The organism is Bacillus sp. FSL R5-0712 (assembly GCF_038593285.1).
Taxonomy (GTDB): Bacteria; Bacillota; Bacilli; order Bacillales; family Bacillaceae; genus Bacillus; species Bacillus safensis.
Map to the genome: position 1 here is coordinate 3735675 of NZ_CP151981.1, position 57671 is coordinate 3793345.

General features: G+C 41.0%; 53 protein-coding genes, 4 tRNA genes and 1 other annotated feature (1 of these 58 only partly in view). Of the genes, 14 read left to right on the plus strand and 43 right to left on the minus strand.

Annotated elements, in window-relative coordinates; genetic code table 11:
• Positions 1–76: 76 nt before the first annotated feature.
• The 4 genes from NSU11_RS19245 to NSU11_RS19260 form a co-directional block, all read right to left on the minus strand.
• Entirely contained in the window at positions 77–1270 is a 1194-nt protein-coding gene (locus tag NSU11_RS19245; protein ID WP_341319618.1) for an MFS transporter, read from the minus strand.
• A gap of 701 nt (positions 1271–1971) precedes the next feature.
• Entirely contained in the window at positions 1972–2637 is a 666-nt protein-coding gene (locus NSU11_RS19250; protein WP_024423992.1) for a hypothetical protein, read from the minus strand.
• Between the two features lie 20 nt (positions 2638–2657).
• Entirely contained in the window at positions 2658–4232 is a 1575-nt protein-coding gene (locus tag NSU11_RS19255; RefSeq protein ID WP_342493915.1) for a T7SS effector LXG polymorphic toxin, read from the minus strand.
• Between the two features lie 164 nt (positions 4233–4396).
• Positions 4397–5632 (minus strand): TerD family protein, encoded by a 1236-nt coding sequence (locus NSU11_RS19260; RefSeq protein ID WP_122632024.1) that lies wholly within the window; start codon positions 5630–5632, stop codon positions 4397–4399.
• Between the two features lie 161 nt (positions 5633–5793).
• Here NSU11_RS19260 and NSU11_RS19265 point away from each other — a divergent pair, with 161 nt between their 5' ends.
• Positions 5794–5955 (plus strand): hypothetical protein, encoded by a 162-nt coding sequence (locus tag NSU11_RS19265; RefSeq protein WP_232624284.1) that lies wholly within the window; start codon positions 5794–5796, stop codon positions 5953–5955.
• 51 nt (positions 5956–6006) lie between these two features.
• Here NSU11_RS19265 and bglA read toward each other — a convergent pair whose 3' ends face one another.
• Entirely contained in the window at positions 6007–7446 is a 1440-nt protein-coding gene (gene bglA, locus NSU11_RS19270; protein WP_311165399.1) for a 6-phospho-beta-glucosidase BglA, read from the minus strand.
• 9 nt (positions 7447–7455) lie between these two features.
• Positions 7456–9354, minus strand: coding sequence for a beta-glucoside-specific PTS transporter subunit IIABC (locus NSU11_RS19275; RefSeq protein WP_311164967.1), 1899 nt, complete (start codon positions 9352–9354; stop codon positions 7456–7458).
• Positions 9355–9509: 155 nt separating this feature from the next.
• On the opposite strand from NSU11_RS19275, the gene NSU11_RS19280 reads away from it, so the two are divergent.
• Positions 9510–10220 carry a GntR family transcriptional regulator gene (locus tag NSU11_RS19280; protein WP_087978680.1) on the plus strand — a complete coding sequence of 237 codons (711 nt, stop codon included), beginning with the start codon at positions 9510–9512 and terminating at the stop codon, positions 10218–10220.
• Positions 10221–10270: 50 nt separating this feature from the next.
• Here the strand turns inward: NSU11_RS19280 and NSU11_RS19285 are convergent, their stop codons facing one another.
• The gene (locus NSU11_RS19285) at positions 10271–11281 is read right to left on the minus strand and encodes a hypothetical protein (protein WP_187470540.1); all 1011 of its coding nucleotides are present in this window, start codon (positions 11279–11281) and stop codon (positions 10271–10273) included.
• A 552-nt stretch (positions 11282–11833) separates the two neighbouring features.
• Between NSU11_RS19285 and NSU11_RS19290 the strand changes: the two genes are divergently transcribed.
• Positions 11834–12730, plus strand: coding sequence for a PhzF family phenazine biosynthesis protein (locus NSU11_RS19290; RefSeq protein WP_149126104.1), 897 nt, complete (start codon positions 11834–11836; stop codon positions 12728–12730).
• 39 nt (positions 12731–12769) lie between these two features.
• Here NSU11_RS19290 and NSU11_RS19295 read toward each other — a convergent pair whose 3' ends face one another.
• The 17 genes from NSU11_RS19295 to NSU11_RS19375 form a co-directional block, all read right to left on the minus strand.
• Positions 12770–13678, minus strand: a complete 909-nt coding sequence (locus tag NSU11_RS19295) for a LysR family transcriptional regulator (protein WP_244948504.1) — start codon at positions 13676–13678, stop codon at positions 12770–12772.
• Positions 13679–13829: 151 nt separating this feature from the next.
• A complete protein-coding gene (locus NSU11_RS19300; RefSeq protein WP_149126103.1) occupies positions 13830–15170 on the minus strand; it encodes a hypothetical protein in 1341 nt (446 codons plus the stop codon).
• 159 nt (positions 15171–15329) lie between these two features.
• Positions 15330–15836 carry an LURP-one-related family protein gene (locus NSU11_RS19305; RefSeq protein WP_024424003.1) on the minus strand — a complete coding sequence of 169 codons (507 nt, stop codon included), beginning with the start codon at positions 15834–15836 and terminating at the stop codon, positions 15330–15332.
• Between the two features lie 105 nt (positions 15837–15941).
• A complete protein-coding gene (locus NSU11_RS19310; RefSeq protein ID WP_234107492.1) occupies positions 15942–16283 on the minus strand; it encodes a darcynin family protein in 342 nt (113 codons plus the stop codon).
• Between the two features lie 70 nt (positions 16284–16353).
• Complete coding sequence (locus NSU11_RS19315; protein WP_149126102.1) at positions 16354–16944, minus strand: Crp/Fnr family transcriptional regulator; 591 nt, start codon at positions 16942–16944, stop codon at positions 16354–16356.
• A gap of 148 nt (positions 16945–17092) precedes the next feature.
• Complete coding sequence (locus tag NSU11_RS19320; protein WP_342493729.1) at positions 17093–17941, minus strand: MBL fold metallo-hydrolase; 849 nt, start codon at positions 17939–17941, stop codon at positions 17093–17095.
• 50 nt (positions 17942–17991) lie between these two features.
• Entirely contained in the window at positions 17992–19158 is a 1167-nt protein-coding gene (locus tag NSU11_RS19325; RefSeq protein WP_122632032.1) for an MFS transporter, read from the minus strand.
• Positions 19159–19295: 137 nt separating this feature from the next.
• A complete protein-coding gene (locus NSU11_RS19330) occupies positions 19296–19598 on the minus strand; it encodes a metalloregulator ArsR/SmtB family transcription factor (protein ID WP_342493730.1) in 303 nt (100 codons plus the stop codon).
• A gap of 605 nt (positions 19599–20203) precedes the next feature.
• The gene (locus tag NSU11_RS19335; RefSeq protein WP_218676988.1) at positions 20204–21286 is read right to left on the minus strand and encodes a DUF262 domain-containing protein; all 1083 of its coding nucleotides are present in this window, start codon (positions 21284–21286) and stop codon (positions 20204–20206) included.
• Positions 21283–21900, minus strand: coding sequence for a hypothetical protein (locus NSU11_RS19340; RefSeq protein ID WP_218676987.1), 618 nt, complete (start codon positions 21898–21900; stop codon positions 21283–21285). The genes NSU11_RS19335 and NSU11_RS19340 overlap by 4 nt, the downstream gene beginning before the upstream one ends.
• 10 nt (positions 21901–21910) lie before the next feature.
• Entirely contained in the window at positions 21911–23005 is a 1095-nt protein-coding gene (locus NSU11_RS19345; protein ID WP_309415964.1) for a DNA cytosine methyltransferase, read from the minus strand.
• 262 nt (positions 23006–23267) lie between these two features.
• Positions 23268–23747: a 23S rRNA (pseudouridine(1915)-N(3))-methyltransferase RlmH gene (gene rlmH / locus NSU11_RS19350; protein ID WP_342493731.1), complete on the minus strand. Its 480-nt coding sequence runs from the start codon at positions 23745–23747 to the stop codon at positions 23268–23270.
• A gap of 80 nt (positions 23748–23827) precedes the next feature.
• Positions 23828–23998: a CxxH/CxxC protein gene (locus tag NSU11_RS19355; RefSeq protein WP_198457326.1), complete on the minus strand. Its 171-nt coding sequence runs from the start codon at positions 23996–23998 to the stop codon at positions 23828–23830.
• 161 nt (positions 23999–24159) lie between these two features.
• Positions 24160–24990 carry an energy-coupling factor transporter transmembrane component T gene (locus NSU11_RS19360; protein ID WP_342493732.1) on the minus strand — a complete coding sequence of 277 codons (831 nt, stop codon included), beginning with the start codon at positions 24988–24990 and terminating at the stop codon, positions 24160–24162.
• Complete coding sequence (locus tag NSU11_RS19365; RefSeq protein ID WP_342493733.1) at positions 24981–26696, minus strand: ABC transporter ATP-binding protein; 1716 nt, start codon at positions 26694–26696, stop codon at positions 24981–24983. The genes NSU11_RS19360 and NSU11_RS19365 overlap by 10 nt, the downstream gene beginning before the upstream one ends.
• Positions 26697–26715: 19 nt before the next feature.
• Complete coding sequence (locus tag NSU11_RS19370; protein ID WP_024424020.1) at positions 26716–27273, minus strand: ECF-type riboflavin transporter substrate-binding protein; 558 nt, start codon at positions 27271–27273, stop codon at positions 26716–26718.
• Positions 27274–27287: 14 nt separating this feature from the next.
• Positions 27288–28148 carry an S-adenosyl-l-methionine hydroxide adenosyltransferase family protein gene (locus NSU11_RS19375; protein WP_024427616.1) on the minus strand — a complete coding sequence of 287 codons (861 nt, stop codon included), beginning with the start codon at positions 28146–28148 and terminating at the stop codon, positions 27288–27290.
• 110 nt (positions 28149–28258) lie between these two features.
• Positions 28259–28529: a binding site (T-box leader), on the minus strand.
• Positions 28530–28721: 192 nt separating this feature from the next.
• Here NSU11_RS19375 and NSU11_RS19380 point away from each other — a divergent pair.
• A complete protein-coding gene (locus tag NSU11_RS19380; protein ID WP_144489717.1) occupies positions 28722–29411 on the plus strand; it encodes an ABC transporter permease subunit in 690 nt (229 codons plus the stop codon).
• Positions 29412–30293, plus strand: coding sequence for an ABC transporter ATP-binding protein (locus tag NSU11_RS19385; protein ID WP_268415673.1), 882 nt, complete (start codon positions 29412–29414; stop codon positions 30291–30293).
• A gap of 39 nt (positions 30294–30332) precedes the next feature.
• Here NSU11_RS19385 and NSU11_RS19390 read toward each other — a convergent pair whose 3' ends face one another.
• The 11 genes from NSU11_RS19390 to NSU11_RS19440 all read right to left on the minus strand — a co-directional run bounded on the left by NSU11_RS19390 (position 30333) and on the right by NSU11_RS19440 (position 38468).
• Positions 30333–30797 (minus strand): GNAT family N-acetyltransferase, encoded by a 465-nt coding sequence (locus NSU11_RS19390; protein ID WP_206534170.1) that lies wholly within the window; start codon positions 30795–30797, stop codon positions 30333–30335.
• A 68-nt stretch (positions 30798–30865) separates the two neighbouring features.
• Positions 30866–32053, minus strand: a complete 1188-nt coding sequence (locus tag NSU11_RS19395) for a trypsin-like peptidase domain-containing protein (RefSeq protein ID WP_101677479.1) — start codon at positions 32051–32053, stop codon at positions 30866–30868.
• An 81-nt stretch (positions 32054–32134) separates the two neighbouring features.
• A complete protein-coding gene (locus NSU11_RS19400; protein WP_024424026.1) occupies positions 32135–32929 on the minus strand; it encodes an MBL fold metallo-hydrolase in 795 nt (264 codons plus the stop codon).
• 6 nt (positions 32930–32935) lie between these two features.
• Positions 32936–33799, minus strand: coding sequence for a two-component system regulatory protein YycI (yycI, locus tag NSU11_RS19405; RefSeq protein WP_024427621.1), 864 nt, complete (start codon positions 33797–33799; stop codon positions 32936–32938).
• Complete coding sequence (gene yycH / locus NSU11_RS19410) at positions 33786–35165, minus strand: two-component system activity regulator YycH (RefSeq protein WP_073208144.1); 1380 nt, start codon at positions 35163–35165, stop codon at positions 33786–33788. Before yycH ends, yycI begins: the two co-directional genes overlap by 14 nt.
• A complete protein-coding gene (gene walK / locus NSU11_RS19415; RefSeq protein ID WP_024424029.1) occupies positions 35155–36993 on the minus strand; it encodes a cell wall metabolism sensor histidine kinase WalK in 1839 nt (612 codons plus the stop codon). The genes yycH and walK overlap by 11 nt, the downstream gene beginning before the upstream one ends.
• Before the next feature lie 7 nt (positions 36994–37000).
• On the minus strand, positions 37001–37708 hold the full coding sequence (yycF, locus tag NSU11_RS19420; RefSeq protein WP_024424030.1) for a response regulator YycF: 708 nt from the start codon (positions 37706–37708) through the stop codon (positions 37001–37003).
• 347 nt (positions 37709–38055) lie between these two features.
• Positions 38056–38128: transfer RNA gene (locus NSU11_RS19425), tRNA-Phe, on the minus strand.
• A gap of 27 nt (positions 38129–38155) precedes the next feature.
• A tRNA-Asp gene (locus NSU11_RS19430) sits at positions 38156–38232 on the minus strand.
• Positions 38233–38314: 82 nt separating this feature from the next.
• Positions 38315–38386: transfer RNA gene (locus NSU11_RS19435), tRNA-Glu, on the minus strand.
• Positions 38387–38392: 6 nt separating this feature from the next.
• Positions 38393–38468, minus strand: a tRNA-Lys gene (locus NSU11_RS19440).
• Between the two features lie 344 nt (positions 38469–38812).
• On the opposite strand from NSU11_RS19440, the gene NSU11_RS19445 reads away from it, so the two are divergent.
• Entirely contained in the window at positions 38813–39337 is a 525-nt protein-coding gene (locus tag NSU11_RS19445; RefSeq protein ID WP_122632112.1) for a peroxiredoxin family protein, read from the plus strand.
• Positions 39338–39366: 29 nt separating this feature from the next.
• Here NSU11_RS19445 and NSU11_RS19450 read toward each other — a convergent pair whose 3' ends face one another.
• The 4 genes from NSU11_RS19450 to NSU11_RS19465 all read right to left on the minus strand — a co-directional run bounded on the left by NSU11_RS19450 (position 39367) and on the right by NSU11_RS19465 (position 42949).
• A complete protein-coding gene (locus NSU11_RS19450; RefSeq protein ID WP_342493734.1) occupies positions 39367–39576 on the minus strand; it encodes a hypothetical protein in 210 nt (69 codons plus the stop codon).
• 13 nt (positions 39577–39589) lie between these two features.
• On the minus strand, positions 39590–40723 hold the full coding sequence (locus NSU11_RS19455) for a DUF418 domain-containing protein (RefSeq protein ID WP_342493735.1): 1134 nt from the start codon (positions 40721–40723) through the stop codon (positions 39590–39592).
• A gap of 138 nt (positions 40724–40861) precedes the next feature.
• Positions 40862–42151 (minus strand): adenylosuccinate synthase, encoded by a 1290-nt coding sequence (locus NSU11_RS19460; protein ID WP_024424032.1) that lies wholly within the window; start codon positions 42149–42151, stop codon positions 40862–40864.
• A gap of 210 nt (positions 42152–42361) precedes the next feature.
• Positions 42362–42949: a TetR/AcrR family transcriptional regulator gene (locus tag NSU11_RS19465; protein WP_342493736.1), complete on the minus strand. Its 588-nt coding sequence runs from the start codon at positions 42947–42949 to the stop codon at positions 42362–42364.
• A gap of 136 nt (positions 42950–43085) precedes the next feature.
• Here NSU11_RS19465 and NSU11_RS19470 point away from each other — a divergent pair, with 136 nt between their 5' ends.
• Positions 43086–44291 (plus strand): cytochrome P450, encoded by a 1206-nt coding sequence (locus tag NSU11_RS19470; protein WP_133744924.1) that lies wholly within the window; start codon positions 43086–43088, stop codon positions 44289–44291.
• A gap of 32 nt (positions 44292–44323) precedes the next feature.
• On the opposite strand, the gene NSU11_RS19475 is transcribed toward NSU11_RS19470, so the two are convergent.
• From NSU11_RS19475 to NSU11_RS19485, 3 genes are all read right to left on the minus strand, one after another.
• Positions 44324–44737: a VOC family protein gene (locus NSU11_RS19475; RefSeq protein WP_024424033.1), complete on the minus strand. Its 414-nt coding sequence runs from the start codon at positions 44735–44737 to the stop codon at positions 44324–44326.
• A gap of 129 nt (positions 44738–44866) precedes the next feature.
• The gene (gene dnaB, locus NSU11_RS19480; protein WP_003214779.1) at positions 44867–46231 is read right to left on the minus strand and encodes a replicative DNA helicase; all 1365 of its coding nucleotides are present in this window, start codon (positions 46229–46231) and stop codon (positions 44867–44869) included.
• Between the two features lie 213 nt (positions 46232–46444).
• Positions 46445–47398, minus strand: coding sequence for a DUF4885 family protein (locus tag NSU11_RS19485; RefSeq protein ID WP_342493737.1), 954 nt, complete (start codon positions 47396–47398; stop codon positions 46445–46447).
• A gap of 109 nt (positions 47399–47507) precedes the next feature.
• Between NSU11_RS19485 and NSU11_RS19490 the strand changes: the two genes are divergently transcribed.
• A complete protein-coding gene (locus NSU11_RS19490; protein WP_342493738.1) occupies positions 47508–48365 on the plus strand; it encodes a hypothetical protein in 858 nt (285 codons plus the stop codon).
• 146 nt (positions 48366–48511) lie between these two features.
• Here the strand turns inward: NSU11_RS19490 and NSU11_RS19495 are convergent, their stop codons facing one another.
• Positions 48512–48730, minus strand: a complete 219-nt coding sequence (locus NSU11_RS19495) for a hypothetical protein (protein WP_208946130.1) — start codon at positions 48728–48730, stop codon at positions 48512–48514.
• A 534-nt stretch (positions 48731–49264) separates the two neighbouring features.
• On the opposite strand from NSU11_RS19495, the gene NSU11_RS19500 reads away from it, so the two are divergent.
• The 6 genes in view from NSU11_RS19500 to NSU11_RS19525 are tightly spaced (at most 27 nt apart) and all read left to right on the plus strand, a layout consistent with a single transcriptional unit that may run on beyond the window.
• A complete protein-coding gene (locus NSU11_RS19500; RefSeq protein ID WP_342493739.1) occupies positions 49265–50149 on the plus strand; it encodes an alpha/beta hydrolase-fold protein in 885 nt (294 codons plus the stop codon).
• Positions 50150–50153: 4 nt separating this feature from the next.
• A complete protein-coding gene (locus tag NSU11_RS19505; RefSeq protein WP_144468176.1) occupies positions 50154–50939 on the plus strand; it encodes a 2,3-dihydro-2,3-dihydroxybenzoate dehydrogenase in 786 nt (261 codons plus the stop codon).
• 26 nt (positions 50940–50965) lie between these two features.
• The gene (dhbC, locus tag NSU11_RS19510; RefSeq protein ID WP_311164978.1) at positions 50966–52144 is read left to right on the plus strand and encodes an isochorismate synthase DhbC; all 1179 of its coding nucleotides are present in this window, start codon (positions 50966–50968) and stop codon (positions 52142–52144) included.
• 27 nt (positions 52145–52171) lie between these two features.
• Positions 52172–53791, plus strand: a complete 1620-nt coding sequence (locus NSU11_RS19515) for a (2,3-dihydroxybenzoyl)adenylate synthase (RefSeq protein ID WP_034622270.1) — start codon at positions 52172–52174, stop codon at positions 53789–53791.
• Between the two features lie 19 nt (positions 53792–53810).
• A complete protein-coding gene (locus tag NSU11_RS19520; protein ID WP_311164979.1) occupies positions 53811–54719 on the plus strand; it encodes an isochorismatase family protein in 909 nt (302 codons plus the stop codon).
• Positions 54720–54734: 15 nt separating this feature from the next.
• A protein-coding gene (locus NSU11_RS19525) for an amino acid adenylation domain-containing protein (protein WP_342493740.1) crosses the window boundary here: on the plus strand, positions 54735–57671 show its start. 4212 nt of this gene lie beyond the right edge of the window; 2937 of the gene's 7149 nt are visible here — the first part of the coding sequence; it begins with the start codon at positions 54735–54737; its stop codon lies beyond the right edge, outside the window.

Below are 57671 nucleotides of genomic sequence, written 5' to 3' on the forward strand. Positions count from 1 at the left end.
TCAGCGAAGTCTAGCAGCCCTGAATGCGAGGATTTGCCTACACGCTGAGACGACTTCCTGCGGAGGTCGTCTTTTTTTAATCATGTGCCATGACTTGGCGGTATCGATACAGGATATACAGTGCGCCGATAATGGCCGCAACAGCCACCACTGCATCGAACATAAAGATTTGTAAAATGGACGCGTGACTCTGAATTAAACCTGTTACGACCGGGATGACGATAGCCGACACGCCGCCCGCTGTAGAGATAATCCCAGTCATCGTCCCTTTGTTTTTCCAGAAGAATTCAGCCATCACAGTTAACGTCAGCTGAAAAACTCCTGCCGTTGAAAATCCCAATACAAAAGCATTGACGGTTCCTATAACTGGTGATTTCACGACCAAGAGCACACAAATGGAAACAAGTGTAATGATTGGATAGATCAGCAGTACATTGACCGGCCGGACAAAACGGCGCAGCAGAAACGCGAGCATCACGACAGACAGCAGCCCGCCCATGCTATAGTAACTGAGCAGTTTCACAGCACTGCCCGATGTCATCCCCAAGATGGCCTCACCGTACGTAGGAAGCCAAATTTGCGGCAGCGCATACAGTCCATTTGACGTAAAGCTGATCACAATGAGCGCGATCCCTTCTCTCCAAAATGTAGGCTCTGTCGAGAAGCGCGGAAGTCCGTCATGCTCCGTTACCTGGACTTGCTCCACCTTGCGATGATTCGGAAATGGCAAGGTCCACAGCATCAAGACATTCACAAGATAGATCAGAGCAGGAACAAAAAATGCCATTCCATAAAACAAATCATGCTCTGCTAAAAAGAAAATCGCCAGTGGCAATATGGTTGCCCCAATGGAGATAAAGGCCTTCACCATCACATTCGCAGATCCCGAGTTTTGCGGAAACGCCTCCATTAACGCAGGATACGTTCCTGCATCCATTGCCGAATTCGCGACCCCTGCCAAAATCGCAAACGCAAACGCGATTTGATAATTCGGAGACAATGGGATTCCGATGAGGAACACCGCCATCAGCACACCAGAAACCAGAATGACCGGCTTACGCCCAAAACGATCTGACAGTACGCCTGATAAACCATACGTGAGCACCCTGCCAATGCCAAGCGCCGAAATCATATAACTAATTCCCGCACTATTGGTATCTAATTGTTTGATTAAAAATGGCATATTTGAAGCCAAAATAATATTGACCATACCCAATAAAAAATAATTAATATACAGACTAGAAGCCGTTCTCACATACGGATTCCTCATCCTGACACACCCCTCAACACCATCGCAATGAAGTGACAAATAATGGTTACGCTTACAAGATCTCATATGTGAGGAAGAACAGCTTTGCAGCCTTCACGTTCATACATCTCATCATGTCATGCAGCTCACAGCTTACAGCCCTTCATGTATCAAGCATTTCTTCAATTTTTCACTGCTCTTATTTTATACGAATGCGAAAGGTAAAGATAGTGAATTGCTTAAATTTGAAGGGAATTCATTGATCAAGCGTATGACACCATCGATAGAAAAAAGGAGTGGTTCATTCCACTCCTTAAATGATGTCTCAATTCTGTTCATCGCAGCCCTCAAATACTTAGCTCATAAAAATAATCCGTTCTCTCGATGGATAATCCAAAACGGACATATTCTGCCAAAAATAAAATTCATTCACATTCACTTCAAGTGCTTCAAATTCATGCTCTCGATAGTGTTCTCCATGTATTTGGATTTTATGTTCTCTCAATTGAAGGAAAGCAAACACCTTCTGACAAACACTACTCAGCGATTTTATAAAATCCATATACCACTATTCGAATTCTATAGAAATTAAACAACCAGTCCCCCGAAAGAGTTTCGACAACTGGCTGTTTCATACGGTGTTTTGATCCCAGTCTCTCAAAAATGGGGGATCAGTCCCGATGTGGGGATTGTTTAAAATATTACGGATCATTTTGAAGATACTATGAATGGCTTTGTATTCGCTCCCGTATTTTCTGGGTATGATCTTGATTTAAAATCATTGCCAATTCGGCCTCATTTAGAACAGATCCCCATCTAAAGATAATTTCACTATTCAAACCATACTTCAAAAAAAGCGCTTGATAATCTATTTCATGACTATTCTTATCCAATCCTGAGTAAAACAAATCTTTTATAGATTCTTCTGAGAGCATAGAATCCCTTCTACTGGCAATCATGAAACTAGATTGATACTGATCCATTATTCGCAATGCTTTATCTAAATCATGTTGAGGAACCTTGGCCATACTGACATAAAACTGTTTTTCATGTTCATCTAAAAGTAATTCTGGCCCCTTTTCAAAACCTGAAGTATTTATGTCTGAATCAATAGATTTCCATACTTTTCGGAATCCCTCTATTCGCGAATGCACATCACTTACTTTCTTACTCAGAAAGATATAAAAATGGTAATTAGTCAATTGATCGCTAAAAATTTCGATTAGTTCATTTTGACAATAACTTTGAAAAGTCTTGATCCCATCATCATCTAAAAAGTAATATCCATTAATACTATATACACTTAACTGTTTAAGTTCATTTATTTTTTGATCTAACCACTTATAGTAGTTTGTCACTTCTTGTTCGAATTCAAGTTCTATTTTCATTTATAATCCTCCAATGATAACTATTTTTCATAGTCATAGTGGTTTCCATAAATATCATTAAAATGAGCATCTCTATTCTGACTTAAGTCGTCTGGATAATAATGACCTCCTGCATGATCTCTAACCACTTTATCACCTTTAAAGAAATAATCCTTACCAGGGATAGGGTTACCTCTTTTGTCCACTGCTGGTCTAACTTCTATGGGTTGTTCACTTACTGGTATACCACTTGCCCTTTTAGATTCTCGATAAGCCCCTCTTCTTTTGGCTCCTTCAGGTGAAAAGTTAAGAGGACGCTGCCCATTTTCAGCTTTCACATATCTTTGATAATTTTCTTTTTTAGTTATTATTTCTTTTGGTTTATGTTTAATTTGAAGTTGTTTTAAACTCTTACTTCCAAACGGCAAAAGCATTCCAAGCGCCGCATTCATACTCGCTTCCTGCTGTTCTTTCGAGATCTTGTTTCCAAACATGTCTCGGCCTGTGATCGCTTCGCTGAAGCCGTTGGTGGCGGTGAGGCCATATAAGCCTTTTTGAGATGTTTTTAAGGCGTCAAAAGACTTTTGTGATATCTTGTAAATGTCGACTGCCCTAACTGCTGCTGATGTGGCTTGGGTCGTTTTATAGACGGCCTTTCCGCCTTTGAAAATGCGTCCTGCCCAACCCACGATAGGGATGTAGCCTGCTGCAGCCATTCCTCCTGCAGCGACTCGCTGGCCTGCGGTGAGTTCCTCCCCTGTGATTGGATCGACGCCTGTTGCGGCACGTTTTGCATCGTTCACACCTGTTAGTTCATTGACAATATTTCCGCCATAATCTAGGGCTTTTTCATACCAAGGGCGGTTGGCGAGGGCTTCTTGTTCCTTTGCGATCTTGCGGGCTTCTTCTTGTTCTTTTTTGATTTTCAGATATTCAGCAGTTTGCTTTTCAATATCGCTTTTTGCCTTGTAGATTTCGCTATTTTGATACGCTTTCTTGTCAAAATTCATAGGCGAAATCGCTTTTCCGTCATTTGTCGCATTCATCATTTCAGCGTACAATGCCATTGTAGCTTGCTGCTCCGTCTCTGACAAAGCATATTCATCTTTTAAATTTTGATCAAGCTCTCTTAGTTCTTTGACCGTCTTTTTTCGTTCATCTTCCGCATCTTCTATTTTTTCATCAAAGGTTTGGCTATCAAATACCTCTAGGGAAATGAGGTCATCAATGTCTTGAAAAATCGTTTTGAGTGCCTTTTTTTGATCCTTTACAATGCTTTTGGCGTTTTTGATGCCCATATGTACTGCGTTGTCTAAAAAGTGTTCTTCTATAAAGGTATCGCCACCAAAACTCGTATCATCCAGTGTCCCAGAAACACCTTCATGAAAGGCTTTTTGCTTATCGATTAAGCTGATAAACATGTCTACATTTCCGGCGAGCTCTTTATAAAAGCTTTTAATGTTATCGGCTCCTTTCCCAGTGAAATCATCACCGAGGTTGGCCACACCTTGTAATGCCTTTTTTAAATCTACCATTTGTTCGCGGAGTTCCTGATAGTGTTTTGCCCTTGTGTCCATGGCACTGGTTAGTGCTTTTGCATCAAGTATCTTGCCCAGAAGAAGTCACTCCCTCCATTATTGATCATAAAGTCTATTTTACCGTGACCATTAAAACGGAAAAATAGGCTAAATGACATAAAAAATGGAATAGACTCTCTATTCAACGATCAAATAAAATAAGCTAGACAATGCACTTTGTTTTGTCCAGCCATACATTCATTTTATTTATAATCATTGATCGGTCCTTTATCCATCAAAACATCAATTTCATTAGATGACTTCATTTTTAATTTAGGTCTGCGCTCGGAATTTGGTTTGCTGTAAAGCTCTAGCGGACGTATGATCACACCATCATTTGTATTTTGAAGCATACCCGGCACACAAGAATAAATCCGATCATTATCATTCGCATGTTTGGCATGAATTGTCACAGACGTTCCTTGGTGATTATCGATACTCATAGATACCCTATATCTATAAAAGGAACCTGTTCCATTTGATTGAGCAGAATAAACAACCGGAACGATAGCAAGGATATCGTCATTTAACCGTAATTTAATGACTTCTGTTTTCATCGATTCACGGTCTCTACCGACATCTCCCATATGCTCTACAGCACCGTTTCCGTAACTTTTAAGAGCAGGAACACCTTTTGCGCCAAACATGGCCACATCTATTTGTTTTCCTGACTTCGTATAGACCAATGCATAAATATCATAATCGGTTCCAGACTCCCAGGATACTGTAGCTGTAATCTCAGGCGTTTTTTCAATGATGATCGGTTTATGACCTTTGTCTAGACTAATTTTACCTTGAACTTTCTCTAAGCTAATAGGTGCAGCGACTTTCTCTTTAGCAGCTGGCTTCATTGAAGCAGGCTCATCAATTAGTTTTTCAGAAGTCATTTGAGGAGGTGTAGAAACATCCTGTTCATCAGGTTCAACCTCTACCCCAAAAAGCTTACATAACCCTTCCAATCCAGAATCGAAGCCACGCCAGATGGATCGTGCTTTCGTTTCACCATTTCTGATATATAGCTCTACTACGACAATACCCTTTTCATTTGTAAAGCTTACTGGTGTAAGGTATAGTACCTCATCGCCTGTTTGAATTTCTGCTTGCAGTTTCTTCACTGGAGAAAAACCAATTCCTTGATCCTCTGTTAGTGTAATCGCCACCTTTGTGATTCCGGCAGGCACTTTGCTCATATCAAAATTCAATTGATGCCTTTTCAACTGACCTGATATCTCTGCTGGTAAAAGTGTCGCGACACCCGTGGCACTCTCCGGCTGATTGTAAAAAATAATGCCATTATCTCCTTGAACTAGGTCTGATTCTGTTAAGAGAAACGCTGTTAAAGAAATATCAATTGCAGATGATACTTCATAACTGATGGATACTTGTCCCTTTGGAGAGTTTAGTACGGTATTGGCACCCATTTGCAGAGTTTGATTCATTTCAACAACTCCTATTCTTTATCTACCATTTATCGCTTTTATAGATCAATTATACCAAATTGTATAATAGAACCTATGAATATCTTTATCTCATTTCAATCTCTGCAATGATATGAGACAATGCCAATTAAAAACAAACTACTCTCGAAAGGAGAATCATTATGTATAAAAAAATCATTCCTGCTGTTATGGTGATATTCGGCTTTTGGATTCTTCTTCAAATATCCTTGAACATCAAGATCTTTCACAATCCAATGAACTATTTTGTCTCCGTTACTCTCTTCTTCCTTTGTATTCAGGCTCTATTAAAACATAAACAATGAAAAACCCGAACAAGCATATACCACGCTCGTCCGGGCTTCTATTTTCCTTTATTACACTTCTTCACCATTCGTTGCGATGACGTTTTGATACCAAGTAAACGAATCTTTTTTGAGGCGCTTCATTGAGCCGTTTCCTTCGTTGTCGCGGTCAACGTAGATCATGCCGTAGCGCTTTTTCATTTCGCCTGTTGTGAATGACACGATATCAATGATACCCCAAGGTGTGTAGCCAATAAGGTCCACACCGTCGTATTCAATCGCTTTTTTCAGTGCTTCGATATGAGAAGCGAGATATTGAATTCTTTCTGGATCGTGAATAGAACCGTCTTCTTCCACTTGATCTATTGCACCAAATCCATTCTCTACGATGAATAACGGGATTTGATAGCGATCGTAAAAACGATTCAATGTATATCTTAAGCCTGTCGGGTCAATGGACCAGCCCCAGTCACTTGATTTGATATAAGGGTTATCTACACCATGTGGCAGGGCTCCGTTGACAATGTCTCCGTTGTGATCAGACACCGTATCACTTTTAACCGTTGTCGACATGTAGTAGCTAAAGCCTAGATAATCCACTTTCCCTTTTCTTAAGCTTTCTTCATCGCCTTCTTCAAATGGAATTTGATAGCCTTCGCGTTCGAATTCTTTTAATGCATAGCTCGGATAGTAACCGCGCACCTGTACATCTGGGAAGAAATAGCGCTGTCTCATATATTCCTCTGCCAGCATGACATCCTCTGGATTTGAGGAATATGGATAGATTGGCACGTGAGACACCATCGCTCCAATTTGGAAATCAGGATTGATCTCTTTTCCTTTGGCTACTGCCCATGCACTTGCAAGTAATTCATGGTGTCCTGCTTGATACATGACTTCTTTGGCATTTTCGCCTTCTTTGACTGATACCCCTGAATTTGTCCAAAGGAATAGTGGGTTGTTGACATCCATTTTGTTATTGATTTCATTAAATGTCATCCAGTATGTGACCTTGTCTTTGTATCGATTGAAGCACACTTCTGCGAATTTCGCGAAATACTCAGCGACTTTTCGGCTGCGGAACCCGCCGTACTCTCTTGCTAAATGGAGCGGCATCTCAAAGTGAGACAGCGTAATCACAGGCTCGATGCCATGCTTGAGCAATTCATCAAAAACATCATCATAGAACTGTAAACCTGCTTCATTCGGTTCCGCTTCATCTCCCTTAGGGAAAATCCGGCTCCAGCCGATCGATGTACGTAAGCATTTCAAACCCATTTCGGCAAACATCGCGATATCTTCCTTATAACGATGATAGAAATCAATCGCTTCATGATTCGGATAAAATGTTCCTTCTTCTATCGTCTCAGTTATTTGTCTCGGTACTCCGTGAGCACCTGCTGTCATCACATCTACAACACTTGGGCCTTTTCCTGCTTCATTCCATCCACCTTCAAATTGATGTGCAGCTAATGCTCCGCCCCATAGAAAATCTTTTGGTAATGTCATTATTCATTCCTCCTATTTCACAATTGTGATCATGACGTCTGTTGGCTGACATGTCGATTGTTCTTCTATAATCACATCTTCATACGCTTGTGTATTAGTGATGATGACGGGTGTGATTGTTTTTAATCCCTTGCTTGCAATGGCTTCTTGATCAAATGTCATCAACAAGTCACCCTTCTTCACCTTGCTGCCTTCTTTGATATGAAGAGTAAATGCTGAGCCATCTAGGGAAACCGTATCAATTCCTACATGAACAAGTAACTCCACCCCGAATTCTGAACGCAGTCCAATTGCATGCTTTGTCGGCGCAAGCATGACGACACTGCCGTCAAACGGTGCATACAGCTTATTGTCTGTCGGTTCAATCGCAAACCCTTTGCCCATCGCCCCCGAGCTAAATACGGCATCAGGCACTTCAGATAACGGGATCACTTTCCCTGCAAGCGATGCAGGGATTGTTTCTTCATTATTCATCGAAGCATTCATTTTTTCTCCAACTTGATCTTTATCAGACGTTGCACCGGCTGTCTGTTCCACTGTATCTTCCCCATAACCAAACATTTGAATGAGCACAACTGGTAATATCAGCGCAATTGCGGCACCAATCAATATGCCGATGATCGATGTTGGATAATCTGAACTAATTCCGTTTACAATCGTCAGTGGACCAGGCAACCCTGCATACGCAAAGTAATAAGGCGTAAAGAAGCTGGCAGCAATGGCCCCGATCGCTCCAGATATACATCCGAAAATAAATGGTTTCTTGAAACGCAAGGTGACCCCATAAATCGCAGGCTCAGTAATTCCAAAGAGACCTGTAATTCCCGCTGAAACCCCGACTTTTCGTGTTTCGCGGTTTCTTGCTTTTAAAATAACCCCTAACACTGCGCCGACCTGAGCGATAACAGCGATGGTTTGATATGCCTGGAAGGAGTCACGTCCATATTGTTCAAAGTTGGCGAGCACCATTGGTGTGATGCCCCAGTGAACACCGAAAATGACAAGCACTTGCCAGAAACCTCCGATAATGGCGCCTGCTAAAGCTGGGACATGTTCTGCTAAGAAATTGTATCCGTTTGCAATCCCGTTTGCACCCGCTGTCGAAAGTGGACCAATTAATAGAATGGTTAACGGAACCATGACCACCATACAGATAAATGGGACAAATAACGGTTTGACCACCTCGTGAATACGTTTGTTTAAAAATCTCTCTACATATGAAAGGATCCATACCAAGAATAGCGGCGGCAAAACAGATGACGTATAAACCGTTTCAGATAACGCTATGCCTAAAAAAGTAACGCCTTCCCCTGATGCCACGCGTCCAGCAATCTCCGTCCAAGCTGGACTGACAAGCGCTGCTGTACACGCTACTGCGATATACATATTCGTTTTAAAATGCTTGGCAGCTGTGATGGCGATAAAGATAGGCAAGAACGTAAACGGCGCCCATGAAATAAAGCTAAAGACTTCATACGTTCCCGTTTTCGAGAAGCTTGGAAATAATAAATTAATGAGGATAAGTGCACCTTGTAAAATACCTGCTGCTGCCAAAATATACACAAATGGCGCAAACACAGCAGACATAGTCGCGATGACACGATTCAGCACCGTTCCCTTGTTTTCATTTGCCTGTTCATCATCAGACGGCTGCAGCTGAACAAGGCTGGAAAAATGCTCGTATACCTCACCAACATGCTGACCGATGACAACCTGAAATTGACCGCCGTTTTCCACCACGGTAATGACGCCAGGCATTGCATTAACTGCTTCCTTTGCCTTTGGATTCGAACGTTTCAAGACCAAACGCAGCCGCGTGGCGCATCTTGCAGCACTCACCACATTTTCTTCTCCGCCAACTGCCTCTAAGATGTCTTTTGCAAGCTTTTGATAATCCCTCACTTTTGACATATAAACCCCCCCTTTATCACTGCTAGTATATGTACATTATAATTATACCGGTACAATTTATCAATACATATATAATTTCAAATAGCATATCAAAGGAAATTTGGTATGTGCTATAATACAAAGACAATAAATCGTGAAAACAAAGAGGAATAGCCATGTTAAAGTATCAACAAATTGCGAGCGATATTGAAAAATATATTGTCACCCATGAGATGCAGCAAGGGGATAAGCTCCCTGTACTCGAAACACTCATGAGCCAATTTGCTGTGAGCAAAAGTACCATTATCAAATCGTTAGAATTACTCGAAAAAAAAGGAATTATCTATCAAGTGAGGGGCAGCGGCATCTTTGTTCGAAGACACCGGCGCAAAGGCTACATCAGCCTTTTATCCAACCAAGGGTTTAAAAAAGATTTAGAGGAATTTCAACTGACATCAGAGGTTTTAATGCTAGATACCATCAAGCCGTCCGAAGAAGCTGCACTTAATTTGAACATTGAACAAGCAGAGGATGTTTTTTATCTAAAACGAATTCGTTACATCAATGGACAAACCTTATGTTTAGAAGAATCCTATTACCGAAAAACGATCATTCCTTATCTCAACACAGAAATTGCTGCCGACTCTGTTTTTAAATTCGTCAGTGAAGGGCTTGGACTCAAAGTCGGCTTCTCTGATATGTACTTACAAGTAGGCAAACTAAACGAAACCGAAGCAAAGCACCTCGGCCTCAAACAAGACGATCCCGCCCTCCGCGTCGAGACGGTCTTTCATCTCACAAACGGCCAGCCCTTCGACTTCTCGAAAATCACATATAACTACATGCAATCCCAATTTTTTATTCAAGCGAATAATTATTATGGGTGATGGATGGAAAAAGCCCCTCATAAGCTGAGGGGCTTTTTACAAATAACCTATCACTTGTAATAGTTATAATCATTGAACGTTGCGATCATATCTTCTTGTGTGCCGTTCTTCCCGCGATTGGTATTAAAATATAACGTTCCGTCATCGAAATCAACAGCTTCTATTTCAAAAAGAGTAAATGCACTGCTCGTAATTCGGAATGAAAGGTCTTTTCTAGTAAACAACTCTTTTGAAAAATCTTTTGCAGATGTTTCCTTTTGCTCTTTCAGCATTTGATTGATATTTAACGGGTATGTGAGAATGACACTCACATTAGAAGCTCCGCCATTAGAGTCTGGCTTAGATAATGGTACATATAATGTTCCTTGGTAGAAAGAAATACCTTGAAGAATGTACTTAGAAACATCCACCACTGATTGATTTACAATCGCTTTCGTATAATTTAATGTAAACGTTACCTCATATTCAAATTGTCCTTTTTGGTCATTAAAATTCCCAATAAAAAAGCGATTTCCAGACCTTACAATAAACTTGTCCGCTCCAACAGAATATGTGATACCGCTAATTGATAAATTCGCCCCTTGGTATGGAAGGACATAAGATTTAGCCACTTTGTACGTATTTTTCTTCGTGTTCACACTTAACTTCACTATCTTTTTTACATACTTTACACCATCAGACATAGGCGCTACATATAAGCTAACTTGATCATCACCTTTTTGAGCTTTCACAGCTAAGTCATTGGCATGTCCTAAGTCATTGCTAGTACTGTTGGTGTCAGAGTTTTTAAGGAGCTTCACAGTTCTATTACTTGACGAGCCATTCATTTTAATCGCGTACAATTGCGTCAAGTGGTTGGACGTATTTATTTTTGCAGCATAAATCATATTATTATTACGATCTACAGCCATCCCTTGCATAGAAGTATAGAACCCAGAACCTGACATTGCAGAATACGTTGTATACGTGTTGAAATATCCGGATTGTGCCTGAACAGTCGCGGACCACATACTGCTGCAAAGGATGACAGCCATTAGGATAAAACACTTTACTCTTTTCAATATAAACACTCTCCTATCATTGGAATTTATGTCGTTTGGCTATTAAAAATAAAATCGTCACCATAGAAATGAATGACGATTTTTTTAAAATGATAAGATTATACTCTACTTTTCAGCTTTAAACACCTTCAACGTCTTACTGCTTTCCGACATGCCTTTCCCAGTGACGGTGAAGTGGAGTTTTCCTGCCTTGTGATAACAATCAACCTTTGTTCTCTTTCCACCCTCTACAAACTTGTATTTTCTTGTAAATGAAAATCCAACACCATAATACAAATAGGAAAACTACTAATTCCCAGGACTATATTTATAAAAATATCCTCTATTTCCTATTCGTGTTTTTATATACAAATATTATATATTTTTTCTAATATAGATACAAGAGATATTTTCATGACTAAAGACTCACTAAAATAGTAATTTAACATTTACAATGAAACTCCTTCTCTTACATGAACACTTCCGATCTAAACCATCAAAAAGATTCATTTTACGAATGCATCAAACAAACTTATGATTAACGTAACAAGAGTGTATAGGAGGGTTCGTCAGATGAGAGACATTAGAGTGTATCATGTCGATGCGTTTACAACTGAGAAATTTGGAGGAAATGCCGCTGGAGTGGTGTTGGATGGTGAATTTTTAACAGAAGATGACATGCAGAGCATCGCCAAGGAGTTGAATTTACCGGAATCCGTCTTCTTGCTGCCTGCCCATGATCAGGAAGCCGATTATCGTGTCAAATACTTCACCCCGACGGAAGAGGTCAATTTCTGCGGGCATGCGACTGTTGGATTGACTTGGCTTCTGGCGACGGAGCTAAGACTGGCTAAAGAGAGATCAGGGGTTGTGTTAGAAACAAAGATCGGCAATGTTCCTGTTGTATGGAATGAAGAAAACGGCAAAGTCGTTGATGTGGAAATGACGCAGGTGACACCGAAGACGCGGGATTTTGTCATCGATTTAGAAGAGCTTAGTGACATGCTTGGTGTGAGCAGTGACCGCCTTGATCCTTCCTATCCTATCAAATTAGCAAACACCGGTAACTGGCATCTTCTTGTTCCGATGAAGCACCAACAGGACATTGATCAAGCAGCACCGAACTTAGCGGCTTTAGGGAAAATGAATAAAGAACAGAATATCACGACGACTCACCTTTATACATTTCACACCACAAAAGAAGTTGATCTTTACACAAGGGATTTTGCACCTGGAATTGGGATACCCGAAGATCCGGTGACGGGGGCAGCAAACGGAGCGTTGGCTGGATATCTTTATTTGGAGGGTATCATTTCTCAGCAAGAAATCACTCGCCTGAACATTGCCCAAGGGGATGCCATCGGCAGACCTGGCATGCTTCGTATCACAGTCATTCCAAATGAATCAGAGCCGATGATCAAAGTGGCAGGCGCAGCTGTCATCAGTATCCGCGGCGTGTTGACTTTATAAAACATCAGCTTGAATGGGGACTTCCTGTTCAAGCTGATTCTATTTAAAATGATTTTTGACCGTTTCGATCCACCTCTTGGCCGATGGAGAAGCTGCTTTGAATGATTTGAGCGCCAGGTTAACCTCACGAAAGACGCTCGTCTCCAGTGGAATGACTTTCGTATGAGGTATGTACGGCGGCAAAACTAATTTTGGAACGATTGTGACCCCTAATCCTTCTTGAACCATAGAAATGAGCGTATTGTTGTCTTCAATTTCAAACAAAACATGAGGCTTCACGCCGCCTCTTTCTTTTAACAGTTTCTTAACGAGTATGTCACAGCCCGCTTTCGGCATGATAAAGGCTTCATCATGTAACGAGTCAACTTCAATCACTTCCTTCGTATGAAAGCGATGATTCTCTTCTATGAGCACCACCAACTCATCCTGAAAAAGTGGAACGGTCTCAAATTCCCTCGATGACTGCGTTAAAAAACCAACATCAACCGTCCCTGAAGCAATCCATTCCTCAATCTCCTCATAACCACCTTCATATAACTCCAGCTTGATATGCGGATAGCTTTGCGTAAAACGATGAATAAGGCGTGGAAGGACATTTGAAGAAAAACTAGGGAATGTCCCAATCTTGATGCTCCCTACTTCCATCCCTTGAATTAGCGCAGCCTCCTGCTCAAGCAATGCCGCATGATACATGATTTGCCGAATATGCGGCATCACCCGCTCACCTGCGTCCGTTAACGAAAGCCCATTTCGATTCCGCCGGAGCAGTACAATCCCTAATTCCGACTCAAGCTTCGCAATATTATGACTCACCCCAGACTGCGTCAGCCCAAGCTTCTCCCCGGCTTTTGTAAAACTGCCGCATTCGACGACTGTTAGAAATACTTTGTATTGGAATGTGATCAGTGTGCTCACCTCTTTTGTGTTTATTTCGTCTATAAATTTCATTTTTAGCTTCCATTAGTATTTGAAAGAATTGTGATTTGTTCTAAATAGAACTGAAGAAGAGTGCTTTGAAGCACTCTTCTTCAATTAGATAATCACAGAATGACTCTCTTTAAAATATCATAATTATTTTATGATTTTTTCCTTGATCAAACTAAAAACTTGTTTTTTCTACTTCTGAGCTAGTCATATATTCATCATCAGCTGAATAATCATCTTCAACACTGCTAATTAACCAGGTCTTTTTATCTTCAATATATTCCAAGGTAAGTTCAACTTCTGAAAATCTTTCTTCGCTTTCACTGTCAACATATTCAAGCACTTCTCTTTCTTTAACATGAAACTCCACTGGAATATGTATCAAATGTGAACCGCCACTTCCTAATTCATAGGTTGCCTTAGAAAAATCAATTCTAGTTCCTAGTGCCTTTCCTTCATAATAATTATTTGAATCATAATCAGCAATCACTTCTATATAATCTTTTTTAAGATTATCAGACACATTTTTTAACTTATTTGCGTCCTTTGAATTTTTAGCTTCAACCCTCTGTTTTGCAAAATCATTTATTACTTGTTTAATATTTTCTTTAAATGTTTTATCAATAATTGGATTAGGTGTTAAATCATATTGATTCGTTGATCCACCAAAAGAAGATGAGTCAGTATCTTCCTCAACTTTTATTTCGTATTCTTTACTCTTGCCCACTCCCCAAGGAAATTCAGCTTTACCTTGAAGGGTTATCCCATCTTTTACAGGACCAAACGTAGTACCTTCTTCTATTTCCTCTCCAGTTCCTTTTCCATTTACCACTATTTCAGTATTAGGCATTGATGATGAAACATTTACATTATCGCCTGAAAAATTAAGACTCACTGTTTTTTCAAAAGAATCAGCATCAAAAAGTGTGATTTCCTCCTCATCATTTACTGTTGTATAGTTAAACTTCTTTTTTCCTTTTACTTTATACACACCTGGTCCATAATAGCCCAGAAGTTTAGAATGGTTGTTTTCTAAATTGATTTTCTCACCATTAAAAGAGAGCTCTGCCCCTTTCATGGCTTCTATTTCTACCTTATAAGCTCTTGCCTTAAGTGTATATTTCTCGCGCCCAAATAGACCTTTCTCTTTTTCTATAAAAAATGGACCCATAGACAAAAAAGCTTTTCCAAATAGACTCTCAGTAAATGTACCATCCTTACCGTCTGAATTATAATACTTTGCTTGATACTCTAATAACTCTACTTGATTTTCAAATTCTTTATTTTCATTTTTTAGATAGTTAATAATGCTTTCGGCATCCTTCTTGTCCCATGACATCTCCTCTTTTTGACGCTTTACTAATTTAACTAAGCCATTTGCATCTCCATTTTCCACTTTTTCCTTAAATTCTTTCGCCAAATCTGCTGGGTTTGTTGAACGTCCAGCCACCAAAAAGATAACAATAAGTAAAAGAACTGCACTACTACCGATAATGAATAACGTCTTTTTCTTCATTTTTCAAACTCCTTAATCAATTTATTTGATTATTATAACATTAAAGTTAAATAATAGAGTATAACCTAAAAAATTCATAATTTATGAATAATAAGATTCAATAAAATAAAAAACCTCGAAGAACTTTAAGCTCTTCGAGGCTTTATTGATATTCTCTTACTAATTCGTCGTCGCCGACGACGAAGACCTAGACGCTGCTTCATCAGCTTTCACACAATCAATCGCAACAACGAGCGCAATCATCACAGGCTCCATTTCTTCTTTCAAAATATCAACCTTATAGCTGTCACCCCAAGTAAACCATTCCTTCTTCACCTGACCAATCACTTCGCCGTTCTGGAGCACCTGGAAATTCATATCCCACCAGTTACCTTGCACTTCGATCCCAGCAGCATCAATTGAATATTTTGCTTTAAAGAACGTAAACTCTTTTTTAATCGTCAATACCTCTTGACCACCAACTTCTACTAAAAACTTCGGTAAAAAGGTAAACATTTTCTTCGTAATCACAGCGATTTCATCTCGTTCTGTATTCAAAATGGTAAACGTCTTAGGCATCTTCATAAAGCTGCCTTCGACCACATATACATCGTTCTCCTGTTGATCCTTTACCGTAAACCTGCCGCTCAGACTAAATACTTTCTGCTTCATGTAAAGCTGTTTCATATATACCTCCGATTCAGTTCAAAAATTTATCCGTTCTAACATTACCTCTGATTATACCAAAAAAAAGAATGTACAAAAAACCACCTGATAGCAGGTGGTTTTCGATTACTGATTCATTTTCAGAGATTCCTTTTCATATGTTTGAAAAGCATTTTCCATTCCCATGATGACTTCTTTAATTTTTAGATAACCTCTTGTATAAGGAATAGAATCTCTAATCTCTTCCCACATAAAATGATAAAACTTAAGGTCATCCGTTTCACACATCACAAAATCTGTGTAATCCTTACCTGGAAGAGCTTCAGCATCAAAAAAGCGCACCGTCACATGTTCCTCATATTTCTGCATCAACTCTCGCAGCGAAGCCGCATGGGTTCTTCGCTCCTCTCGTGGTAAAGCAAGCCAAGATGGATAGAACTCTAATAAAACAACCATCATATATTTCATCATCATACCCCCGATTCTTCTATGATGTGATGATTGTACGTCAGATCTAGAGAATGTGCATTAACATAGGTTAATGTTCAGCAGGATGGAGCAGCCTGCTCAGCGAAACCGGAGAAATGCCAATATATGAGGCAATATGATATTGAGCGATACGTTGATGTAACCCAGGATATTTCAATAAAAACGCCTGATATCGCTCAATTGCGGGCAAATATAGCAGTTCCCTCTCACGCTCTTCCTTTCTCGTATACAGCCTTTCTACACTAACCCGAACAAACCGCTCCCACATATGACTTCTATCCATCAACATTTGAAGCAGATCATACGGAATTTCAATCACGATCGAATCCTCCATCGCTTCAATCGAATAAGGAGAAGGCTGCCCGTTAATCATACTTGCATAAGAAGTAGCAAAATCATCTTCCAACGTAAAAGCCACGTTGTACTCCCTTCCATCCGGTAACAAATAGAAGAGACGGAAGAGCCCCGTTATGCAAAAATAAGCATGCTGCACCGGATCGCCAGCCTTGATCATGCATGTACCTGCTTTTAATTGTTTAATCGTTGTTCCTTCTTTGAAGGCTTGCCAATGATTTTGTTCGATTGGATATTTGGATATTTTGGTTTTAAAAGTGTCGTATGGGTCATTTATTTTGTCCATCTGTTTTTTACCTCCTAATAAGGAAAACTCAAGCCTACTTGGGGATTGTTTTTATGATCAATGCTAAAAATAAGTCTGTCACAATACGTGATGCAAAAAAGTCTCGTTTGAGGGAAATCACTCAAATGAGACTTTTTTTAGTGAGTATTTAATAACCATTTACAAAGTAATCAATGGTTTCTAATTCATCTTCTTTCAGTTCTCTGTTCACGTAATTTTGAAATTCTTTCGTGATTTTCTGCTTATCTCCACCACATAGATCAGTGGATTTCGCTATCATCCGAAGCTTGTCTGTTTCCTGACGAAACTCCTCTTTTGTCCACGGTCTTTGGTGTGAAGGAATATACGTATCGGCATCAAAAGCTTCTAACTCATCTAAAAGACGCAATATTTCTTTCACCGTGTAATGTACTTTTTCGGCATACATTTTCGGATAAATGCAATCAGCAAGAAAAAGAATTTTCTCTTCTTTCACATACACGATCACTGAATCTGCCGCATGATCGCCTCCAACATGCTGCACGACACAAGTAACCCCGCCAAGATCAATTTCCATCCGCTGGTCAAACGTCACATCCGGCAAAACCACCTGAATATCTCGATGATCCTGATATTCTTCTTTTATCGCCTTCGCACAAAACTCAATCTCCGTTCCTTCCCTCACCCGCTCATCAATCGCCTCATCTGACCACGAAAACGGAACAAGCTTCTCCATTTCCTTTCTGGTCTTTGCAGAAGCAATCGAAAGCGAATCAGGCAGCGCAGGCAGACCAAAAATATGATCCCAATGCCAATGCGTGAGGACAACGAGATCGGGCTTGGTGTTCTCTTGTTTTAAAGTTCTTTGGATGAAATAGTTCGCATGATCTTCTGAATTACCGGCATCGATCATTAATGTTTTGTTATTGCCTGCGACCATGCCTAGGATGGGGCGGTCGGTAAGTGATACTGGTGTGATGTACCAAAAACTCTGACCTATTTTTTTAATTGAGTGCAAAGGTGCTTCCCACTTTCTGTCATTATTTTTTATCGTTCCGCTGTATATGATTAAGTATATCGAATTTCATTACTCGAAGTAGCACGCGAAGCCAATATTGTTACAATGATCGCGATTGCAACGCCTAAAGCACCTGCCCAAGTAACGGAAGATAGAGAAACTTTCTCTACAAAGATACCTCCAATAGCTGCACCTGCAGCCATCGCCAATTGCATCATTGACTGATTGAGACCTAATAGTATACCTGATGATTCTGGCTCCATTGTAGCTAGGTGATATTGTTGAGTCGGGCCAGAAGACCATGCAGCAAATGACCATAATATTAAAATGAGTAATACTCCAACATAAGAATGCGTAACTAGTGAGAGCAATATGAGCATGATGACATGTAATGTCATTCCACTAATCAGAGTAAAATTCACACCCCATCGATCGGTACTAAACCCACCAAACTTTGACCCAACTAGACTAGCAACCCCGAATACGAGGAGAACTCCACTCAGCAATTTGCTGCTTACACCTGATATATTTAAAAGGTAAGGGGATAAATAGGTATAGGCAATTGAATAACCACCGAGCCAGAAAAAGGTGATGGCTAATCCCAACACTACTTTTGGTTTTTTAAAAAGAGCAAGTTGTTGAATTAGAGGTACAGGTTTATCCCCTTGGATTTTTGGAATCGTAAGAGAAATTATCACTATAGCTAATAATCCGAGTAAGGCTATTCCTCCAAATACAGCCTTCCAACCAAAGAAATCACTAGTCATTCTGCCCAGTGGGACTCCAATAATCAATGATGCTGTAAATCCCATTACTACTGTAGCAATAGCGGTACCTTGCTTACCTTTTGGTGCAATTTTTTCAGCAATTGTTAATGCAGTAACTACGACCATCCCCGCTCCAAGAGCCATAATAATTCTTGACACAATAAATAATTGATACCCAGGGAGGACGAATGCAAGAATATTACCTAGAATAAAAACGCTAAGTGAAAATAACATTAACTTGCGTTTATTCATTCCCGATGTTAAAGCCATTAATACTGGGGTGAAGATGGCATACATAAGAGAAAAAATCGTAATTAACTGGCCGGCTGCAGCTATCGTAATCCCTAATGATTCAGAAATATTATCCAAAATACCAGAGATGATATACTCTGATGTACCAACTAAAAAACTGACAATAGCTAAAATGTAAATCTTTACAGTGTTTGACAATGTAGATCACTCCTTATATATAATACATTTACATATCTAGAATTGTTAATATGTATGGACAAAAAAACATATTACGATAAGTCGATTTGTATTTAATAAATGAAACTGAATTCTGATGTATGAATTCAGTTCATTTATTAAATATTATTTTCTAGAATCTCAGCAATTTGTTTTATGGCATTTTCATCTCTTTTATAATACGTGTATTTACCTATACGCTCTGTCGTAATTAATCCAGCTCGTAATAAAATTGAAAGGTATTGAGATGCTGTTGATTGCGTCATTTTCAATTTATCTGTTATTTGACTAACACATACCCCTGTAGTATTCATATCAATCCCTTCATGGGGTGTAAAATGACGATCAGGTTCCTTTAACCATTGTAAAATTAGCAGTCTTGATTCATTGGATAAGGCTTTGAAAACTTCTATTGGCTCCATACAAACCATTATATCGATAAATAACGATATGTCAACATGTGTTGTTTGAGATTCCTTAAAAGTTTCTGTTTTCCTATGTTATTCTCTCCGCTTTAGGCTTAATCGTGGTTTTTTACGGAGTGGTTATATCTATTCTGGTGCAATGGAGATGTTTGATGGTGCTTGTACAGCTAAATTTAGCCTTCTCATCCCTCACTAACTTATGATAAGGCCTACTTGGGGTTGTTTTTATTATCAATGCCAAAAATAAGTCTGTCACAATCCGTGATGCAAAAAAGTCCCGTTTGAGGGAAATCACTCAAATGAGACTTTTTTTAGTGATTATTTAATACCCATTTACAAAGTAAGCAAGGGGTTCTCCTTTCTATACTAACCCAATCAACCACTTCTCAACTATATTCCCTTCTAAAAAGACGAATAAAACGATTTTTAAAAATAGGAATGCTTCACAGGTTTGCTTGATGTTTTACTGCTTCTTTTTTTGATTGAATCTTCCATTATTGAAAGTTGTAAGTCGATAGAATTAGTCTTGTATTGAATTATTTATATATTTTTTATACCATGAATTTTATTTTATAAATAGTTAGCTATATTACCTGTTTATACTATATATCATTGATATCAATATTACTTATCCCTTGTAATAAAACTTTTTTCATGATGTTGAATCTAATCATTCTATTTTGCAATTTATTTATACCTTCTGATACTGCGAGTTTATACGTATTTAGTATAATTTTTATTGTATCATTATTATCTACTTCTTCATTTCTATAATCTAAATACATTTTTACAAATTCAGTGAAATTCGATATAATATTATCGGATATTTCAATTTCATTCCTTTCAAAGTGATCTATAACTGTAAACATGGTATATAGTTGTGATTTCTTTTGAATAAATCCTATAGTCTTATCATTAATAAATTTATCAAGAGAGTCAATCCATGATAAAATTCTGATTTTATCAGTATCTCTTTCTTCATAAACATCTTTATAGTCATCATAAGCATTATTAAGAGGCCTTTGAGTTGTCTGGTTTATAATACCATCACGTGCGAGTAATATTAACGAAGCACAAAATTCAATATCTTTCATTCTTTTAATATCTCCTGCATTGAATAAGTTATTATTAGACCAAAATTCATTTTCTGAAAGTTCAATAGCTAATTCCGCGAATAAACCGTTAGATGTACTATGTCTTTTCTCTTGTGCTCTTAAATTATAATCAGTTAAATTTAATCTGTAAAATATACTTTTTATAGTTTCAACATTATCTACTTCTGAAAGTTGAACAACAGGTATATTGTAAGACCAAATATTAACCTTTTCTTCTTTAGTCAATTCATCAAATTTTTTATTTGCATAACTCCCAGTTATATCAGGCTGAGTAAGACTTGATTTAAGTAAGGAAAATTCACCTTCAATAAATTCTACTATTGCATTTACTCTTTGTTGACCATCAACAATATGAGTAATAGTTTGTCCAGTAGTTGGATTGGTTTCAGCATCCCATAAATATAATGAAGGTACGATATATCCAATTAATATTGTTTCTATTAATCTTATTTTATCAGTCTCATTCCAAACCTTTCTTCGTTGATATGATTCATCTACAACAAGAACCCCTGCTGTAAATTTGTCATACAGATCTTTCACCTTCACAATATGAAAATTTTTTGAAATCATTTACTTACCTCCTCCATTATTGCCTTTTTCAATTTATTGATACCTTTAACATGATATTCTTCAAGATCTTCCCATGATCTATATATTCTAAAATTAATTGGATGACGGAATTTTGCTTTTTCCTTTAACTCCCTTTTTGTTGCTCTTATTCTTTCATTCCAAACCTTTCTTATTGAAGGTATATTTTCTAACGTGTTTTTAGATATAAATCCATTAAATATCCCTGATGATATTTCTTTGTAGTAATGGGAATATCTGACACTAATTTCTTCTCTTGCTAGATCCCAATATTCAAAAAAATATTTTTCAGAAACTATTGCTATATCAATATCCGATTCGGTTTCTTCATTACTATCAAACTTTCTTAATGCTTTTTGTGGCGAAAAACTAAAGCCAGTTTTCCCACTACCAACAATTAATATATTTTTCATGCTTATAGATAAATTTTTTGAGATTATTTCATTCATTAAATCAAGATTATTCATAAATTCACTATGATTTAGATTCAAATGGCAAGTGAAGTACCAAATATCTGTATTAAACAAATATTTTTTTACAATAGTGATCTCATCTAAATTTTCAAGGTCAAACTTTATTTTTTCTTCAGATGTCATAATACCACCTCTAACTATACAAGTACTGTTTTAAAAAGTAATTTAGGTTACTTGCCAACAAATTTGCCATTCTAACTGGTACACCATTTCCTATAGCCTTAAATTTTACTGTCAATGATATATCTTCATTTATTATAAAGTTATCAGGTACTGTTTGTAACCTAAGTGCCTCTCGAACTGATAATCTCCTCTCAAGGGTGGGGTGAAGATGTACTTCATTATTTCCATATGCAATAGTAGGGCTATATCTCCATCTGTGTAACCTTTTAAAGCTTTTTCTTTTATCGTCTCCTTCTTCTATAAAACTAAATTTTGACGATTTTGGATTGAAAAATTCATTAGAGTTTGGAATATTGCTCAAATCATTATCCAGTAGGTATGTACCTACCATTAATTCCTGAGGAATCGAGTTAGGCTTTTCAACATTCATACCAAATTCGTTTGTAGTCGGCCAATTATACCTGTATTTTGAATTATGATATTTCTCATAATATGGCCAATAGAACCAGCCTCGTTCTCCAGAAAAATTGGCTTTAAAAACTTTTTCATATATTGAATTTGTTACTCCCAGTATGAATATTCTTTCTCTATCTTGTGGCACCCCTAGATCAAGGGAATTTAATATTTTAAAATCTATAGCATATCCATTAGTCTCTAATAAAGAGATCATTCTATCAAAAAATTCCCTATGTTTCTTAGTTTTTACAAGACCTTTGACATTTTCAATAACAAAAAAGCTTGGTCTAGTATTACAAATTAAATTTACAAATGTCTCCGTTAATTTCCCATTTTCACCTTGATGCCCCTTATTTTTTCCACCTACAGAGAAATCTGGACAAGGTGGCCCTCCAATAATCCCCCATAATTGATTATGATTCTTGATCTGAACCATTTCTCTAATGTCCTCAGCAGAAATATTTTCTATAGATTCATTGCTAGTAATAGACACTTCTTTATCTAAACATGAGCTCATTCCGGAATTATATATTCTTGATATTTCTTTTGAAATTTCATTTGTAAAAGTAATGTCAAAACCAGAAAAGGAGAACCCCAAATCTAAAAATCCTGCACCTGAAAAAAATGAATATATTGGAATACTCTTCATAACACTACTCCAGTCTGTTTATAAATCTATATTGAAGTTATAAACCTCCACTTACTTTAATCATTTATAACCCCTCAAACTTTATATTTTATATTAAAATGCTATAATTGTCGAAGTTAATTAAAGATAAGTAGTGTTAAAGGTCTCCTTTACATTCTTCTATTCCACTTACGCAAAATCCCATCAAATTTTTCTTTATTATGTACTTATAAGTGAACAAAAAGACTCTCTTAAACTCTTAAAAATCATTTATATATAAAACTCACTTATGATAAGGCTCCCCCCGAACAATCCGAAACGCCCGATAAATCTGCTCCACCAACACCAGCCTCATCAACTGATGCGGAAACGTCATCCTCGAAAACGACAGTTTCTCATTCGCGCGCTGCATGACAGCATCACTTAGTCCGAGGGATCCACCTATGACGAAACATACCTTACTTTTTCCGTATGTTGCTAGCTTATCTATTGTATCGGCTAATTCTTCGGAACTCTTCATTTTTCCTTCGATGGCGAGGGCGATGACGTGGGCGTCTGGGTTGATTTTGCTTAGGATGCGTTCGCCTTCTTTGTCTTTGATGATTTTCATGTCTTGATCACTGAGATTCTCGGGTGCTTTTTCGTCCGCGAGCTCAATGATCTCGATTTTTGCGTAAGCCTGTAATCGTTTTGTGTATTCGGCTATGCCTTGCTTTAAATATTTCTCTTTTAATTTTCCTACTGAGATAATTGATATATTCACAGGTCATCCCCACCTTAAGAACAAGTTATTCATATAAGTTATCAACAATTGTGGATAAAATTTGTGTATTTTGTGTCCGATCATTCGTTCCCCACTATATATATTGCAGGTTCATCGCACAATTCACAGGTTGTGGATAAACTGTGTGTATGTTCGATTTTTCTGAATTCTGGCGGCGTTTCGTGATCATCTATGTACATGTCTAATACGGTTTCTATGTGTTCTGCACACGCATAATATGTTTTGTTCATAAGTTTCTGATTCCTCCAATAAGTTCTCTGGTTATTCACAAGTGTTTCGCTCATTGTTCAATATAACCGATTTATTCACATGTTAATAGTCTTTTACCATTTTCCACACCTTTTATCCACAAACCAAATAAAAAAGCCTCCACTCCTGTGAAGGCTTCTTTCTATAAAAATGGATTATAAAATCTCGTTCCTCTAACAAATGTAATCACTAGCGACACGATCAGCACCACACCAACAAACAATAACGCTACATAATCTGCTTTTTGAAAGTCTTTTGCCGTAAACCATGTTCGCTTTTTATGCTTTCCAAACCCTCGCAGCTCCATCGCATTGCTGATCGTTTCAATCCGCTCCAAGCTGGAGAAAATCAACGGCATCACAATCGACAGCGCATTTTTGATCCGTTTTCCCAGCTTTTCATTCTTCGATAAATCAATGCCTCTTGCTTGCTGAGAAATCGCTATCATGCGAAAATCCCGCTGAATATCTGGAATATAACGAAGAGCAATCGCTACAGCATACGAAATCCGGTAGCTGACCCCAATTCGGCTGAGAGATGAGGCGAATTCACTTGGATTTGTTGTCACAATAAATAAAAGCGCTGCTGGCATCACGGTCACATATTTTAGCGTAATGTTCAACTGATAGAAAAGCTGTTCAAGTGTGACATTGTACCAGCCGGCAATATGAAATAGCTCGTGCTTCGTTCCGTAGATGGCGACACCTTGCTGGGGCGCAAAGATGTAGATGGCGATGTTATTGATCACTAGGAAAATCGCCAGGACAATCACCACGAAGGAAATATCACGAAATCGTACGTTTGATAGCTGAAAGAACACGATACTAGCAACTAGCATAAACACTAAAACGCCTGTATCATACGTGAGCATCGCTGCGGATGACCAGAGGATAAAGCAAATGAGTTTGGTTGCACCTGTCAGCCGGTGAATCGGTGACGGGCGATCGATATAAGACAGCATGTCTACAGCCATGTCATTCGTTCCTTTCTGTCAACCTCAATGAAGCGATCTACGAGTTCATTTGGATTCGGCCAATCTGCTTTCAGCGCCAGTTCATACAGCGATGTTTCCTTTAAGCTCGCCTTTTGGACAAGCAGCTGATCTGTCAGCACTTTGGCTGGTGTATCATCTGCGATTTTTTCTCCATCTGAAATGACAATGGTTCTTGTTGTGTATTCAAGCATCAAGTGCATATCATGGGTGATCATGAAAATCGTGACACCCTGCTGATTTAATTGCTCTAAAAACGTCATCATCTCTGTGTAATGTTTAAAATCCTGTCCTGCGGTTGGTTCATCTAGGATGAGTATTTCTGGCTCTAGTACAAGTATAGACGCGATGGTGACGCGTTTTTTCTGTCCAAAGCTGAGTGCTGAGACCGGCCAGTTCCGAAATGGATACAGTCCGCACACTTTCAAGACCCGCTCCACCCGTTCCTTGATCTCTTCTTCCTTTATGCCTCTTAAAACGAGACCAAGTGCCACCTCATCAAAGATCATTTGTTTTGAAATCATTTGATTTGGGTTTTGCATGACGACGCCGATTCGTTCAGACCGCTGTTTGATCGTATCTCCTGTAATGTCATCACCATTTAAAAGAATTGACCCTTTCGTTGGCTTTTCAAATGCACAAAGCACCTTAGATAATGTCGTCTTGCCTGCACCATTGGCTCCTGCGATGCTGATCATTTCTCCTTTTTTGACGGTAAAAGAGATGTTGCTCAGCGTATTTGGTCTTGTTGGATAGTCAAAGCTCAGCTCACGCACTTCTAGTAAATCCTGTGCTGCAATCTGCTCGACTGATGGCTCAGACGCTTCCATCCACTGCTCGATTTTCATTTTTTCCTCATCGTCTAAGGTGAGACGCTGTAAATCAGCGATCTGATCTCCTGGCGCGACCGGTATGCCTGCATATTTCATCGCTTTTACATATAAAGGCTCACGCAAATACGCCGCTTCTAACACGTTTGAGGCGAGCAATTCATCTGGTGTCATATCCGCTACAATCGTTCCTTCATTGACAACGATGATGCGGTCCACATGACGGAAGAGGACGTCTTCTAATCGGTGCTCAACCATCACAATGGTTTTTTTCGTTTGTTTTTGCAGCCGGTCAATAAGATCGATGACTTCTTTGCCTGTTGCGGGATCAAGGCTTGCAAGTGGTTCATCAAACAGTAAAATGTCGACATCATTGACAAGTACGCCCGCAATGGCGACACGTTGTTTTTGTCCGCCTGACAGCTCATGCACGGATGATGCCAGCTTGCCGTCTACCTCTGTTAATCTGGCAGCTTCCTCCACACGTGTGTTCATTTCTTCGCGTATGACTTGATCATTTTCAAGTGTAAATGCGATGTCTTCTCCAACGGTCAACCCGATGAATTGTCCATCAGGGTCCTGAAGCACCGTTCCGACAAGCTGTGAGAGGGAGAAAATGTTCTCTTTCTCTGCATTTTTTCCGCCGATGTGAAGATTTCCTTCCATAGAACCTTTATAAGACGCAGGAACTAGCCCATTGATACAATGGGCTAGTGTGCTTTTTCCCGATCCAGACGGGCCTGCGATGAGAACTTTTTCTCCCTCATAGATGGTCAGGTTGATATCCTTTAATGTTGGTTCTGCCTGACTGCGATACTTGAATCCGAAATGTTCGAATTGAATCATCGGTTTCTTCATTTATGTGTTCCACCTTGCTTCATGATGTTTCTTTCGATAGGCTGCCGCTTTTGCTTCTCGTTTTCGCATAGGCTGCAATGATGATGGTTCCTAGTACACCAACTGTGATGATGTTTGAAATCCCTGCCACAATGCCTTGAACAAACACTTTGTTCGCAGGTTCTGCATAGATCACAATGTCGAGTACAGGAGCAATGATAAACCAGCCTAATGCCTGTGCACCTGCTTGTACGGCGTTAAAGAGCGTGATTTTCTTCCAGCCGAAGTCTCCCTCTTCTACTTTTAAACGGTTAGAAATAAAGCCGATCAATAAACCAACGACACCCGATACAATAATCCAGCTCCACCAAGGGCCAAATGTGGTCGCATCTTTAATGAGATGGCCAATAAAACCAATCAGTGCGCCTGCAACAGGACCAAATAGCACGGCCATTAATGCAAGGAATGCGTATGAGGTTTCAATTTGTGTATTCGGAATACCAGTTGGAATGGAGACGAATCGTCCTAGAATCACAAAGACGGCTGCGCCAATTCCAATAGCAACGACAGTTTTCGTTGAAAGTTGTTTTCCTGCCATGATGTATCCTCCTCTTATTCGTATATAATGCGCGGAGCTTTGCGAATCGAAAGGCGCCAGCCTGTGCCTGTACCGATGTTATAAGCCTTTGCAAATGACCCTTGATTGATCGCCACGCCTAAATGGTCGAGTGAATTGACATATACGAGTGGTTCGCCTACCTTTAAGTCGGCAAAAGATCGTCCATAGGTCATGATATTTTTATACACATTTTTCGGCCCGTTGGCAATGGTAACTTCTATTGCATCGCCGTAATTAATTGAAAGCTGTTCAAATAGCGTGTGATGAATGTTTGTCCATAGGTTTCCAAATCTCACATCTAAAATATCAATCGTGCCTGTGATCACATCTTCTTCCGCATAGGCCTGAACGACTGGAAGATGGATAATATCATCAATATTCGCCTTTGGCCCAACCTCTTCAAAAGAAATCACACCTGATGCAATTCTCGCCCCTGTATAAGCGTAAATATCTCTCCCATGGAATGTATGTGATTTTCCCGACTTTGGCAGCCGGTTAATGGTTTCATCTAAATAACGGGCTTCCACAATGCCAATATCCTGGGCAACGTGCGTGAGTGTCCCGTTATCTGGGGTAATGATATAGTGTGAGCTTGTCGTTTTGACGACAAGACTTTTTCTCTCTGATCCAACGCCCGGATCAACGACGGAAACAAATACCGTCTCTTCCGGCCAGTATGTGACGGTTTGAAGCAAGCGATAAGAAGCCTCCCAAATGTCATACTGCGGAATATTGTGTGTTAAATCAAAAATACGGATGCTGCTGCTGACCGTATTTGCCACTCCGTACATTGCACTGACAGCTCCATCATCAATGCCGAAATCTGATTGTAAAACCAATGCATGTTCACTCATGTCAATCTCCCTTTCATTTGAAAAAATGGATGTGGTGTTTCACGTGGAACATTTGAACAATTGTATGAAAAAAGTGGACAATAAAAAATACCCCATCCTTATCTTTGAATCATAAGGACGAGGTATTTGTCTCGTGGTACCACCTTTATTTACTGTTTGCTCGCGCTAAACAGCCTCTACAAGTACAAAGCTCCAATCTGGCTCATATACTGTGGTTTTGATAACGAGTACCAACTCTCGTCGTCACCTACTAATATCATAGATATGTTCAGCACGAGGCTCAGAGACCATTTTTCGAATCATTATTTTTGCTTCTTTTCAGCTGCCGAAGCTCTCTGTGAAAAAATTGATGATTGTACTTTCTCTCGTCATTGCCTGTATAACTATCTTGAATTAAAGCTATCATACATGATGTTTTTTGATAAATCAAGATATTTTTCTGAACATTTTTAACAATGAGTCAACTGGTGCTGGAAGAGTCTTCTTTTTATGAAATTTAAACAAATGTTAAAGAGCGAGATATGGTGTCTTTCTTTTCTAGGGGTATAATAAAGGTGAAGGGAGGTACAGCGTGTGTGGACCATCTGTATGAATGAGTTTAAGCAGCTCTTCAAAAGCACAAAATCTATTTTAACAATTGTTATTATTTTCATTTTATCTACTTTTGTTTCAAGTCTTCCGTTTATCGCTGCTCATCAGGAAAAATGGGAACTGGCAAAGGATCCTTATTCTATTGGGAATGAACTGGTGATTTCTTTATTTGGTTTCTTCCTTATTTTTTTGTTGTCTCATGATATTTTAAGCCGCGAAATTCATTTGAAAACCATTCGTTTTCTCGTCAGTAAAACAACCCGTTTGAACATTATCATCGGGAAATATCTAGGACTGATGCTGTTTTGGCTTAGCTGTATTATGACGACATATGTGCTGAATATGGTGATTTCACACCGTTTTCTGTTCTCAGATGCCTTAAAAATCTTAACCTTTATCAGTGTCGGTATCTCATGTGCTTTATTTTTGTCCATGCTCTTTCCAACACCGCAGAAATCAATGTTTGTCGGTATGTTATTTTCCTTTCTTTTCCCAATCGTCAGTATGATTTCTGTTCTTTCTTCAGAACGAATGATTCATTGGTTCCAATATATGACGCCTTATTATTATGCGCGTTGGAGTGAACCGCTGACCTACGTCCTAATGAACACGGCATTGACCGTTATCTTACTCATTGGAACTGCACTGCTGTTTCAAAGGAGGGATGTGTAGATGCTTCATACAAAAGGGCTCACAAAAAAATATCGTACAAAAGTCGCGATAGATCATATTAATCTTGATGTCAATCAGGGCGATATCTTCGGACTCATTGGACCAAAGGGATCTGGTAAGACGACGTTTTTCAATATCATTACCGGGATCTCCCGCCCTACCTCTGGTACGTTTACAGTGATGAATATGCCTTCGCTAAAAAAAGTGAGACAGCATATCGGTGTTCTGCCAGAATATACGGATTTATATGAAGGTCTTACGGCTCTTGAGCATATTGCCTATTTATCAAAAATCACCGGAACACGCCAGAGAACGAGTGATTATGAAGAACTGCTCGAATTTGTCGGTTTACATCATGATCATCAGGAGAAGGTCGGTGCCTTCACACCTGGTATGAAGAAAAGGCTCGGAATGGCGCAGGCCATCGCCCATCAGCCGGAATTTATTTTACTCGACGAGCCTTTTGCCGAAATTGATGCAGATTCGATTTTCCACATTCAGCGGGTCATTGAAACATTAAAGGATGAAGGGAAAACCGTCTTTTTAACAGCTGACCGCCCAAGGTTCACCAATAGTATTTGTACCAAAACGGCGTTCATTTCTGAAGGAAAATTAGTGTCCCCACATACTCATCCTCAAGAGAAAACCATCACATCCTCAAACATACGTGCAACCTTCAAGCATGCATGGATTGATGATGAGGTGAAACCTGTTCTCACGCAGTACCTACAAACTGTCGGAACAGATCTTGTGATCAGTGATGACGAGACCTCATTGTTAATTCGTTCAGAAGCTCAAGTTCCAGCGATCATTCGCGCTTTCGTGAAGTGTAAAGTTGATTTATACAGAGTCACGGCTCAGGATGCCATGATGTCCTCATAAAAAAGTACCGTACGCTTTCTGCACGGTACTTCTTCTTTTTTATAAAGGTTTACTCATATAAATACCGGTTTCTGCAAATCCCGTTTTCTCGTACAGCGAACGGGCGATTTGATTGTGAGCAAAGACATGGAGCGAGAGTTTTTGCACACCTAATGACTTTGCCTGCTCCTCTAATGCAGCAATGGCCTGCTTTGCAAAACCTTTTCCTCGATAAGCTTCAAACAAAATAAAGTTATAAATAAATCCTTCATGCTGCGGGTGATTCGGGTCATAACAAAGCCAAACCCAGCCAATCGCTTCATCTCCGTTTAAGAAATTCCACAGCTCATGATGCTCTGTCTGAAGTCCTTCTGGAAGAAGCCTGTCAAATTGTTCTTCTGCGTTCGCAAGTGATTCTTCCTTCTTCCATGTTCCTGCGAGTACCTTTTCTTCCGCATACCGCTGAATGGCTTTCTCCATCAATACATCGTAATCAGTTTGTGACATCCGTTGTAGTGTAATCAATCGTACCGCCCCCTCTCCATTATCATATGATGAGCATGCAAAAAAAACCAGTCCCTTACTGGAACTGGTTAGCCGCCATATCGGTCGGTTTGAGAAAGTTTGATCTCTGCTGATTTTTTCTTCCCGCTTCGGTAAAATTGCACCTTTACCTTGTCGCCGACCTTCCTTTGATATAAGTACTTACGAAGATCCACGATATTCTGTACACTCTTGCCATCAAAGGAGGTCACGACATCCAGCTCTTTTAGTCCCGCTTTTCCTGCTGGAGATAACGGCTCAACACTCATAACAACAACCCCAGATGTAACCTTAGATGGCAGTTTCAACGTTTCCTGCCAGTGGTAGCTCGCAATATCTGCTAATGATTTCATGCCGACGCCAAGATACGGACGCTTTACCTCTCCGTAGCGCTCTAAATCCTCTATGACAGGGATGACCAGATTCGCTGGAATAGACAGCCCGATTCCTTCTACCTCTGATTCAGCAATCTTCATTGAGTTGATGCCGATCACCTTTCCGTCCATATTGATCAAGGCACCACCGCTGTTTCCAGGATTGATGGCGGCATCTGTTTGCAGTACCTCTGCATTCCAATCCGTCTGTCCGTCTCCATTTGAGTCAACAGGGATCGCACGCTCTGTGCCTGATATGACTCCTTGTGTGACAGAGCCTGCGAATTCAAGCCCTAATGGATTTCCAATGGCGATGACTGGCTCACCCGGCTTCACATGATCTGAGTTACCGAAGGCTGCGGTTTTCTTGATTTTATCACTTTTGACAGTGAGAACAGCTAAATCCATGAGCTGATCGCTGCCGACAAGATTGGCACTAATTCTTGTCCCGTCATGGAGGCTCACTTCAAGCTGGTTGGCGCCTTTGATGACGTGATGGTTTGTAACAATATAAAACGTGTCACCCTTTTTCTTATAGATCACACCTGACCCGCTGCCTGCTTCTCCGCCTTCCTCCCAAAAGCTCGACTTTTGAATATTAATGACGCCGACTACCGTATCTGACATATTAGACACGACTTTCGTGACAGCATCATTGACGTTTACATTCACAGTCTTTAAAGGGCCCTGAGATGTTTGTCCATCACCGTTCTGCTGCCATCCAAAGGGACTGCCGCTCTGTCCAGATACATAGGGGAAAAAGAATCCCATTAAAAAAGCTCCTACCAATACACCGATCAAACCAGAAAGAAAATATCCTTTTCTGCTTCGTCTCGGCTTCCACTCTACATCGCGATAATCCACTATGTTTCCTTCCTTTCAGTGAATAGATGATGTATATAGTGTTGGTAAGAAGCTCTTATCTTAATCATACGATTATAAAAATCATACGGCGCAAAGCGGGGTTGCTTTTTTCGGGTCTGTATCAAATAAATCAAAGCCATCCCCCACAACAAAGCCCTTCATTTCAAGCGTCTGCTGGACCGCCATACGGGCTAAATCCTTCATGTTGTTGTCTTGACTCAAGTGAGCCAAATAAATGCGTGAGGTGGCATCTCCAATGACATCTGTCATCGCAAGAGCAGCATCTTCATTTGATACATGTCCGACATCGCTTAGAATTCTGCGCTTAATGCTCCATGGGTATCGGCCCATTTGCAGCATCCCGACATCATGATTGCTCTCAAACACAAACGTATTGGCTGACTTAATAATGCCTTTCATGCGGTCACTCACATAGCCTGTATCCGTCATAAGGGCAAGTTTGCGCCCTCCATAATGGAACACGTAAAACATAGGCTCTGCCGCATCGTGTGAGACGCCAAATGACTCGACATCAAGGCCGCCAAAGGATTGAACGGTCTCCATATCAAAATGGAATTTCTGCTCTGTATCAATTTTTCCGATATGAGATTCCATCGCCTTCCATGTTTTCGCATTTGCATAGACAGGAAGCTTGTACTTTCTTGCCATGACACCAAGCCCTTTAATATGATCGGAGTGCTCGTGTGTCACAAAAATGCCGTCCAAGTCCTCAGGCTTGCGGTCGATTTGGCCAAGCAGCTCGACCATCTGTTTGCCGCTTAAACCAGCATCCACCAAAAAGGCATGCTCGTCTGTTTCTAAATAAAAAGCGTTCCCCGTACTTCCGCTCGCTAGTACACTGAACTGCAAGCTCATGTTCTCTCACTCCATTGAAGATTTGTCATCTTTCTCTATATGATCAAGTGTTGAGCCATCGATGGCATTGATCAAATATTCTTCCTCTGTCTTTTTCTTTGAACCTGCTGATACGCCTTCAAGCTCCACCCGCCATACAGGAACCATGACTTGCGTGCTTGCCCCTGGGTATTGCGTATAGTAGCCAAGCTCTACCTTTTTCACGGTCGTGTTTTGACTCAACATATTTTGCGTATATAAGTCCTTCACTGTTTCAAGTGCTGGGACAAGGGTTTCTTTTCTCACTTCATTAATCGATGTCACCATCGATTGCTGATAAGAGACGACTTCGTTTTGATCATTGAGATTTAAGGTGATTTGCCCGATGGTTTCGGTGTCATCAAGGCCTTCTTGGAAGATGTATTTCCCTTTATACGTTTGGAAAAAGACGATTTTCCCTGTCTCCTCATCTATATTCCACAGCTTATAATTCTTCCCATCCAGCAAACGCTGGTTCACAAGGTTCGTCGCCGCTGTTTTAATATCCTTTTTCGGCAAGGCAACTGGCTTGTTGAAGGTCATTTCAAGCAGCGTGACAGGATCATCTTTTTCTGTTTTCGGGAATGTGCTTTTCGCCTTTTGATCAGCTAATCCGTCGACATCCTTTTTCGTATATTGCTTCTTTTCAGCTGTAATGCGGTATCCAATCTTCGCTTCATCTGATAGATTGCCATATTTGATCCCGTCTGCCTTCATTTCTTCCAGCGTATCCGTTTTTTCGATAATCGCAAAATGATCGGTTGACCGTTTTTCAAAGTATTGAAAACCTAGAAAGATATCGAGAACGAGAAAAGCTAGGATAAAGATCGTTTTGGTCTTATTCCACTCCATGATTCTCGCTCCCCTCTGTCAAAAGATCATTCGATAGAATCACGGTTTTGCCGTTATATTTCATGCACCATACAGGCTCCAGCCAGACAAACATCGCTTGATCTTGATCTGATGCAGTTGAAGCAGCTTGATATGCAGGGAAAATCTGTTCAATTTTCTCCAGATCATCATATTTCGTCTGCTTGATGATCAAGTCCTTCAGCTCTGTCCCGTTCATCAGCTTGACCTGTTCACTTTGACTCGCTTTATTGCCAAGAATATAGTTTGGACGCTTGTAATTCAAAATGTCATCATTCGCCCATTGAACTTCAAGGGAGGTCATCCCAAATGGATGCTTTGTACTGTTCACAATCGGCAGACCGTCCATAAACATATTAAAGGACAGCTGTTGGTTGCTGTTGATACCAAAATATTGATAGTCATCAGTAAAGCTTCCCGTATCATTGAAATATTTCACGCTTCGCTTAATCAAATCCCCCGTTTGGAAAACAGTGCTGGAATTGATATTGCGGTGCTGATATTGAATGCGGTGGTCTTTTTGATTGGCTTCAAGGCGGCTTGTGCCATCTGTGTACACTGTCCGGTTTAAATTAGATTCCTCACCGACAAGGCTCGGGTCCGTAAACAAAGCGTCTTTGAACTTGTTTGTCTTAATCGTTTCGATAAAGAACATCTTCGCTTCAAGCTGCTTTTGCTTTCTCGGAAGAAGGAAATCTCGTTTAGAATTCGTCGAGAATGTATAAAGATCATAGCGCGGCATCTCGTTTTGAGCCGCTGCGATACTGTTCATTAGATTACGGTAATTGGCGGACTCAATTGTCAGCTCAAGCACCGTCTCCTTGCTGTATGAGACCAAATATACTTTTTTATTCGCCTTATCCTGCTGAGCGAACGGCACGATCATCCGATCAAACGAGTTGTATTCAATGGACTTGTTCGGCCATTTAAAGAGCGCTTGGAAAATATCAATCGGAATCGGATCATTGAACACAAGATCCAATGTCTTCCCTTGTCCTTCGCGTCCATAGAAGAAATTCTTAAATTTCTGCTCGGAATATTGATCTGACACATCATTAATCTCTTTGACATCCCAAAGGCTCACATCATTCCAAAAGTTTTGAAAGAGTTCCTTTTGATCCACTTTAAAATGCTCTCCATTTGAATGGATGAACATCTCGCGCGGCTTCACGACATCAATGAGACTTCTAGGCTCGTCGCTTGAAATCTTCTTCGTTTCCACGACCTTTGTGCCGGTATCTGCCTGATCCTGCATGACGGGCTGGAACATCCAGATATTCCACGTAAATACAAGACTGATCGCAATTAGGATTGTCAATATTATGGTTTTAAAGGTCTCACGCTTCATCCCAATCATCCTCTTGTTCTTCATTGTACGGAAGGGTAAAGGTCACCGTTGTCCCTTTTCCTTCAATGCTGTCAGCCCAAATATCTCCGCCATGAGCTTGAACCATTTCTTTTGCAATCGCAAGACCGAGGCCGGTTCCGCCAAGCTTTCTTGTTCTTGCTTTATCTACCCGGTAAAAACGTTCAAAGATTTTATCCATATCCTTTTTCGGAATACCGATTCCTTCATCTTTGACGCTGAATAACACAAGGCCTTTCTCTTCATCCAGATCAACGGTAAACGTGATATGTCCACCCTCTGGTGAGTATTTCATGGCATTGGAAATGATATTATCGAGCACCTGTGTAATTTTATCTTGATCGATTTCTACATATACTTCACGCTGCGGCAGGTTGCGGATAAAATCGACATGCTGCTCCTTCGTCATTTCAAAACGATCAATGACGAGCGAGATAAACCTGATAAAGTTCGTCCACTCACGATTGAATTGATAATCCTTGCTGTCGAACTTAGACAGCTGCAGCAGGTCATTGACAAGCCGGATCATGCGCTCCGTTTCATTTTGCGTGACACTGAGAAATCTTGGCGCAAGCTCTTTATCACCAATCGCACCTTCAGCCAGTGCCTCAAGATAGCTTCGCATCGTCGTCAGCGGTGTGCGCAGCTCATGCGAGACGTTCGCTACGAATTCACGGCGTTCCGCATCAATTTTCTCCTGCTCTGTGACGTCATAAATGACCGCAATTAAGCCATCAATTTTCCCATGCTCTTTCTGAATGACGGAGAAATTAACACGTAATACAGACAGCTGATCTTCGCGCTCAATTTCGATCAGCATGGAATCTTGATTTTCGACTAAATCTTCAAATGTATGAGTTTCCTCTAGGCCAAGCAAAGACGTGATCGGCATCTCTAAAGCTGTTTCACGTGAAACATTTAACAGCTCTAATGCAGGGCTGTTTAATAGAATAATTGCACCATTTTGATTCGTTGCGATGACACCGTCCGTCATATAGGCAATAACAGAAGAAAGCTTTTTCCGCTCCCCCTCCGTCATCAGCTGAGCTTCCTCCAGCTCTCTCGTCAGATGGTTAAAGGTTGTCGCAAGCTGGCCAATCTCGTCATGTCCATACTTCCGGACCTTTCTGGAGAAGTTCCCTTTGGCAAGCTCAATCGCCTGCTTTCTCATATCTGAAATAGGATGAGTAATCGTTCTAAAGATGAAGATACCAAGTAGAGCAGTCGTCCCAAGTGCAATCAATGTCCCAGTCGCTAAAATGGTGTTAATGGTTCGCATTTGGTTAAACACACTTTCCATTGAAGACACAACATAAATCACGCCAACGGTCTCTTGGTTCTCATTTTTCACGGCTGTCGCAGAAATACGCACCCTTTTATTTGATTCAGGGTCATAGAATTTTTTCTCATAGTCTTTGCCAACCGCGAAAATACGGCTAATGATTTGATCAGTGATTTTCTTGCCGGCAATCTCTTGGCTGCCGTTATTGACAGAGGCAATGACCTCTCTGCTTTCGTCAATATAGCTGACTTCAGAAATTTCATTAGACTCATCTTTGTTGTTAAAATCGTTCAATATCTTTTGAGCATCCTCTTTTAATTCTGCCTTGCTTTTCGATGAATCTTGTTCTAAGTAATACGATAACGAGTAGATTCGCTGATTCAAGGAATTATCATATGAATTAATTAAGGACTGCTCTAGCTGCTTCACAAAGTACACGCCAATGATCTGCATGGCAACGATGATCAGCAGCACGTAAATCAAGGTCAATTTGAAGTGAATCGAGCGAAAAAAACCTACTTTACTCATAAGAATCTTAGTCCTGCTCTGGGTTTCTTAAATAGTAGCCGACGCCTCGTCTTGTCACGATCCAGCTCGGGTGACTAGGGTTGTCTTCAATCTTCTCACGAAGACGGCGGACTGTGACGTCTACTGTACGGACATCCCCGAAGTAATCGTAGCCCCATACCGTTTGCAGCAAGTGCTCACGTGTCATGACTTGTCCGATATGTTTCGCTAAGTAATGAAGCAGTTCGAACTCACGGTGCGTTAATTCTATCGTTTCCTCGCGCTTAGACACCACATACGCATCTGGATAAATAACGAGTGATCCAACCTCAATATCATTTGATTCAGATTCTTCCTCCGTCTGCGGAGCAGCGGTTTGTCTTCTCAAATTCGCTTTCACACGGGCAAGCAGCTCACGTGTGCTGAAAGGCTTTGTCACATAATCATCTGCGCCAAGCTCAAGGCCGATGACTTTATCAATTTCAGAGTCTTTTGCTGTCAGCATGATAATCGGCATGTCATATTTCTTTCTCACTTCACGGCATACTTCAACACCATCTTTATTCGGCAGCATAATGTCGAGCAGAATAATGTCCGGCTTGATTTCTTCTACCATTTCAAGGGCTTCGTTTCCATCATATGCACAATGAACCTCATAGCCCTCTTTCCTTAAATTAAATTCCAATATATCAGCAATCGGTTTTTCATCATCTACGACAAGTATCTTTTTTTCCATTGTGATTTCCTCCTGCATTTTTAGCATCTATGTCATTCCATTTTGCATGTATCATTACGCCTTTTCCGTTTATGAAAAAAAGGCTCACTGTCTATTATAACGTTTTACGTGGCAAAGATAAAAATAATAACGGCTTTCTTTTCTAGTAAACGCTGGATAGGAAGGCGCCGCCCGAAAAAATTGATGACTTTTTCCTTTTTTATTGAAACTTTTCCAATCACCAGCCGTCTATATAGATGTAACGTCTTCTTCTTATGGAGCCGGGCCCTACCTAGGTCCGGCTTCTCCCTTTTTATGCCTTCTTTTCATAATAAAAACGCACCTGCGATTGCAGATGCGTTTGGAAGTGGCTCGGGACGGAATCGAACCGCCGACACACGGATTTTCAGTCCGTTGCTCTACCAACTGAGCTACCGAGCCATCATCAAAAAGATGAATATGTATAAATGGCGGTCCGGACGGGACTCGAACCCGCGACCTCCTGCGTGACAGGCAGGCATTCTAACCAACTGAACTACCGGACCTCAGTAACTTGCCCGAAAAAGCAATCGTGGTGCTCCTTCAAGCAAGTGAGGAAAAAATTAGCTTAACGCTAAAGTAAATCAATGACCCGTACGGGATTCGAACCCGTGTTACCGCCGTGAAAGGGCGGTGTCTTAACCGCTTGACCAACGGGCCAATACATGGTGAGCCATGAAGGACTCGAACCTTCGACCCTCTGATTAAAAGTCAGATGCTCTACCAACTGAGCTAATGGCTCTCGGTTTGTGAAAAGTGAATCTGAAGAAGCTGTATTGCGCCAAACCAATCGCTTTAAAAAAGCTGGAACATCGCATCCTAACAAGTTTCAGAGACCTTTGCAACAACGAGATTTATAATATCATAGAGTAATTACATATGGCAATACGTTTTTCGACATTTTTTTAAAAAAAGTGTCGGATTTAAATATCTCCTATCAAAGCTCCCACTTCTGCAACCGCCTTCATTAGATACGCGTTTTTCGGATGTCTTCTGCCTACTCAAACACATAGACACGTTTCAGGTCGCTCAAAAATGGCTATACATGAAACAAGTGACATTGTCATTGAAAAAGGAGGAAGCAGTATGAGTTCATTCAAATTAGGAGATAAAATGCCCAACTTTTCACTTCCAACAATACAGGGCGATCACATTGATTTCGACAAACATTTAGAGGAGCATCAAAGTTGGCACCTGATCGTTTTCTTTAGAGGATCTTGGTGTCCGGTATGTGTAGAAGAATTAAAAGAGCTCGAACAGCAGCAGTCATATTTTCAGGACAAGGATATTCACTTGATGGCGATTTCCACGGATAACCCTGATGACTTGAAGGCATTTGCGGATAAAGAGGAACTATCCTTCCCGATCATGTATGACCATGACCTCACGTCATTAAAAGCATATGAAGTCCACTATCACGGGGAAGAAGCCCCATATGAAGACCACGGGGTGCACGGTGAACCCGCCTATTTCTTATTAAATGAAAAAGGTCAAGTGCTCTATCAGCAAAGACAAACAAGTCCGTTTGGCAGACCGCACGCCAACGAACTACGCAAAATCATTCAGTACATCCGTAAAAATTTAAAAGGCCAATATAAAAGCCTGAAGTAAGGAAAAAGCCCTCATGATGAGGGCTTTTTTTATGAACGCTTTTTATTATATAGCCAATCTGCGGTGAAAAAAACAAAGAGACCCGCCATGAGAATGACAAAAGTGACGGGTGGTTTATTACCCTGGAAATACATGTACAGCGCATGCCCTCCTAATGCCAGAAGATAAAAGACAAATGCCTGCACAGCTGCTTTATGTGCATTCGTTTGTTCTCTTTTCGTCATTTTTTTAAAAAACATTGTGCTCTCCCCTTTATGATGCTTGTTTCATCGTCACCCTGCGAAGAGCCCGTGAACGGATATATTCCATTGGCCCGATTCCCCAGACGTTTAAGCAGCATGCTGAAATCGCGATTTGCAGAAGTGAAATCAACAGCCATGCCAATACAATAAGGGGCGCATTGATTTGACCGCCAAGACCCAATCCCCAGCTATAAAAGAGAATGGAGCAGATGACATTTTGCAGAATGTAGCAGCTAAGCGCCATTTTCCCTACATATTCAAACCAAGTCCACATGAACCATGACTCCGTGCGTGCGAGGAGCTTCGCAATGACAGCTATATAGAAAATAGAGAGGAATGGTGAAAAGACGTAGCGCACCACAAATTCCACTAGATCGTTCGGTACGAAAACTAGTGCATTCAGCGGCAGACCAATCCACAGTCCGATTCGGAACAATATTTTCCGGAGAGATTGTCCGCGTTCATTTGCATAAAATACACCCGCTCTCATCATCCGCACACCTAATAAAAACAGAAATGTGTTCATTGGAATAATAAAGACCGCTTCTTCTCGGTACATGTAGAAGTATTGTAACCGTTCTTGAACCTGCGAGATCCATGTCTCTGGCAGCTGCTCTTCCAGCGCCGGTTCACCGATTTGATCATCGGACGCTGACTCCATTTCAGAGAGGGAGTACAGCATCAGACATGACATCATGAGCAGATGAATCACACCTGAGAACACCATGCCCTTTTTGATGCGCCTGCTTCCTCCCCGTACAATGTAAGCCACAAGCAGTCCCGTAACGGCATAGCTCATGAGCACATCATATTCCATCACAAGTGTAAAATGGACAAAGCCTTCGAAAAATAAAAATAAAAGAATCCATAAATAAGTACCCGGCCAAGGCGTGTCCTTCCTTTTTGCCTGCTGGTATTTCAGCTCCAATCCAACACCAAACATGATCGTGAGCAGCGAGAGCATTTTTCCATAAACAAACATGGAGACAAGACTTTCTAGAAAACTGCCATTTTCATATTCATCCGCAATCTGATCTGTCGCAAAGGTATCTCCTGCATACGCAAAAAACCAGACGTTCGTTCCCAAGGTGCCTAGTATGGCAAAACCTCTTAAAATATCTAATAATCGTATTCTTTCTTTCACTAGAACGCTCCTTCCCTCCTATACAGTTATCATATTTTGGTAATGACCGGAAGCCTGCTCTACTGAAATTAAGAAATATTTAAACAAAAAAAACACCAGTAAAATGTGACATTTTACTGGTGCGTCATCAATCTATTCTTATGGACGGTACACGCTGCGGACAACGTTCGTTTGTGAACGATCTGGTCCGACTGAGAAAATGGAAAGTGGAATACCTGTTAATTGTGAAATGCGCTCTAAATAATGACGGGCATTTGCAGGCAGTTCACTTAAGTTCTTTACGCCTGTAATATCCTCTGTCCATCCTGGCATTTCTTCGTAGACAGGCTCACATTTCGCTAATTCATTTAGGCTTGCTGGGAATTCCTCTGTGATTTCTCCATTCAATTTATAAGCGACACAGATTTTCAATTTTTCAATCCCTGTCAGTACATCAATTGAGTTAAGAGATAAATCTGTAATTCCGCTCACACGGCGTGCATGACGGACAACAACGCTGTCAAACCAGCCGACACGGCGCGGGCGTCCAGTTGTCGTACCGTATTCACGGCCAACCTCACGAATTTGATCGCCAATTTCATCATGGAGTTCTGTTGGGAATGGGCCATCTCCAACACGTGTTGTGTACGCTTTTGACACGCCGACTACATGTTGGATTTTTGTTGGTCCTACACCAGAACCAATCGTCACGCCTCCAGCTACTGGGTTAGATGACGTCACAAATGGGTATGTCCCTTGATCGATATCAAGCATGACCCCTTGTGCTCCTTCAAATAGCACGCGGCGGCCTTCATCTAGTGCATCATTCAAAACAACAGATGTGTCTACGACATATTTTTTCACTTGCTGGCCATATTCATAATACTCATCTAAAATATCTTCAATCTTGAAGCCTTCTGTGTCGTACATTTTCTCTAAAAGACGATTTTTCTCTTCTAGATTGCGTGCAAGCTTCTCTTCAAATACTTCACGATCTAATAGATCTGCGACGCGGATACCGACGCGGGCAGCTTTATCCATATAAGCTGGTCCGATTCCTTTTTTCGTCGTACCGATCTTGTTAGCCCCTTTCCGCTCCTCTTCTACCTCGTCCAATTTTAAATGGTAAGGCAGAATAACATGGGCTCTATTGCTGATTCTGAGGTTATCTGTACTCACATTCCGTTCGTGAAGATACGCAAGCTCAGTGACCAACGCTTTAGGATCAACCACCATTCCATTACCGATGACACAAGTTTTCTCTTTATAAAAAATACCGGATGGAATGAGGTGTAGCTTGTATGTCACTCCATCAAATTTGATCGTGTGACCTGCATTGTTTCCCCCTTGATAACGGGCAATCACCTCTGCATTTTCTGAAAGGAAATCGGTAATTTTCCCTTTCCCTTCGTCACCCCACTGCGTACCTACTACGACTACTGAAGACATATCGTGCACCTCCGTTAACCTTTCAAAACGTTATCTCTTTCAAACACATTTATTTTATCAATGCACACCGAAAAAGTCAACGCGAAATCCGAACATTAATATCTCGAAATTGAATTTTGTTCGTTTTAAATATGAGAAAAAGCGCTTTAATCGTCTCTTCAGTGCTTAAAAAGGGAGATTTTGAGTAAAAACAACGATTTTGATTTGTCCCTATTTTGATTGATTTTGAATCAGCTGAATCATTGAACTTGCCATAAAATCAGGTGAGTACGGTCTTCCTGTCCTCAGCCACCATTCAGCCGTGCCAGCATAAGCGGACATGACGAATTGCTTCTGCATGTCGAGAGGAACAAGATGCCGAGCAGCCTTTTTATCTGCGACCTCCTCTGCCCCTAAAGAAAAGCTATCTTCAAAAAAAGCACAAACCGTTTGACGAATATTGAGCTCTCGGCCTCTTTTCAAGAGAATTTGATACTCCTCTTCATGTTCCTGCAAATGCTGATAAAATCGAAAAATATACACATATGCTGCATGCTCTTCTTGCCAATCTTCTTCCGATACAGGAGCAAAAATAGCATCTTTCATCACATCAAACATCTCAGCCATCACCTGCTGGGCAAGATCAAATTTATCCTCATAATGCTGATAAAAAGTCGTCCGGTGGATGCCTGCCCTCTTCGTCAAATCCTGTACAGAAATTTTGCCCCACTCTTTTTCTCTTAATAACTGAAATAACGCTTTTCTTAAATGCTGTTTTGATTCCGTTGCGCGCTTATCCCCTCTGTAGCAGTCCGCCACAAGCCGCTCTCCCCTTCCTCTTTTCTTCAACAGATTTCGTTTTTCTGTTGGTTGAATCCTCCAGGCTGATGAATTAACTTTAATCTAACACAATGAAAAAAAGGAATCATCTGACAACCCATAAGGAGTGATAATCGTGGAAACAACAACACCAAATGCCGTGCAAAAAGCGTTATTAAGAGGGAAACATAAGCAGGATCCGTATCACCCGTTCGATTGGTATGCCAACATGCGTCAGACATCACCTGTTCATTTTGATGAAGCTAGCCAAACGTGGAGTGTATTCACCTACGAGGAAGCAAAGCGTGTGACAATCGATAAAGATACCTTTTCGAGTCAGCCGCCTAAAGACCGGCGGAAGCATTCCTTGATGAAAACAATGGTGATGATGGACCCGCCCAATCACACTCGCATCCGCTCCATTGTCAGCAAAGCCTTTACACCTCGAGTCATGAAATCGTGGGAGCCGCGTATTCAAGAATTGATGGAAGAACTCATGGCAGAATTAGAAGGAAAACAAGAGATTGACCTTGTTCAAAACATTTCGTATCCACTCCCAGTCATCGTGATCGCAGAGCTTTTAGGTGTGCCGTCAGAGCATAAACAATCCTTTAAAGAATGGTCAGATATTCTCGTCAGTATGCCTAAAAGTGAAGATACGGAGGATGTCGCTGAATGGCAGAAAATTCGGGACCAAGGAGAAGCTGACATGATGGCGTTTTTTGCAGACACTATTGAAAGAAAACGTCACAACCTCGGTGATGATTTGATTTCCCTCCTCATCCAAGCGGAGGAGAATGGAGACAAGCTGTCAGCGGATGAATTAATTCCATTCTGTAATCTTCTTCTTTTAGCTGGCAATGAAACAACCACTAATTTGATCTCCAATATGGTCTTTAGCTTGTTAGAACAGCCAGGTACGTATAAAGCACTCGCTCAATCTCCTGAACTTATTCCTCGAGCGGTAGAGGAAGCAGTCCGTTTTCGTGCACCAGCTCCTACGATCGTCCGCTATGTCACAGAAGACACAGTGCTCGGAGGAAAAATGTTGAAAAAGGGGGACAATGTCATCGTGTTTCTTGCGTCTGCCAACCGGGATGAGCGTCATTTTTCAAACGCACATGAATTTGATATACACCGCCATCCTAACCCTCATATTGGTTTCGGGCACGGCATCCATTTCTGTCTAGGCGCACCGCTTGCTCGTCTTGAAGCATGCACTGCTATGAAGGTCTTAATGGAACGATATGAGGCGCTGGAGCTTCTCTCTTACGTTCCAATGACAAGCAGTAGTATGTATGGATTGAAAGAGCTGAAACTGCGTGTGACATCTCGTTCATAACAGAAAAGACTCCCGGACGTGGGAGTCTTTTTTTAAACGGGGGTGATTCCATCTGTGTTCATGAGGACAACTCGGTACCCATCTGGATCTTCAATGGTTGCTCCTCCTCGTTCCCAATATGGATTTGTTGAGGTGACTTGCCGTCCGCCAAATGAGAGCAATCTCTTTTTCATTTGCTGAAATTCCTCTGCATCTGGAATATAAAAAACAAGCAGCTGTTCTGGATGCGGGACGGGCAGGCTGTCTTCTTCTTCATGTTTGGTGATTTCTAAATGAACATGCTGGTGAGGCAGCCCTAGCATCACACCATCGTACCCTTCATGCTGATCAAATGAGCCTATTCGTTTGAGCCCTAAGCCTTCTTCATAAAAAGAAACAACCTCTTTCATGTTGACGGTTGGGCGTGCGATACGTAATTGAGCGGCTTCAAACTGTTGAAATTTCATCAGTCTTCACTCCTTTTCTCCTTTTAGTATACGCGCTCTCTTTTTCTCTCTCCTCCTCATTTTGATTGTTTTTTCAATCATTCTTTCGATGTAGATTAATCAAAAAAGCCCAGCTTCTTGAGCTGGGCTTTAAGCACCGGGCGGAACACCCGCATCATCAAATCTTCTTTCCAGGTTGACGAATTTGTTATATTCTTTGACGAACGCCAGTGATACTGTACCAACTGGACCGTTACGCTGTTTGGCAATAATGATTTCAATAATGTTCTTATTCTCTGATTCTTTGTCGTAGTAATCATCACGATAAAGGAATGCCACGATATCGGCATCCTGCTCGATACTTCCTGATTCACGAATATCAGACATCATCGGACGTTTGTCCTGACGCTGCTCTACCCCACGGGAAAGCTGAGACAAGGCAATAACCGGAACTTCAAGCTCCCTTGCCAGCGATTTTAATGCCCTAGAGATTTCAGAAACCTCCTGCTGACGGTTATCGCTTGATCGCCCGCTTCCTTGAATGAGCTGCAAGTAGTCAATCAGGATCATGCCAAGACCATTTTCTTGCTTCAATCGGCGGCATTTCGAACGAATTTCACTTACTCTGATTCCAGGTGTATCGTCAATGAAAATTCCGCTGTTTGACAGCGAGCCCATCGCCATTGTCAGCTTGCCCCAGTCTTCTTCTGTCAGATTACCGGTTCTTAGGTTTTGTGCATTGATATTCCCCTCTGCACAAAGCATACGCATAACGAGCTGCTCCGCACCCATCTCTAAACTAAAGATAGCAACACTTTCGTCCGTTTTGGTCGCGACATTTTGGGCAATGTTCAATGCGAAGGCGGTTTTCCCTACTGATGGACGAGCCGCTACAATGATTAAATCATTTCGCTGGAATCCAGCTGTCATCCGGTCAAGCTCAGAGAAACCTGTTGGAATCCCTGTGATATCGCCTTTACGGTTATGAAGCTGTTCAATATTATCGTATGTTTGAACAAGAACGTCCTTAATGTTTTGAAAGGCTCCTGAGTTTTTACGCTGCGCCACTTCCATAATGGTCTTTTCGGCATCGCTCAGCAGGTCCTCTACTTCATCCTCACGCGTATACCCATCTTGTGCAATGGTTGTCGCCGTACGGATCAGACGTCTTAAAATGGATTTCTCTTCTACAATTTTTGCATAGTATTCAATGTTTGCGGCAGTTGGGACAGAGTTCGCAATATCGGTTAAATACGAAATCCCGCCTACCTCTTCTAGTAAATCTGTATTGGCAAGCTCAGATGTCACCGTGACAAGATCGACCGGTTCTCCTCTATCGCCAAGTACAAGCATCGCATTGTAAATCTTTTGATGCGACATTCTATAGAAATCCTCTGGAATTAATACCTCAGAAGCGAGCGTTAGCGCAGATGGTTCTAAAAAAACAGCACCTAATACGGCCTGCTCGGCTTCTATATTTTGCGGCGGCAGCCGGTCATCGAGAAGTTCCGTCATGCCAAGCACCGTCCTTTCATAAAAAAATACGCTACTCATCATTTTAACATTTTCATCAATAAAAAAGTGAAAAACATCGACTATAGTCAAAATTACCATGTTGATATTTTGTGCAAACCAGCGCATTTCAATAGAAAAGACTCTGTAACAACAATTGTTATAGAGTCCTTCGTTATCGCTAATGATTTTGTATCTGTCATCGTTCAAGGTTTGTTAATCTATCGATTTCTTAACCCCATAATTCACTTTTTGCCCAATGTCTTGTAAAGAACCGTTTTGATAACCAATAGATAACAACAAATCTGGAATGGAGTCAAACCCGTTTTTGGCTAGATCGAATAGCTGCGCACCGTAATGTGAAGCAGCAATGCGCGCATTTTCTGCTGTGTATGGATTTTTAAGAAGTTCTTCTTTGTATAGATCAAAAATATTCGTTCCGTTATCCGTTACAAATTGACCATTTACAATGCTTAAATCCTTTAAATTGTAGCCTGTGACCGTTTTGATTTGATTGACAAGATGGAACTTTGCCAGAGAATCCGGTGTGAATTGAGTAGAATCATCATTTCTGCTTTTCATAATATGGAAAAATAATTCTCTTGTATTGTTGGTTGTATTTAATAAGTCTTCTATTTGTTTCATCAGCGATTCGTCTGTTGATCCACTCACCACTAATTTGAAATTATTTGGATCAATGGTAAAAGTTAAATTTGTGTTTTTAGGAATGGTTATACCGTTTTTAGAGAATAAATCTTGTAATTGTTCGTTCACTTTTTGACGATTGAGTATTTTCTTTTCTACACTTTCTTGCGTAGGATCGTACCGTTTTTCATTACGGAAGATGGCATCATTAAAATCATATTGTCCACCTTTATTATTCCTTGCCCAACTCATTTCCATAATGTAAGCAGCTTCTCTTTCCGGTTTTGTTAGATCACTTCTGAAATAAGAAGAGTAAGGGTTTCTATACTTATTATATATATGGTCTTGAGGATCATTGAAACGTTTATTTTGTTCATTTATTTTTTCGTATTTTTCATCTAATATTTTCATCCGTCTATCAGATTCGGTCATCACCTCATTTGTACTTTTAATAGTTGATTGGTCTTTAGAGCCTATTCCGTTCTGATTGTTTGAAGCTGCCGTGTATGACGTATTAATATTCATTTTGATTCTCCTTTTTTAAAAAATTAGTGATTATTAAATATATCGGCATTTCAGTTAAAATTTGTTAGTTTTGATCCGATATAGTAATTATTACAAGGAGGGTTAAAATATGACAAATACTATCTTCAAACGTTTTTTATTACCTGCATTGGTATTCGTGCTTGTTACTAGTTTTTTTGCACCTCATTCAGCGGAAGCGGCTATCACGGGGAATAACAGTCCTAACACAGCCAGCTCAATGGGATATTGGAAAAATAGTCGTTCAGATACAACAATCTTACCTGAAGGTGAAAATGAAGCGTATTATCAGTTCACGATCAATAAAGGTGAAAGGGTTTATGTAAGAAGTTCGTATAATAAGCAATATACAGGGATGAAAATCGAAGTGTATAATTCGAAAAACTCTAGGACAGGGTCCGAAGTTATTAATCCTGATTCAATAACGCCATTTATTTTTGCCAACACTGGTGAAGTTACTTCAACTTCAGAAACTTATTTTGTGAAAGTGACCCGTGGTACATATACGGGAAATATGTATTTTACTGTCTCCATCCAAGATCGTATCAAATCTGGAAATGGGACATTCAATTTTACGGGGACTGCTACTAACTTGGGGAATTCTTCTTTAAATTTTTTAGGAGTTGATTCTTCAGTCATTACAATGGATTTAACTAATAATTCCACAGTTCCTAAACGTGCTGTCGTTAAATCGATTTCAACGACTAGTACCCAATCGCCTAACCAAGGAAATGTCACACACAAACTGATGGCTAGTGAAAGTAATATTTGGTACACATCACTTGTTTCATCTGCAACAAGTGGGTCCTATCGTATTTCACTGGATGATCAATTAAAAGTCGCGCAAAAATGGAGCTTTAAGTACAACGCAAAGGCTACTGCGAGATCTACTATGAGCAATGTCAAAGCCGATATTCGTTACGAATATGATGTCACAGATGGATTCTAATTGAATGGTGTTTAGACATGTAAACCGATTGATCAAAAAGTAAGGGGGCATCCCTTACTTTTTTCATTTCCGCCTTGATATTTGGCCAACTTTAAAACAGCACCGTGCTTTCATAAGAAATACGCTGCTCATAAAAAGTGAAAGTGTTAATGGTGGTTTTGCTTGAGGGCGTGTTGAAAGAGGAGGATGGTGATCATATCGGTGGCTCGCTGGTATAAATCCCATTGTTCATAGGCCGCAAATGTCATCCGTATATCATGTAATGATTGCTTCATTTCATGATATTCTTCCACTGTAAACGTATTTTTCAGTTTGAGCTGATGTTCAAGCAGTTTTAGCCTTAGCTTTCCTAATGGAGTTTTCATTCTGCCTACATTCCCTTCGATCTTGTCTTCCTTAGAAAATTGTATATGAATTTACGCATGAGATTGAATAAGTTGTGAGATATGCTCACCGGCTTTCCGAAAAATTCTCCTCTTTTTTCCTAAAAATACAAGAAGGTCTATAGACTTATTTTTCCTCAAAATGATTTCAAGAAGAAAAACCTATATATATTCCTGAATCAAACAGAAGAAAATGGTAAATATCCCGTGACGGTCAAGGTCTTTTGGCATTTCTCCTCTTTTTAAATGACTCAGTCCGGCATTCCCTATTTCCATTCATTTGGTAGTTATTTAGTCCTTTATTTTCCGAAAATTTAGATCAAATTATCAATTACACCACTTAATGAACATTTGACTTCATAATTGATAACCATTATCATTTGATTTGCTTGCGTGATAATTGAGAATCATTTTCATTTGAAGGGACCATTCTTCAATCTCTACACTCATCCTATATCCGCAAGCCTGCTTTTATCAGCATATGAGAGTCAATTTGAGGAAGGGGATATTTTACACATGTCCAAACGCCCTGAAGGAATGGGTACTGAGGATTCTCTTTTCAGAGAAAGCCGTCCTTTTTTTATACCTGGGACGGAGCAGCTGGATATCACAGCACACCCTTACAGACTTTTTATATTTAAACCGAATACAACTCCTCCAGCGGCTGGTTTTCCAGTCATGTACGTGCTTGATGGAAATTCACTTTTTGGCACAATGGTCGAAGCACTTCGTTTACAGTCAAGAAGGCCTGAAAAAACAGGTGTCGTACCTGCCATCATTGTTGGAATTGGCTATCAGACAGAAGCGCCCTATCATCCGCTCAGGCATTATGATCTCACTCTAACCGGCCCTGACGCTTCCATTGGCGGCAAAAGAAAGGACTTCTCCAACCATACATATGGCGGGGCCTCTGCGTTCTTTTCTTTTTTAGAAAAGATTGTAAAGCCTTATATCGAGCAGCGCTTTCCGATCAACCAGAGTCGTCAAACACTGTTTGGGCACTCTCTTGGCGGTCTTTTTGTATTACACACACTATTTGAGCACCCTGATGCTTATCAGACATATATTGCGGGCAGTCCTTCTATCCACTGGAACAAAGATTTATTTCTAGAAAAAGAACACCAATTCACCAATCATATACGTCAGATGTCTATGGATGCCAGGCTGCTTGTAGGTGTAGGTGAATTAGAAAAACATCATCCATGTCAAATGAATGATCATGCACATGCACTAGCAAATCGGATGCTGCCTTTATCTTCATATGGCTTGCATACGGCCTATCACGAGTTCCCTGAAGAAGGACATACGTCCGTTTTACCAGTGCTAATGAATTACGCTTTTCGTTTTGCACTCTATCATGATGATCCTTTCACAACCACAGACATGAAGGAAAGGCAGTGAACACATGAAACATAGTGGTCTATCTCAAAAAATTGCCCTTATTACAGGCGCAGGACAAGGTATTGGACAAGCAGTCGCTAAAAGACTAGCCGAGGAAGGTGCGATTATTGCAGCAGTTGACGCAAATGAAAAGCAGCTGCAAAGCACCGTCAGGCAAATGAATGATGATGGCATACGTGCCTTTGCCTATCCAGGGGACATCACCGATCAAGCTTCTGTTCAGCACATTGTCGATCAAATTGAAAAGCAGCTTGGACCCATTTATTTACTGGTCAATGTAGCAGGCATTCTTCGAATCAGTTCTATTGACCAGCTTAGTGCAGATGACTGGCAACAAACTTTCTCAGTCAACACACACGGTGTCTTTTACGTATCTCAAGTTGTCTCCAAATACATGATGAAAAGATCAGAAGGGGTCATTGTGACTGTCAGCTCTAACGCAGGTGCCATTCCTAGAATGAATATGGCTGCCTATGCCGCTTCAAAAGCAGCAGCTACTTCCTTTACAAAAACACTTGGATTAGAGCTGGCAGCCTACGGGATCAGATGCAACGTCGTCTCTCCCGGCTCTACCGCAACACCTATGCAATGGGCTTTATGGGCTGATGAACAAGGAGAAGATCAGGTGATTAAAGGCTCATTAGAGACGTATAAAACCGGTATTCCTTTACAAAAAATCGCTGATCCTCAAAACATCGCTGATGCAGTCATTTTCTTTGCATCTGAGCAATCCAGTCATATTACGATGCAGAATCTCACGATTGATGGCGGCGCAACACTCGGAATCTAGCATTTCATTCAAAAGGAGGCCTTTTCATGAAACATTCATTATTGTCGTCAGAAGAAAAAGTACAGTTGCTTCAAGACTATCAGCCAGGCGCTTTTTTCCTTGCTTCCCCTAAACGCACGATACTTGCCGAAGGGATATTCCAGCATATTGAAACCAATCAACTAAATGAACTATCCACAAAGGTAGCGCATGTATTTGACGCTGCCAAACAAGCTGGTATTCAAGCACCGATTGTTGCTGGTGCTGTCCCGTTTGATCCGGCGCAGCCCGTTCGTTTAAATGTACCAGTCCAAGTACAGTTTAGTGATCCACTCGAATTTCAACAAGGTGATGAGGAGTCAGAAGCGGCATCGCCATCCTATGAGGTGACACCTGTCCCCTCTCCAGAGGTCTACATGAATGGTGTGAACGAAGGATTAGCTAAAATTGAGAACGGGGAGCTTAGCAAAATCGTACTCTCTCGATCTCTCCATCTCAAAGCAACTCGAGATATTCATACGAAAACAATACTCGAACGACTGGCTCGTCATAATACGACTGGCTATACGTTTGCTGCAAATATAGCTGACCCGGCATCTTCCCAAAAGCGCACACTTCTTGGGGCAAGCCCTGAACTGCTTCTTTCAAAAACTGGTTCATCTGTGATTTCCAATCCACTCGCTGGTTCTCGGCCGCGCAGTTCAGATCCAGTAGAAGACCAGCGCCGCCGCGATGAACTCCTTACCTCAGCGAAGGATTTACACGAGCACGCAGTGGTTGTTGAAGCTGTCACTAAAGCGCTTACTCCATACTGTCATACACTAGATGTGCCTGCATCACCATCCGTCATTCAAACAGAAACGATGTGGCACTTATCTACTGTCGTAAAAGGTGAATTAGCAGATCCCAATGTGTCCTCAATTGATATAGCACTTAGCCTTCATCCAACACCCGCAGTATGCGGCACACCTACAGCAGATGCACGTGAAGCCATTCAAGCGATTGAACCCTTCGATCGAGGATTTTTCACAGGAATGATCGGTTGGGCAGATACAAATGGTGATGGTGATTGGATTGTCACTATTCGTTGTGCAGAAGCTGAGGGTCACTCTCTACGTCTCTTTGCTGGTGCAGGAGTGGTCAAAGGATCAAAGGCAGAAGAAGAGCTAGCTGAAACATCTGCAAAATTCAACACGATGCTTCACGCGATGGGCATCCATCAGTGATAAAAATAAATAGGAGATGACAAAAACATGTTTGTTCAACCACCTACATGGCCAGAAGAATTTGCAAAACGCTACCGTGAAAACGGCTGTTGGCGTGGGGAAACCTTTGGCGGTATGCTTCGTGAACGCGCCGCATCGTTAGGAAATAAAACAGCCATTACATACGCTGATACGCACATGAGCTACCAAGAACTTGATCAGCGCGTCAGCAGTCTTGCTGCCGGTTTTCATCAGCTTGGAATTCAGAAAGGAAGTCGAGTTGTCGTGCAGCTTCCTAACATTCCTGCTTTTTTTGAAGTCATTTTCGCTTTATTTCGAATCGGTGCTTTACCCGTCTTCTCTCTGCCATCTCATAGAAGCAGCGAAATCACTTATTTTATTGAGTTTGCCGAAGCAGATGCATATGTCATACCAGATATTGATGGCGGCTTTGATTATCGATCACTCGCACGTCAAGTGAAAGAAAAGCTTCCCTCATTACCTCATGTCATTGTTGCAGGGGAAACTGAGGAATTCCTTGGCTTGGATGATCTGCGCAAGGACCCAGCACTTGATCCCCAAATTCATGTAGAGGCAAGCGATATTGCATTTCTTCAGTTATCTGGAGGCAGCACAGGCCTTTCAAAGCTCATTCCTCGCACGCATGATGACTATATTTATAGTCTTTGGAAAAGCAATGAGGTGTGCGAGCTCACACAAGAAAGTGTGTATTTAGCTGCACTTCCAGTTGCGCACAACTATCCATTAAGCTCGCCTGGCGTCCTTGGAACGTTATACGCAGGCGGAAGAGTCGTTCTTGCACCTGGATCAAGCCCTGATGTCGTCTTTCCACTCATTGAAAAAGAACGGGCGACCATTACCGCTGTCGTTCCACCTATCGCATTGATTTGGCTAGAGGCCGCTCCTCATCGATCAGATGACTTATCGAGTCTTGAAGTCTTACAAGTCGGTGGTGCTAAATTCAGTGCTGAGGCAGCAAAACGAGTAAAGCCTGCCCTTGGATGTAAGTTACAGCAAGTTTTTGGCATGGCAGAAGGTCTGGTCAACTATACCAGATTAGATGATCCTGAACATATCGTAATTCATACACAAGGACGCCCGATGTCTGAATATGATGAGGTACTAGTGGTAGATGATGAGGACAAGCCCGTCCCGCATGAAGTGGCTGGACATCTTTTAACAAGAGGGCCTTATACGATTCGCGGCTACTATAAAGCCGATGAACAAAACAAAAAAGCATTTACACCCGATGGTTTTTACAGAACAGGTGACATCGTGCGATTAACCAAAGAAGGAAATGTTGTTGTAGAAGGCAGAGACAAGGATCAAATCAATCGTGGCGGCGAAAAGGTTGCCGCAGAAGAAGTTGAAAACCATTTACTTGCGCATCCTGACATTCATGATGCCGCCATGGTGTCTATGCCAGATCCATTTCTTGGCGAACGCTCATGTGCCTTTGTTATTGCGAAAGGAAACAACAAACCAGCACCGCACGTCTTAAAATCATTTCTAAGAGAACGCGGGCTCGCAGCCTATAAAATTCCTGACCGCATTGAATGGATCGATGCGTTCCCACAAACAGGTGTAGGCAAAGTCAGTAAAAAAGCATTAAGAGAATTAGCTGCAACCCATACTGCCAACGTATAAAAAATGAGGAGTGAAAATCATGGCAATCCCTACTATTCCTGCATATACAATGCCAAGCACACAAGATTTACCCAAAAATAAAGTGAACTGGATACCTGATCCGAAACGTGCTGTTCTGCTGATACATGACATGCAGCAATATTTTTTAAATGCATTTCAACAAGATACATCACCGATCACAGAGTTAGTTCAGCATATTGAACAATTACGTAATACATGCAATGAACTTGGCATTCCAGTCGTCTACACAGCTCAGCCTGGTGACCAAGACCCGAAGGATCGTGCCTTATTAACAGATTTTTGGGGACCTGGACTTGGTGATGATGAAGCATTGACAAAAATCATTGATCAGCTTGCTCCATCTGAAGCAGATACAATGCTGACAAAATGGCGTTATAGCGCATTCAAGAAATCTAATTTTTTGGATATCCTTCAAGAAGGCGGGCGTGATCAACTGATCATTACTGGCGTATATGCACATATTGGCTGTATGCTGACAGCCGCAGAAGCATTCATGCTCGATATTGAAACCTTTTTTGTCGCCGATGCCGTCGCTGACTTTTCACTGAAACATCACAAAATGGCCATGACCTATGCAGCTGAACGATGTGCAGTCACCACAACGACAAACCAAATCATCAGTCGTTTAACAGGACAAGAAACAAACAGTGATGATTTATCCTTTGAGACCATCGTTCACCAAGTAGCTGAGTATCTCCAAATTGAGCCTAATGAAATACCACTTGATGAGAATCTCGTCTACCTTGGGCTTGATTCTATTAGAATGATGAGCCTAGCGGAAAAGTGGAGGCAGCAAGGAGCGACAGTCAATTTCGTTGAGCTTGCAGCAAATCCAACGCTCGCTCATTGGCGGACTCTTCTTTTCCCAGAAAAGCAGCCATCTATCCCAAATATCGATTACTTGTAAAGGAGGTATAGACCCTTGTCGATCCAGTCAGTCGATTTATTCCCACTAACCGGTGCCCAATCAGGCATTTGGTACGCGCAGCAGCTTGATCCAGCTAATCCTATTTTCAATACAGCTGAGTATATAGATATTAAAGGTCCTATTGATCCCATACATTTTGAAGCCGCCATTAGAAAGACTGTCTTAGAAGCAGATTCCTTGTATATGCGCTTCATTGAAGATACTGACGGTCCAAAGCAATGGATGACATCTAAGAAAGAAATCCCATTTCAATATGTCAATTTACAAAATGAAAAACAGCCGCTTGATGCGGCTAAAGCATGGATGAAGGCAGATCTTTCAACACCAGTCTCTTTAGAGAAAGATGTATTATTCCGTGAAGTACTTTTTCAGCTTGCTGACGATCGATTTATCTGGTATCAGCGCATTCATCACATTGCCATTGATGGATTCGCCTTTTCGCTCATTGCACGCCGTGTTGCTGAGGTCTATTCAGCCCTATCGAAAGGGAGACCTGTGCCTCCTCAAACATTTGGATCCTTACATGACGTAGTCCAAGAGGAGCTCACCTATCAACAGTCCAATCGATATGAAGCTGATCAAGCGTTTTGGAAAAATCGCTTCGCTGATCAACCGGAAATTGTCAGCCTTGCTGAGCTTGCCCCAAGAACGTCGGATCATTTTATTCGAAAAACGGCTGGCTTCGATGCCGAAAAGGTAAGCAAAATGAAAAGAAATGCTCAAGCCTTCGGTGGTACGTGGCATGAAATGATCCTTGCAGCATCCGCATTATATATGCATCGTATGACTGGTGCACATGATATTGTTTTAGGGCTTCCTGTGATGATGCGCCTTGGATCGTGCGCCTTACAAACACCCGGAATGGTCATGAACCTGGTACCATTTCGTTTAACATGCAAACCAGAAATGACACTCTCAGCTCTTGTTCGCCAAGTATTTGAGGAACTAAAAGCCATTCGCCCTCATCAAAGATATCGTCACGAGGACATGCGGAGAGACTTTAAACTCATCGGAAGAAATCAGCGATTATTCGGCCCGCAGATCAATATCATGCCATTTGATTATGATCTCATGTTCGATCAGAGCTTCGGGCAAGCACACAACCTTTCAGCAGGACCCGTGGATGATATATCGATTAACATATACGACCGCGCGGATGGGAACGGATTTCAAATTGACTTTGATGCAAACCCTGCCGTTTACAAAGAGCAAGCAGTTGACGCTCATCAGCAGCGTTTTCTGCAATTGCTGGAGGAAATAACCGGACTAGAGGAAGATCAGACGATCAGTCAATTCAACCTTCTTTTGTCTGAAGAGAAAGAGAACATCCTCAAGCACTGGAATGATACAAAACGAGAATTACCAAAGGAATCTTTACGGGAACTATTTGAAAAACAGGTGAGCAAAACACCACAAGCAAAAGCATTACAGTTTGAAGGAATTACTTTGACCTATGAAGAGTTGAATCAGCGGGCTAATCAATTAGCTCATTATTTGAAAAAACATGGCATTGGACCAGAACAATTTGTCGCAATTGCTCTTCCTCGGTCCATCAATATGGTCGTAAGTCTATTAGCCGTCGTCAAAACGGGAGCCGCATATCTGCCACTAGATCCTGATTATCCTAACGATCGTGTCGCCTATATGCTAGAAGATGCCAAACCGGCGTGCTTGCTCACAATTAAAGAGACAGCAGACGGTTTGGACCATCCGCACATCGTTCAACTGGATGATGCAACTGTCCATCAGGAGATAGCAGACAGTCCGCATCTCAATCCGACTTGGAGCGATGGCTCTCCACATCACCCGGCCTACATCCTCTACACATCAGGATCGACAGGCAAACCAAAGGGTGTTGTTGTAACAAAACGAAATGTGATCAACTTTATATTGTCCATGCAAGATTCATTTTTATTAGATCAAAAAGACCAGCTTTTAGCGGTAACGACCATTGCCTTTGATATTTCTGGGCTGGAAATGTTCCTTCCGCTTTTACATGGGGCTGCTATTTTATTGGCAAAAAAAGAAACCATACAAGAACCAGCAAAGCTGTCAGACATGATTCGTTCTAATCATGTCACAATCATGCAGGCAACACCAACGTTGTGGCATGTGTTGGCAGATGAGTACCCTGACGTGATAACAGGTATGCGTGTTCTTGTTGGAGGAGAACCACTCCCTGCTTCCCTTTTGCACACATTGCAATCTCTTCAATGCGACATTACTAATTTGTACGGACCTACAGAAACGACGATCTGGTCTACGATGGAAAATGTCACAGCACACCGGGAGAATAGCGGGCCGGCGATCGGTAAACCCATTTGGAATACGAGCATTTATATTTTAGATGAAGGACTAAACCCAGTCCCAGCAGGATCAATTGGTGAACTTTATATTGCAGGTGAAGGAGTATCCAGAGGATATCTTGGACGATATGATTTAACGGCTGAACGTTTTGTCGCTGATCCATTCGGCACAAAAGGCACGAGAATGTATCGTACTGGTGATTTAGCCAGATGGCGTGAAGATGGTTCAATTGATTATATCAGCCGTGCCGATCATCAAATTAAAATCCGCGGCTTCCGTATTGAACTAGGTGAAATCGAAACCGTGATGATGCAGCATCAAGCCATAAAGCATACATCTGTTATCGTTCGTGAGGATCAACCTGGGCAGCAGCTTCTTTGTGCGTATGTTGTGCTGACAGATGGCTCTTCTCTGCACCCTTCAGAGCTCAGGCAGTTTGCGGCTTCATTACTTCCTGACTACATGGTGCCCTCTGCTGTTGTCGTGTTGCCAGAACTTCCACTTACACCAAACGGCAAAATCGACCGCAAAGCATTACCAGCACCAAATATGTCTTTAGTCAGTTCTGAGCGTACACCTAGAACACCACAAGAAGACATGTTATGTAGTTTATTTGCAGAAACC

Excerpts from the sequence above, each read along its gene's own strand:
- NSU11_RS19245 (WP_341319618.1), bottom strand. The coding sequence starts at position 1,270 with ATGAGGAATCCGTATGTGAGAACGGCTTCTAGTCTGTATATTAATTAT.
- NSU11_RS19250 (WP_024423992.1), bottom strand. The coding sequence starts at position 2,637 with ATGAAAATAGAACTTGAATTCGAACAAGAAGTGACAAACTACTATAAG.
- NSU11_RS19260 (WP_122632024.1), bottom strand. The coding sequence starts at position 5,632 with ATGAATCAAACTCTGCAAATGGGTGCCAATACCGTACTAAACTCTCCA.
- NSU11_RS19265 (WP_232624284.1), top strand. The coding sequence starts at position 5,794 with ATGTATAAAAAAATCATTCCTGCTGTTATGGTGATATTCGGCTTTTGG.
- NSU11_RS19275 (WP_311164967.1), bottom strand. The coding sequence starts at position 9,354 with ATGTCAAAAGTGAGGGATTATCAAAAGCTTGCAAAAGACATCTTAGAG.
- NSU11_RS19280 (WP_087978680.1), top strand. The coding sequence starts at position 9,510 with ATGTTAAAGTATCAACAAATTGCGAGCGATATTGAAAAATATATTGTC.
- NSU11_RS19290 (WP_149126104.1), top strand. The coding sequence starts at position 11,834 with ATGAGAGACATTAGAGTGTATCATGTCGATGCGTTTACAACTGAGAAA.
- NSU11_RS19295 (WP_244948504.1), bottom strand. The coding sequence starts at position 13,678 with ATGAAATTTATAGACGAAATAAACACAAAAGAGGTGAGCACACTGATC.
- NSU11_RS19300 (WP_149126103.1), bottom strand. The coding sequence starts at position 15,170 with ATGAAGAAAAAGACGTTATTCATTATCGGTAGTAGTGCAGTTCTTTTA.
- NSU11_RS19305 (WP_024424003.1), bottom strand. The coding sequence starts at position 15,836 with ATGAAACAGCTTTACATGAAGCAGAAAGTATTTAGTCTGAGCGGCAGG.
- NSU11_RS19310 (WP_234107492.1), bottom strand. The coding sequence starts at position 16,283 with ATGAAATATATGATGGTTGTTTTATTAGAGTTCTATCCATCTTGGCTT.
- NSU11_RS19315 (WP_149126102.1), bottom strand. The coding sequence starts at position 16,944 with ATGGACAAAATAAATGACCCATACGACACTTTTAAAACCAAAATATCC.
- NSU11_RS19330 (WP_342493730.1), bottom strand. The coding sequence starts at position 19,598 with ATGGAGCCAATAGAAGTTTTCAAAGCCTTATCCAATGAATCAAGACTG.
- NSU11_RS19335 (WP_218676988.1), bottom strand. The coding sequence starts at position 21,286 with ATGATTTCAAAAAATTTTCATATTGTGAAGGTGAAAGATCTGTATGAC.
- NSU11_RS19340 (WP_218676987.1), bottom strand. The coding sequence starts at position 21,900 with ATGACATCTGAAGAAAAAATAAAGTTTGACCTTGAAAATTTAGATGAG.
- NSU11_RS19345 (WP_309415964.1), bottom strand. The coding sequence starts at position 23,005 with ATGAAGAGTATTCCAATATATTCATTTTTTTCAGGTGCAGGATTTTTA.
- NSU11_RS19355 (WP_198457326.1), bottom strand. The coding sequence starts at position 23,998 with ATGAACAAAACATATTATGCGTGTGCAGAACACATAGAAACCGTATTA.
- NSU11_RS19360 (WP_342493732.1), bottom strand. The coding sequence starts at position 24,990 with ATGGCTGTAGACATGCTGTCTTATATCGATCGCCCGTCACCGATTCAC.
- NSU11_RS19365 (WP_342493733.1), bottom strand. The coding sequence starts at position 26,696 with ATGAAGAAACCGATGATTCAATTCGAACATTTCGGATTCAAGTATCGC.
- NSU11_RS19370 (WP_024424020.1), bottom strand. The coding sequence starts at position 27,273 with ATGGCAGGAAAACAACTTTCAACGAAAACTGTCGTTGCTATTGGAATT.
- NSU11_RS19375 (WP_024427616.1), bottom strand. The coding sequence starts at position 28,148 with ATGAGTGAACATGCATTGGTTTTACAATCAGATTTCGGCATTGATGAT.
- NSU11_RS19385 (WP_268415673.1), top strand. The coding sequence starts at position 29,412 with ATGCTTCATACAAAAGGGCTCACAAAAAAATATCGTACAAAAGTCGCG.
- NSU11_RS19400 (WP_024424026.1), bottom strand. The coding sequence starts at position 32,929 with ATGAGCTTGCAGTTCAGTGTACTAGCGAGCGGAAGTACGGGGAACGCT.
- yycI (WP_024427621.1), bottom strand. The coding sequence starts at position 33,799 with ATGGAGTGGAATAAGACCAAAACGATCTTTATCCTAGCTTTTCTCGTT.
- yycH (WP_073208144.1), bottom strand. The coding sequence starts at position 35,165 with ATGAAGCGTGAGACCTTTAAAACCATAATATTGACAATCCTAATTGCG.
- walK (WP_024424029.1), bottom strand. The coding sequence starts at position 36,993 with ATGAGTAAAGTAGGTTTTTTTCGCTCGATTCACTTCAAATTGACCTTG.
- yycF (WP_024424030.1), bottom strand. The coding sequence starts at position 37,708 with ATGGAAAAAAAGATACTTGTCGTAGATGATGAAAAACCGATTGCTGAT.
- NSU11_RS19445 (WP_122632112.1), top strand. The coding sequence starts at position 38,813 with ATGAGTTCATTCAAATTAGGAGATAAAATGCCCAACTTTTCACTTCCA.
- NSU11_RS19450 (WP_342493734.1), bottom strand. The coding sequence starts at position 39,576 with ATGTTTTTTAAAAAAATGACGAAAAGAGAACAAACGAATGCACATAAA.
- NSU11_RS19460 (WP_024424032.1), bottom strand. The coding sequence starts at position 42,151 with ATGTCTTCAGTAGTCGTAGTAGGTACGCAGTGGGGTGACGAAGGGAAA.
- NSU11_RS19475 (WP_024424033.1), bottom strand. The coding sequence starts at position 44,737 with ATGAAATTTCAACAGTTTGAAGCCGCTCAATTACGTATCGCACGCCCA.
- dnaB (WP_003214779.1), bottom strand. The coding sequence starts at position 46,231 with ATGACGGAACTTCTCGATGACCGGCTGCCGCCGCAAAATATAGAAGCC.
- NSU11_RS19485 (WP_342493737.1), bottom strand. The coding sequence starts at position 47,398 with ATGAATATTAATACGTCATACACGGCAGCTTCAAACAATCAGAACGGA.
- NSU11_RS19490 (WP_342493738.1), top strand. The coding sequence starts at position 47,508 with ATGACAAATACTATCTTCAAACGTTTTTTATTACCTGCATTGGTATTC.
- NSU11_RS19495 (WP_208946130.1), bottom strand. The coding sequence starts at position 48,730 with ATGAAAACTCCATTAGGAAAGCTAAGGCTAAAACTGCTTGAACATCAG.
- NSU11_RS19500 (WP_342493739.1), top strand. The coding sequence starts at position 49,265 with ATGTCCAAACGCCCTGAAGGAATGGGTACTGAGGATTCTCTTTTCAGA.
- NSU11_RS19505 (WP_144468176.1), top strand. The coding sequence starts at position 50,154 with ATGAAACATAGTGGTCTATCTCAAAAAATTGCCCTTATTACAGGCGCA.
- dhbC (WP_311164978.1), top strand. The coding sequence starts at position 50,966 with ATGAAACATTCATTATTGTCGTCAGAAGAAAAAGTACAGTTGCTTCAA.
- NSU11_RS19515 (WP_034622270.1), top strand. The coding sequence starts at position 52,172 with ATGTTTGTTCAACCACCTACATGGCCAGAAGAATTTGCAAAACGCTAC.
- NSU11_RS19520 (WP_311164979.1), top strand. The coding sequence starts at position 53,811 with ATGGCAATCCCTACTATTCCTGCATATACAATGCCAAGCACACAAGAT.